The organism is uncultured Shewanella sp., from assembly GCF_947491715.1.
GTDB lineage: Bacteria > Pseudomonadota > Gammaproteobacteria > Enterobacterales > Shewanellaceae > Shewanella.
Map to the genome: position 1 here is coordinate 57672 of NZ_CANLKR010000019.1, position 51665 is coordinate 109336.

A 51665-nucleotide genomic window follows, 5' to 3' on the forward strand; every position below is an offset into this window, starting at 1 on the left:
CTTATCGGCACCTTTCAGTACGATTTCAGTTTGTGAAGGACATTCTGCTGTGACGCCTGCGGGTAGTTCATGTACTAAAGGATGTGAAAAACCTAAAGTCAAATCAATGCCTTTACCGGCGATTTTCGCACGGTAACCAACACCAATTAACTGTAATTTCTTCTCGAAACCTTGAGACACACCTATAACCATGTTGTTTACCAGTGCACGAGCAGTACCTGCTTGTGCCCAAGCGCCTGCGACGCCTTCTACTGGTGCGAAAGTGACTTTATCACCTTCAACAACGAGGTTTACCGCACTGTTTATCACTCGAGTCAAAGTAGATTTTCCGCCTTTAACGGTAATCTCTTGATCTTTCAAGCTCACCTCTACGCCAGCTGGAATAGATACGGGTGCTTTTGCAACACGTGACATACCTAGCTCCTTACGCTACGTAGCAGATAACCTCACCACCCATGCCTGCTTGGCGGGCGGCACGATCGGTCATCAAGCCTTTAGAAGTGGAAACAATTGCGACACCTAGACCGCCCATCACCTTAGGAAGTTCGTCTTTACCTTTGTAAATACGAAGACCTGGGCGACTAACGCGCTGGATAGTCTCAACGACTGGTTGCCCTTGGAAATACTTTAACGTAACTTCCAATTCAGGCTTAGCTTCATCTGCTACGGCGTAGTCTGAGATGTAACCTTCTTCTTTAAGTGTTTTCGCGATAGCGATTTTTAACTTAGCTGAAGGCATCTTCACAGATACTTTGTTAGCAGCTTGGCCGTTACGAATACGTGTTAACATATCCGCAATAGGATCTTGCATGCTCATATTAGCTTACTCCGTGACAAGTGCTTACCAACTAGCCTTGCGAAGGCCAGGAACCTCACCGCGCATCGTTGCTTCACGTAATTTAATACGGCTTAAGCCGAATTTACGTAAGAAACCATGTGGGCGACCCGTTTGACTACAACGATTGCGTTGACGCGCAGCGCTAGAGTCACGTGGTAGACCTTGCAGCTTAAGAACGGCATCCCAACGATCTTCATCAGACGTTGTTGGGTTGCTAATGATAGCCTTAAGTGCCGCACGCTTTTCAGCGAACTTTGCCACGAGCTTGGCACGTTTTACTTCACGTGCTTTCATTGAACTTTTTGCCATTACGCTACCCTTATTTCTTGAATGGGAAGTTGAAAGCGCTTAATAAAGCACGTCCTTCTTCATCATTCTTCGCAGAAGTAGTGATTACAATATCCATACCGCGGATCTTATCGATTTTATCGTATTCGATCTCAGGGAAGATGATTTGCTCACGTACACCCATCGCATAGTTACCACGGCCATCGAATGACTTAACACTCAAACCACGGAAATCACGAATACGCGGGATTGCGATATCTACTAAACGCTCAAAGAACTCCCACATGCGTTCGCCACGCAGGGTTACTTTACAGCCGATAGGGTAGCCTTCACGGATTTTAAAACCAGCCACTGACTTACGAGCGACAGTCACAACTGGCTTTTGACCAGCGATAGCAGTCATGTCACGAAGCGCATGCTCCATAACTTTCTTATCTGCTACAGCTTCGCCAACACCCATATTTAGGGTGATCTTTTCAATCCGAGGGACTTGCATGACACTGGTAAAACCGAACTTTTTCATAAGTTCAGGACTAACAGTCTCTTGATATTTATCATGCAGTTTCGCCATCGTTTACTCCAATTACTTAACGAGTTCACTGTTCGATTTAAAGAAACGGACTTTTTTCCCGTCTTCAAATCGGAAACCAATACGATCCGCTTTGCCAGTGGCAGAGTTGAAGATCGCTACGTTTGATGCTTGTATAGCGGCTTCTTGTTCAATAATACCACCAGTCACACCCAGTTGTGGGTTAGGCTTTTGGTGTTTCTTAACAAGATTGATGCCTTCTACCATCAATTTACCAGTAGGAAGAACTTGAGAAACCTTACCGCGTTTACCCTTGTCTTTACCTGCTAGTACAATTACTTCGTCTTCGCGACGTATTTTAGCTGCCATTTTGAAGCTCCTTACAGTACTTCTGGTGCCAATGAGACAATTTTCATGAACTGCTCTGTACGCAATTCACGTGTCACTGGTCCAAAGATACGAGTACCAATCGGTGCAAGGTTTGCGTTAAGCAATACCGCTGCATTCCGATCGAAGCGAATGACAGAACCATCTGGACGACGTACGCCTTTCTTAGTACGGACTACCACCGCGTTATACACATCACCTTTCTTCGCTTTACCGCGAGGAATTGCTTCTTTTACAGAAACTTTGATGATGTCGCCGATTCCGGCATAACGACGATGAGAGCCACCCAAGACCTTAATACACTGAACTCTACGAGCGCCACTGTTACAGGCGACTTCAAGAGCCGATTGCATTTGGATCATTTTAAGTGCTCCGCTATCGTTACTTCATAATCCCAACAATTGGGGCTAATTATTACTCGCTTTTTCAGATATTTTTCTGAAAAAGGCGCGCAAGTATAACACCCGAAATTAGGAATAGATAGTACTAAAAAATAAACGACCCCGGAAATGGAGCCGTTTAACTATTTTACCTAATCGAAATTAGGCCTTTGATACTACTTCAACCAGGGTCCAAGACTTAGTCTTAGACAGCGGACGGCATTCGCGAATAGTCACGACATCGCCAGCATTACACTGATTTTGTTCGTCATGTGCATGGATCTTTGTAGTACGCTTAAGGAACTTCCCGTATAGAGGATGTTTCACTTTACGCTCAATAGCTACAGTAATGGACTTGTCCATTTTGTTGCTAAGTACACGACCTTGCAAAGTACGGATTTTATCAGACATTATGCACCCGCCTTAGAAGTAATAATGGTCTTAACGCGCGCAATGTTGCGACGCACGATTTTAAGCTGATGAGTCTGAGTTAACTGACCAGTGGCGTGTTGCATACGCAGATTAAACTGCTCACGCAGCAGACCAAGCAGTTCAGCGTTCAGTTCTTCAACGCTCTTTTCTGTTAGTTCGCTCGCTTTCATTACATCACCGTCTTAGTTACGAAGGTCGTCTTAAGAGGTAATTTAGCTGCAGCTAAAGCGAAAGCTTCACGAGCTAACTCTTCAGATACACCATTCATCTCATAAAGAACCTTACCAGGCTGGATCTGACAAACCCAATATTCAACGTTACCCTTACCTTTACCCATACGCACTTCAAGAGGCTTAGAGGTAATTGGCTTATCAGGGAAAACGCGGATCCAAATCTGACCTTGACGTTTAATGTGACGTGTCATCGCACGACGCGCAGATTCAATCTGACGCGCAGTAAGTCGACCACGACCTACGGCTTTCAGACCGAATTCACCGAAGCTGACTTCAGTGCCGTTCGCAAGACCGCGGTTACGGCCTTTGAACATTTTACGAAACTTCATTCGTTTTGGTTGCAGCATTGCCGGCTCTCCTATTTACCGCGAGACTTACGCTTAGGCTGCTGTTTCGGCTCTTCGTGCTGAGGAACGATTCCGTCTAGAACTTCACCTTTGAAGACCCAAACTTTAACGCCGATCACACCGTATTGAGTGTGACTCTCAGCTGTCGAATAGTCGATATCAGCACGCAGAGTATGTAGAGGTACACGACCTTCACGATACCACTCAGAACGTGCAATCTCAGCTCCACCTAGACGGCCACTCACTTCAACTTTGATACCTTTAGCACCAAGACGCATAGCATTTTGCACGGCGCGCTTCATAGCACGACGGAACATAACACGACGCTCTAGTTGAGAAGCGATGCCTTCGGCAACTAACTTCGCATCTAGCTCTGGCTTGCGGATTTCAGCGATGTTGATTTGAGCTGGAATACCAGTCAACTTAGCAACTTGGTTGCGTAGCTTCTCAACGTCTTCGCCTTTCTTACCAATCACAACACCTGGACGGGCTGTGTGGATAGTCACACGAACACTTTTAGCTGGACGCTCGATAACTATTTTAGAAACTGAAGCTTGCTTAAGTTTCTTTTCTAGAAACTTACGCACTTCCCAGTCACTGCTCAAGTTCTTGGCATAGTCTGACTTATCAGCGTACCAGGTCGAGATCCAAGGCTTAGTGATACCCAGACGGATACCATTAGGATGTACTTTCTGTCCCATTGCTAACTCCTAGCGATCTGATACAACCACAGTAATGTGGCTGGTACGCTTGATTATGCGATCAGCACGGCCTTTAGCACGTGGCATGATACGCTTCATGGTTGGACCTTCATCAACTAAGATGGCGCCAACTCTTAGCTCGTCAATGTCAGCACCTTCATTGTGCTCAGCATTAGCGATAGCAGAGTCGAGTACTTTTTTAACAAGTACTGCGGCTTTCTTAGGGCTGAAAGTCAAAATTTCGAGAGCCTTAGCAACAGGCAGGCCTCGGATTTGATCTGCAACCAAACGGCACTTTTGAGGCGACGTACGGGCAAAACGATGTTTAGCTAAAACTTCCATCTTATTCCTCCCGTATTAACGCTTCTTCGCTTTCTTATCAGCAGCATGGCCGCGATAAGTGCGAGTTGGTGAAAATTCACCAAGCTTGTGGCCGATCATTTCGTCAGTTACGAACACAGGTACATGCTGACGACCATTATGGACAGCGATGGTCAACCCAATCATATTAGGGATGATCATAGAGCGACGAGACCAAGTCTTAATAGGCTTTTTGTCTCCCGCTTCCATCGCTTTCTCTACCTTCTTCAGCAAGTGCAGGTCAATGAATGGACCTTTCTTGAGAGAACGTGGCATGGCGAATCCTCTTACTTTTTATTGCGACGACGTACAATGTACTTGTCGGTGCGTTTGTTACTACGAGTCTTATAACCCTTAGTAGGCTGACCCCATGGAGACACAGGATGACGACCACCAGATGTACGGCCTTCACCACCACCATGTGGGTGATCTACTGGGTTCATTGCAACACCACGAACTGTCGGGCGTACGCCTCTCCAGCGTTTAGCACCTGCTTTACCTAACTGGCGTAGCATATGCTCGGCATTACCAACTTCACCCAATGTCGCGCGGCAATCAACAGGCACTTTACGCATTTCGCCAGAGCGAAGACGTAGAGTGGCGTATGCGCCATCACGAGCAATAACTTGTACGTAAGCACCTGCGCTGCGAGCGATTTGAGCACCTTTAGCAGGCTTCATTTCAACTGCGTGCACTACGCTACCCACAGGGATATTACGTAGAGGCAGAGCGTTACCAGTCTTGATTTCAGCATCAATACCTGATTGGACTGCATCGCCTGCTTTCATGCCTTTAGCGGCAAGAATGTAACGACGCTCACCATCAGCGTATAGTACCAATGCGATGTTTGCTGTGCGGTTTGGATCATATTCCAAACGCTCAACTTTCCCAGGGATACCATCTTTATTACGCTTGAAATCAATAATACGGTAATGCTGCTTATGACCACCACCTACGTGACGGACAGTGATACGACCGGTATTATTACGGCCACCACTTTTAGATTTTTTCGCCAACAGGCCTGCAAAAGGTTTCCCTTTATGCAAATCGCTGTTCACCACTTTAACTACGTGGCGACGACCTGGAGAGGTTGGCTTACACTTAATAACTGCCATGATAATTCTCCTTTGCTTACTCAGCGCCGCCGACGAAATCGATGTCAGCACCTTCAGCTAAAGTCACATAGGCTTTTTTCCAATCGCTACGACGACCCATACGGGCACCGTGACGCTTAGTTTTACCTTTGTTAACCAAAGTGCGAACTGAATCAACTTCAACTTCAAATAACGTGGCTACTGCAGCTTTAACTTCAGCTTTAGTCGCATCGATAGCGACACGGAAAACAACCGTGTTGTTCTTCTCAGCATTAACAGTGCTCTTTTCAGAGATGTGTGGCGCTAGAATAACTTTTAGCAAACGTTCTTCGCTTATCATCCTAGCATCTCCTCAATTTGCTTAATCGCTTCTGCAGTAACAAGGACTTTGTCGAAAGCGATAAGGCTAACTGGATCAATACCAGCAACATCGCGAACGTCAACTTTGTACAAGTTACGAGCGGCTAAGAATAAGTTTTCGTCAATTTCTGGAGTCACAATCAACACGTCTTGTAATTCCATTGTGTCTAATTTCGCTTTCAGCTCTTTCGTTTTAGGAGCTTCAACGCCAAATGACTCAACAACAATCAGACGGTCTTGACGTACCAATTCAGAGAAAATGCTTTTCAGCGCTCCGCGGTACATCTTTTTGTTAACTTTTTGGCTGTGATCCTGTGTTTTAGCAGCGAAAGTTACGCCACCGCCACGCCAGATTGGGCCTTTAACGGTACCGGCACGTGCACGGCCAGTTCCTTTTTGACGCCAAGGCTTTTTGCCAGAACCAACAACTTCTGCGCGAGTTTTTTGAGCACGAGTGCCCTGACGCGCGTTTGCAGCATATGCTACAACTACCTGATGAACCAGTGCTTCATTAAAGTCACGGCCGAAGGTAGTTTCGGAAACTTCAAGAGCACTCTGTGCGTCTTTCAATACCAATTCCATTACTATCTCCTCAGACCTAAGCTTTAACGGCAGGTTTGATGATCAGGTCGCCATTAGTGGCACCCGGAACCGCACCCTTAACCAATAGCAAGTTACGCTCAGCATCGACACGAACAATGTCAAGATTCTGAGTAGTCACACGCTCTGCACCCATGTGGCCTGACATTTTCTTACCTTTGAAAACGCGACCAGGTGTTTGGTTTTGACCAATAGAACCGTTGGATCTATGTGCCAGTGAGTTACCATGAGTCATGTCTTGGGCATGGAAGTTCCAACGCTTAATGCCGCCTTGGAAACCTTTACCTTTTGATTGACCAGTAACGTCAACTTTCGCTACATCAGCGAAGATATCTACATTTAGCTCAGCACCAACTTCAATGCTTTCGCCTTCACCATCTGCCAAACGCACTTCCCACAAACCACGACCGGCTTCAACGCCCGCCTTAGCAAAGTGACCTGCTTCTGGTTTAGTGATGCGATTAGCTTTTTTGGTACCAGTAGTAACTTGAAGTGCACGGTAACCGTCAGTTTCCAAAGTTTTCACTTGGGTAACGCGGTTAGCAGCTATTTCAATTACTGTAACAGGTATAGACGCCCCATCTTCATTGAAGATACGAGTCATACCTACTTTACGACCGATAAGACCGATAGCCATCTCTCAAACCTCTTCTAAGGATCTCAATTAACCTAAGCTAATTTGAACGTCAACACCCGCCGCAAGATCAAGACGCATCAATGCATCTACAGTCTTCTCAGTCGGCTCTACGATGTCAACAAGACGTTTGTGAGTACGAAGTTCGTACTGATCACGCGCATCTTTATTAACGTGTGGAGAAGTCAAAATGGTATAACGTTCTTTACGCGTTGGTAGTGGAATTGGACCACGTACCTGTGCGCCTGTACGCTTAGCAGTTTCAACGATTTCCGCAGTAGACTGATCGATCAAACGATGATCAAATCCTTTTAAGCGGATACGGATTCTTTGGTTCTGCATTGACCAGAGCTCCTAAAATGGACACATAAAAAATCACCCTCTAGCTTCTTCCTTTCTGGAAAAGCAGAGCGAGATGATTTAACCGTTCGACTCACAATTGGAGCCGCTGTATTTTACGTCAAGCTTTTCTTGACTGATTTATTCGCCTAATGGTTAAGGCGAGCGGCCATTATACGCAGTTTTGTGTTAAGAGCAAGCAAATTGTCAATAATTAAGCACATGGTCGAGTTCGGTGAATTGTAAAGACTTTTAGAAGGGCTTGAACCGATATATTCGACCTTATATAGTGCGCAGCTTAATTTTACATTAAAGAAAACAAAAACCAACTTTATGGAAACATTAAAACTTACTGCTTGTGCTTTTTTTGCAGCCTTCGTAACCGCCTGTGGCGGCAGTGATCCAGAGCCAGCCAATACTAATGAAAATACTGGCACCCCCTCCCCTGTTTATTTAACCTTAGATGCGATGCGTTCCAACCAGTGTGGTGTATTAAGCCCCGATGTTGATGCACGCTTTCTTGTTCATGACAGTGACGGTAATATATTAAGTGAACATCAAACTGATACAGACGGGCACCTTGAAATTGAATGGACTGCTGCAAGTCAGCACATCACTCAACTCACCTACACAAATCCTAATGATCTTGATGTCGGTGTTACAGTGAATAGCTACCTCGATGTTACAGCAGGTGATTTAGGTAAAAAAATTTATTATATCAATAATGATATCGGTTGTGAGTGCGATGAAGTCGACATTGATATTAGCGAACTGTATGACAACAGTGAATTTCAATCAGTTAATTTCACTGCTAATAGAAGCACAATGAGCGTGTTCCTCGCACCATATTTACAAGACAATATGACTAAAGTCAGTTGGTGTGCAAACACTATGACTGATATTACCCTTCTGGATAATGATGGCATTCAAACAAAAGCTGCCATTAGGCTGTTTTCGCAAACTGATGATCAAGAGTTGACCTTAAGTGATTTCAGTGAGGGTATTGAAGTTAATATTGCGCCACCAACCGAGACCAGCTTTCTGGTGGCTTACACTGGCTTTTATCAATTTAGAAATGATTCATGGAACACCAATCAGAATAGCTCCAACCATGACAAGCCTATCTACATATATCCGGATCTAGATCTTACTTCGATGCTTTATACTCATGATTTCTTCTCATCAAATATCTTAGACTCCCACGCCAATATCAATATCTCTTCGCGTCAGCCAATCGATGATGAAGGTTATACCCAGCCAATTGAGTTATTGACGGCCGATGAGTCCTTGCTGCCAGAGGTTGAACATATCGCCACGCAGATGCGCTTAGACGCGGATACGATCGATTTTGACTTTAGCAATTATGACAACCATATTTCATCCACTGTTTTGAAGCTAGATAATGCTAGCCAGTCTTATTTTGAGAGTGATAACACTTGGTTCATTTTTACTGGGCGAGAAGGGACAATTCCCACATTGAGTTTACCTGAACATATTCAGGCGAAATTTAATGCCATAGAACACAAAAGAGTCAGTATTAGCTTAAGGAAAGTGGATCGCTATTTATCATTATCCGAGTGGCGAGCACAGCTCGCGAAAGAGAGTCGTTCAGAAGATCGCGCCAATGAGCTGCTTTATTTGAATCGCCAATTGATTACTGTGAATTTCGACCTAACAACGCCCAATGAATAAATACAGGCATAAATCATAAAAACAAAAAAGGCAGCCTAAGCTGCCTTTTTCTATTACATAAAATTAATGCCGATTAAGCAATAATCTTAGCAACAACACCCGCACCTACTGTACGGCCACCTTCACGAATAGCGAAGCGTAAACCTTCGTCCATCGCGATTGGGCAGATTAGTGTAACGGTCATTTGAACGTTATCACCTGGCATTACCATTTCTACGCCTTCAGGTAACTCAATTGTACCTGTTACGTCAGTTGTACGGAAGTAGAACTGTGGACGGTAGCCTTTGAAGAATGGAGTATGACGTCCACCTTCTTCTTTTGAAAGTACATAGATTTCTGATTCAAAAGTTGTATGAGGAGTGATTGAACCTGGCGCTGCCAATACTTGACCACGCTCAACTTCGTCACGCTTAGTACCACGTAGTAGTACACCACAGTTCTCACCTGCACGACCTTCGTCAAGCAGTTTACGGAACATTTCAACACCAGTACAAGTTGTCTTAGTGGTATCTTTGATACCCACGATTTCAACTTCTTCACCCACTTTGATGATACCGCGCTCTACACGACCGGTAACAACAGTACCACGACCTGAGATTGAGAAAACATCTTCGATTGGAAGAATGAATGCACCGTCAATCGCACGCTCTGGCTCTGGAATGTAAGTATCTAGCGCTTCTGCAAGCTCAATGATCTTCGCTTCCCACTCAGCTTCGCCTTCAAGGGCTTTAAGCGCTGAACCTTGGATAACTGGCAAGTCATCACCTGGGAATTCATATTCAGAAAGCAGTTCACGAACTTCCATTTCGACAAGCTCAAGTAGCTCTTCGTCATCTACCATGTCACATTTGTTCATGAATACGATGATGAAAGGAACACCAACCTGACGAGAAAGTAGGATGTGCTCACGCGTTTGTGGCATTGGGCCATCAGTAGAAGCAACAACTAAGATTGCACCGTCCATTTGAGCAGCACCAGTGATCATGTTTTTAACATAATCCGCGTGACCTGGGCAATCTACGTGCGCATAGTGACGAGTTGGTGTGTCATATTCGATGTGAGAAGTATTAATTGTAATACCACGCTCACGCTCTTCTGGAGCGTTATCGATTTGTGCGAAATCTTTAACTTCACCACCGTAAGTTTTAGTCAATACAGCAGAGATAGCAGCAGTTAGAGTAGTTTTACCATGGTCAACGTGACCAATTGTGCCTACGTTTACATGGGGTTTACTACGTTCAAATTTTTCTTTAGCCACGATATATTCCTTTCTTTTCAGAAAACTCGACTCTAAGTCGAGATAATAGCAATTAATTTATAACAATCACATTTTTCGCAGTTTTACATGCGAGATTCTGTGATTGCCTTAGCGATGTTTTGCGGCGCCTCAGAATACTTCAAGAACTCCATAGAGTATGAAGCACGACCCTGAGTCGCAGAGCGTAAATCGGTTGCATAACCAAACATTTCAGATAAAGGTACTACGGCTCGAACAAGTTTGACGCCGGCAATGCCGTCATCCATACCTTCGATCAAACCACGACGTCTATTCAAGTCGCCAACCACATCACCCATGTGATTTTCAGGTGTTGTGACTTCAACTTTCATGCAAGGTTCGAGCAGAACAGGGCTTGCATCTTCGCAGCCTTTTCTAAACCCGATAGAACCTGCCACTTTAAACGCCATTTCATTTGAGTCCACATCATGATATGAACCATCAAATAAAGTCACTTTTACATCCAACACAGGGAAACCGGCAACAACACCATTTTTCATCTGTTCTTGAATGCCTTTATCCACCGCTGGAATGTATTCCTTAGGAACCACACCCCCAACGATTTCGTTCACAAATTCGTAGCCTGCACCTTCTTCTTGAGGTTCAAGCTTCAACCAAACATGACCGAATTGACCTCGACCACCTGATTGACGAACGAATTTACCTTCAACTTCCACACTGCTGCGGATAGTCTCACGGTATGCAACTTGAGGCTTACCTACATTACACTCAACATTAAACTCGCGACGCATACGGTCAACGATGATGTCTAAGTGTAGTTCACCCATACCAGAGATCAGTATTTGCCCTGACTCTTCGTCAGTTTCAACACGGAATGATGGATCTTCCGCTGCCAATTTTTGCAGCGCAATGCCCATTTTCTCTTGGTCGGCTTTTGTTCTAGGCTCAACAGCGATAGTAATCACAGGCTCAGGAAATTCCATACGCTCTAAAATTACTTTGTGATCGATATCGCACAAAGTGTCGCCAGTTGTCACGTCTTTAAGACCAATAGCCGCCGCGATGTCTCCAGCGCGAACTTCTTTAATCTCTTGACGATCATTGGCGTGCATTTGCACCATACGACCCACTCGCTCGCGTTTTTGCTTAACCGAGTTATAAACGCCAGCACCACTTTCTAACACGCCTGAATAGACGCGAATAAAGCTTAATGTGCCAACGAATGGATCGGTTGCAATCTTAAACGCTAATGCTGAAAAAGGCGCGTCATCATCCGCAGGACGATGGACTTCCTCTTCTTTCTCATTGATCCCCGCAATAGCAGGCACCTCAGTAGGAGAAGGAAGGTATTCAACAACAGCATCGAGAACGGCTTGCACCCCTTTGTTCTTAAAAGCAGAACCACAAGTGGCCAATACGATCTCATTGTTTAAGGTACGCTGACGTAATGCCTCTTTAATTTCAGCTTCAGACAAATCACCTTCTTCAAGGTATTTATCCATCAACTCTTCTGATGCTTCAGCAGCCGCTTCAACCAAGTATTCACGCATTTCTGCCGCTTGCTCGGTCAAATCAGCTGGAATAGCCTCATAAGTGAAAGACGTGCCCTGATCTGCTTCAGACCAGTTAATCGCTTTCATTTTAATTAAATCAACAACGCCCTTGAAATTCTCCTCTGCACCAATATTCAATTGAATCGGTACACAGGTCGCGCCTAAACGGTTACGGATTTGCTCAACGACAGCAGTAAAATCTGCTCCAGCACGATCCATCTTATTGACGAATACGATACGAGGAACATGATACTTATCTGCTTGACGCCATACTGTCTCTGATTGAGGCTCAACACCAGAAGAGCCACAAAATACAACGACAGCGCCATCAAGGACCCTTAAAGATCGCTCTACTTCAATAGTGAAGTCAACGTGACCAGGAGTATCAATGATGTTAATACGGTGCTCAGTAAACTGGGCATCCATTCCGCGCCAGAAAGTAGTCGTTGCAGCTGAGGTGATGGTAATCCCACGCTCCTGCTCCTGCTCCATCCAATCCATAGTGGCTGCGCCATCATGAACTTCACCGATCTTATGAGACATTCCGGTGTAGAATAGAACACGTTCAGTGGTGGTAGTTTTACCAGCGTCAACATGAGCGCAAATTCCGATATTACGGTAACGCTCAATTGGAGTTGTACGAGCCACGATTTATACCCTCTTAGCTAAAACCTGAGTGATAGCAGTGTAAGTATGGCGTGGAAAAATCCACGCCATGATATTACCAGCGGTAATGAGCAAACGCTTTGTTTGCTTCTGCCATACGATGCACGTCTTCGCGCTTCTTAACAGCAGTGCCTTTGTTTTCTGAAGCGTCTAGCATTTCACCGGCTAGACGTAAAGCCATAGATTTTTCACCACGCTTACGAGCAGCTTCAACTAACCAACGCATTCCCAGTGCATTACGACGAACTGGGCGTACTTCACATGGTACCTGGTAAGTAGAACCACCCACACGACGAGATTTAACCTCGACAGATGGACGGACATTTTCCAGGGCTGCTTCAAGGATTACTAGATGATCTTCGCTTTTCTTTTCAGCGACAACATCAAGTGCCTTGTAAATGATTTTTTCAGCAGTCGACTTTTTGCCGTCCTGCATAATGACGTTGATGAACTTAGCCAACAACTCACTATTAAATTTTGGATCTGGTAGGATTTTACGTTGTCCTACAACGCGACGTCTTGGCATAACAATTTCTCCGTATGCTTCAGGGACCCCAAAACTGGAATCTCAAATTATCTAGCTTGGCCTTACTTAACGGAAAACGTTAAGACTTAGGACGCTTAGCACCGTACTTAGAACGACCTTGGCGACGTTCACTTACGCCTGCGCAATCGAGTGCTCCACGAACTGTGTGATAACGAACACCAGGTAAATCTTTAACACGACCACCACGGATCAAGATTACACTATGTTCTTGTAAGTTGTGGCCTTCACCGCCGATGTACGAAGTCACTTCGAAACCGTTAGTTAGACGCACACGCGCTACTTTACGTAGTGCTGAGTTAGGTTTTTTTGGTGTAGTAGTGTATACGCGAGTACAAACACCACGTTTTTGTGGACACGCATTCAACGCTGGCACATTAGTCTTATCGACTTTTGGGGCGCGAGGCTTGCGGACCAACTGGTTTACAGTTGCCATGTATAGCTCCGAATCAGTTGAAAGATTCAACAGTAAGGTGTGAAAAATCTATAGCCCACAGGTGTGGGACGCGAAATTTTAGAAAGGTAATGGCCTGCTGTCAAGAAATAGACAACTTTTAAGTGAAATTAGTTTAAAAAAAAGGCGCACAAGGCGCCTTTTCGTGTTTTTTAGCCTTTTTCAGCCTTAATCCGAGCTACCTGCAAGGTTAAGAAGATCGGCAAGATTTTGCTCTGCTTCACTGGCACTGATCACCGGCGTTTCATCAAGCTGACCTGCTGGTGCTGCTTGTTGACGTTTCTGATGATATGAGTAACCGGTACCTGCAGGGATCAAGCGACCTACAATCACGTTCTCTTTCAAGCCACGAAGTTTATCACTCTTACCACCTACTGCCGCTTCGGTCAGTACGCGCGTGGTTTCTTGGAAAGAAGCTGCTGAAATGAATGATTCCGTTGCAAGTGACGCTTTAGTGATACCTAATAACTCACGTTCGAAACGCGCTGGTTGCTTTCCTTGTGCTTCTAATTCGCGGTTAGCGATTTTCACACGAGACACTTCAGCTTGTTCACCCGCTAAGAATTGGCTATCACCGGCATCAGTGATCTCACACTTACGCAACATTTGGCGAATAATCACCTCAATGTGCTTATCGTTGATTTTCACCCCTTGCAGACGGTAAACATCTTGTACTTCGTTGACGATATAGTTAGCCACGTTGTGGATACCACGTAAACGCAAGATATCGTGTGCCGCTTCAGCACCATCAGCAATCACTTCACCACGTTCGACTTTTTCACCTTCGAACACGTTCAAGTTACGCCATTTCGGGATCATCTCTTCATAAGGCTTGTTACCATCTGCAGGCGTGATCACGAGACGACGCTTACCTTTGGTTTCTTTACCGAATGAAATGGTACCCGAGATTTCCGCAAGAATAGCAGGCTCTTTTGGCTTACGCGCTTCAAATAAATCCGCAACCCGTGGAAGACCACCGGTAATATCACGGGTTTTAGATGACTCTTGTGGAATACGTGCTAGCGCATCACCAACATTAATCAGACCATTATCGTCTAAGTTAACGATCGCGTTGCCCGGTAAGAAGTATTGTGCTGGTACATCCGTACCTGGGATCATAAGATCGCTACCATCGCTCGCAAGCAATCGGATCATTGGGCGCATTTCTTTACCCGCAGTCGGACGCTGTGCAACATCAAGTACCACAATTGACGATAGACCCGTCAGTTCATCCGTTTGACGTGTCATAGTGACACCATCAATCATATCAACGAACTTAGTCGTACCCGCCACTTCTGTAATAATCGGGTGAGTATGAGGATCCCAGTTAGCGATGATGTTACCCGCTTCAAGCTGTGAATCTTCAAGCTTCTCAAGTACCGTACCGTAAGGCACTTTATAGCGCTCTTTCTCACGGCCTAGCTCATCAATGATCGCAAGCTCTGATGAACGAGACACAATCACCAACTTACCTTCGCTATTCGTCACATGCTTAGCATTGTGCAGCTTCAGTGTACCGGCGTTCTTCACTTGAACATTGTTCGCTGCAGAGGCTCTTGACGCCGCTCCACCAATGTGGAAAGTACGCATCGTAAGCTGTGTACCTGGCTCACCAATCGATTGCGCTGCAACAACACCAATAGCTTCACCTTGGTTAATCAGATGACCACGAGCCAAATCACGACCATAACACGCCGCACACACACCAAAGTCTGTGTCACAACTGATCACTGAACGGACCTGAACTTCATCGATTGAGTGCTCTTCAAGCACATCACACCAAGCTTCATCAAGTAATGTGTTACGTGGTGCAAGGACATTTTCAGTACCTGGATAACACACATCTTTCGCCACAACACGACCCAATACGCGTTCACGTAATGGTTCAACAACATCACCACCTTCAATAAGGGGTTTCATTGTTAGCCCTTCGTGTGTGCCACAATCATCTTCAATCACCACGAGATCTTGCGCAACATCAACAAGACGACGAGTCAAGTAACCCGAGTTCGCCGTTTTCAATGCCGTATCGGCCAAACCTTTACGCGCACCGTGAGTTGAGATGAAGTACTGAGATACGTTTAGGCCTTCACGGAAGTTCGCCACAATCGGCGTTTCAATAATAGAACCATCCGGTTTTGCCATCAGACCACGCATACCCGCTAGCTGACGGATCTGAGCAGCACTACCACGAGCGCCCGAATCGGCCATCATGTAAATGCTGTTGAATGACTCTTGTTCTTCTTCCACACCGTCGCGATTGATCACAGTCTCAGTCGATAAATTCTTCATCATCGCTTTAGAGACTTTCTCGTTCGCACTAGCCCAGATATCAATAACCTTGTTATATCGCTCACCCGCGGTTACCAGACCAGACTGGAACTGCTCTTGAATCTCGATAACTTCAGCTTCAGCATCCGATACAAGCGTGTACTTCTCATCAGGGATGACCATGTCATCAATACCAACAGAAGCACCAGAGATCGTCGCAAAATGGAAACCGGTATACATCAATTGGTCAGCAAAGATAACGGTATCTTTTAGACCCAACTGACGGTAACAGGTATTCAATAACTTAGAGATTTGCTTTTTACCCATGTTCTGGTTAACCAGATCATAAGACAAACCTTTAGGTAAGATCAGAGACAATAAAGCACGGCCCACAGTCGTATCCACAATGCGGCGTGTTTTGACTTTTTCACCTAATTCATTGATCGTCGTTTCAGTAATACGTACTTTAACGCGAGCATGCAATTCGGCAGAACCAGTACGATAAGCTTTCTCGGCTTCCGCAACAGATTCAAACGCCATGCCTTCACCTTTACCGTTAATGCGCTCACGGCTGGTATAGTAAAGACCCAATACAACATCTTGAGACGGTGTGATCACCGGCTCACCATTTGCAGGTGAAAGGATGTTGTTGGTTGACATCATTAATGAACGTGCTTCTAGCTGAGCTTCCAGCGTTAGAGGCACGTGAACCGCCATTTGGTCACCATCGAAATCGGCGTTGTATGCCGCACAAACCAAAGGATGCAGCTGAATCGCTTTACCTTCAATCAATACTGGCTCAAACGCTTGAATACCCAATCTGTGCAATGTTGGCGCACGGTTGAGCATCACTGGATGTTCGCGGATCACATCATCAAGGACATCCCAAACTTCAGGGACTTCACGTTCAACCATTTTCTTAGCGGCTTTAATGGTAGTGGCTAAACCACGACCTTCAAGCTTGCCATAGATGAAAGGTTTGAACAGTTCCAATGCCATCTTCTTAGGAAGACCACATTGATGTAGACGTAACGTTGGACCCACGGTAATAACAGAACGACCAGAGTAATCAACACGTTTACCCAATAGGTTCTGACGGAAACGACCTTGCTTACCTTTGATCATATCAGCCAAAGATTTAAGCGGACGCTTGTTAGAACCGGTAATCGCACGACCACGACGTCCGTTATCAAGCAATGCATCGACAGACTCTTGCAACATACGCTTTTCGTTACGTACGATGATATCTGGCGCTGCAAGGTCAAGTAGACGCTTCAAACGGTTGTTACGGTTAATCACACGACGATAAAGGTCGTTCAGATCAGACGTCGCAAAACGACCACCATCAAGTGGCACTAATGGACGAAGATCAGGTGGCAGAACCGGTAATACTTTTAGGATCATCCACTCAGGCTTGTTACCTGATTGGAAAAACGCTTCAATAAGTTTTAAGCGTTTGGTCATCTTCTTACGACGTGTTTCAGAGTTAATTGACGGTAACTCTTCACGCATCATCTCGATTTCTTTTTCAAGATCGATAGCACGCAGTAATTCTAAAACGGCTTCTGCACCCATTTTAGCTTCAAATTCATCACCGTACTCTTCCAATGCATCCAGATAATTTTCTTCTGTTAGCATTTGGCCACGCTCAAGACTGGTCATGCCAGGCTCGATAACGACGAATGATTCAAAATACAATACGCGCTCAATATCACGTAATGTCATATCTAGCATCAAACCGATACGAGACGGTAATGATTTCAAGAACCAGATATGGGCAACTGGGCTTGCAAGATCAATGTGACCCATACGCTCACGACGTACTTTAGTCTGTGTAACTTCAACACCACACTTTTCACAGATCACACCACGGTGCTTAAGACGCTTATATTTACCACATAAGCATTCGTAATCTTTAACAGGACCAAAGATCCTTGCACAGAACAAACCTTCACGCTCAGGCTTGAATGTACGGTAGTTAATGGTTTCTGGCTTCTTAACTTCACCAAATGACCAAGAGCGGATCAGATCTGGCGACGCTAGGCCAATTTTGATCCCTTCGAATTCTTCAGTCTTGCTTTGCTGTTTCAGAAACTTTAATAAGTCTTTCACGTTTCTCTCCTGAAGGAGTTAAACCGGGTGCCCCACTTTAAAAGTAGGACACCGTTTTTGTTGCCAAACTAGAGGATTAATCTAGTTTTATTCTTGATCCAACTCGATATTAATACCGAGTGAGCGGATCTCCTTCAACAATACATTGAAGGACTCTGGCATACCTGGATTCATTTGATGGTTACCGTCAACGATGTTCTTATACATCTGTGTACGACCATTCACATCATCTGATTTGACCGTTAGCATTTCTTGAAGCGTGTAAGCGGCACCATATGCTTCTAATGCCCATACTTCCATCTCACCGAAACGCTGACCACCAAACTGCGCTTTACCGCCGAGTGGTTGCTGAGTCACAAGACTGTATGAACCCGTTGAACGAGCATGCATCTTGTCATCAACCAAGTGATTAAGTTTCAGCATGTACATGTAACCTACGGTTACTTGACGCTCAAATTCATTACCTGTACGGCCATCAAACAACTTGCGTTGCCCTGATTCTGGTAATCCAGCAAGAGTCAGCATTTGCTTGATCTCTTTTTCTTTGGCACCATCAAACGCTGGCGTCGCAATTGGAATACCACCTTTGAGGTTTTTAGCCAAACGGATCACTTCATCATCAGTGAAAGAGTCAATGTCAACACGCTGAAGCACGTCATCACCTAACTCGTATACTTCTTTAATATACTGGCGAAGTTCAGCAAGTTCACGCTGCTCTTCAAGCATACTGGTAATACGATTACCAATACCTTTCGCAGCCGCACCTAAATGCACTTCAAGTACCTGACCGATGTTCATCCGCGAAGGTACACCCAGTGGGTTCAACACGATATCAACGGGATCGCCATTCTCATCGTAAGGCATGTCTTCAACAGGACAAATCTTAGAGATAACACCTTTGTTACCGTGACGACCCGCCATTTTATCACCTGGCTGAATCGTACGTTTAACGGCTAAATAAACCTTAACGGTTTTCAATACACCGGGTGCTAAATCATCACCTTGAGTGATCTTACGACGCTTAATTTCAAACTTCTTATCGAAATCAGCTTTCAGTTCAGCATGTTGCTCACTAAGTTGCTCAAGTTCAGTTTGTTTCGCTTCATCATCGATGTTTTGTAGCAATAACTGTGAACGTGGAATAGTGGCAATTTGAACATCGCTTAAACCTGTGCTCGCTAATAAATTACGCGCACGGCCGTAAACGCCTTCTTCCAAGATTTGGAATTCTTCGGTCAAATCTTTTCTCGCTTGCGCGATATGCATCTCTTCGATTTCAACAGCACGCTTATCTTTCTCAACGCCGTCACGGGTAAAGACCTGTACGTCGATGATCGTCCCTTTCACTGAGTTAGGTACGCGTAATGAACTGTCTTTAACGTCAGAGGCTTTTTCACCGAAAATAGCACGTAAAAGCTTCTCTTCTGGCGTCAGTTGCGTTTCACCTTTTGGTGTCACTTTACCGACCAGAATATCGCCACCTTTCACTTCTGCACCAATGTAAACGATACCTGACTCGTCTAGTTTAGACAGAGCAGACTCACCGACATTTGGAATATCAGCAGTGATTTCTTCGCTACCTAATTTGGTATCACGGGCCACACAAGATAACTCTTGAATGTGGATAGTGGTGAAACGATCTTCTTGCGCAACGCGCTCAGAAATTAAGATCGAATCCTCGAAGTTATAACCGTTCCAAGGCATGAAGGCGATACGCATGTTTTGACCCAGCGCTAAATCACCTAAATCCGTTGAAGGACCGTCAGCTAATACATCACCGCGAACCACTGGCTCACCGACGCTACAACATGGGCGTTGGTTGATACAGGTGTTTTGGTTAGAACGGGTATATTTGGTCAAGTTGTAGATATCGATACCGGCTTCACCTGGGGTCAGCTCAGCTTCGTTCACTTTAACAACGATACGACTCGCATCAACGTACTCAACAAAACCGCCACGCTTAGCAGCAACAACCACGCCTGAATCAACCGCTAATGTACGCTCAATCCCCGTACCTACAAGCGGTTTATCCGCTTTTAATGTAGGAACAGCTTGACGTTGCATGTTCGCGCCCATCAAGGCACGGTTAGCATCATCGTGTTCAAGGAAGGGGATCAGTGATGCCGCCACAGAAATAATTTGCTGTGGAGAGACATCCATATATTGCACATCAGTAGCACGCATAAAGGTGGCTTCACCTTTATGACGACACGCGATTTGCTCTTCTAGCATACGACCATTGTCATCAAGCTCAATGTTCGCCTGTGCAATAACGTAACGCCCTTCTTCAATCGCCGATAGGTAATCCACTTCATCAGTGATCACACCATCAACAACCTTACGATAAGGGGTTTCTAGGAAACCATAAGAGTTGGTACGCGCAAAACTCGCAAGCGAGTTAATCAAACCAATGTTTGGTCCCTCAGGCGTTTCGATTGGACATAGACGACCATAGTGAGTCGGATGTACATCTCGAACTTCGAAACCAGCACGCTCACGAGTCAAACCACCTGGGCCTAATGCAGAAATACGACGCTTATGCGTCACTTCTGATAGCGGGTTGTTTTGATCCATAAACTGAGACAGTTGTGAAGAACCAAAGAATTCTTTCACTGCAGCAGAAATGGGTTTAGCGTTGATCAAATCCTGAGGCATAAGCTCATTGAGATCGCCAAGACTTAAACGCTCACGTACGGCACGTTCTACACGAACAAGACCAACACGGAACTGGTTTTCAGCCATTTCGCCAACACTACGAATACGACGGTTACCTAAGTGATCGATATCATCAACTTCATCATTACCGTTACGGATCTTGATGATGTTTTTCATTACTGCAACGATATCTTCTTTACTTAGGATACCTTCGCCTTCATCGTCATCAATGCTTAGACGACGATTGAACTTCATACGACCGACTTTCGATAAGTCATAACGCTCTTCACTGAAGAAAAGGTTATTGAATAAGGCTTCTGCAGCATCTTTGGTTGGTGGCTCGCCTGGACGCATCATACGATAGATTTCAACCAAGGCTTCTAAGCGGTTAGTGGTTGAATCGATACGTAGCGTATCAGACATGTAAGCACCGTTATCAAGTTCATTGATATACAGTGTGCTCACTTCTTTAATGCCAGCCAAGGACAGTTTAGCCAGATCTTCTAGACCAATTTCAGCATTAGCAGAAACAATGACTTCGCCAGTATCAGGATCAATGTAGTCCTGACCTGAAATCTTACCAACAATATATTCAACTGGTACTTCAAGTTCTGTGGTATTTGTTTTTTCTAATTGACGAATATGGCGCGCCGTAACCCGACGTCCTTTCTCAACTAAAACAGTTCCTTCAGAATCTTTAATATCATAGCTTGCCGTTTCACCGCGCAGACGCTCGGCGACAAGATCCATCACTAGCGTGTCTTTCTTAACTTTGAAATTAACACGAGTGAAGAAGATATCGAGAATATCTTGAGTCGAATAATCCAATGCACGCAAAATGATTGACGCAGCCAATTTACGACGACGGTCAATACGAACAAATAAGGCATCTTTTGGATCAAATTCGAAATCTAACCATGAACCACGGTAAGGAATAATACGTGCGTTATACAGTACCTTACCTGATGAATGTGTTTTACCACGATCATGGTCGAAAAATACCCCTGGGCTACGATGTAGCTGAGAGACAATAACACGCTCAGTACCGTTAATTACAAAGGTACCGTTGTCAGTCATAAGAGGGATATCCCCCATATAGACTTCTTGTTCTTTAATATCTTTAACTGTACCTGGTGCCGCTTCACGGTCATACAATACCATACGTAATTTAACACGTAGTGGTGCAGAATATGTGATACCACGGATTTGACATTCTTTCACATCAAAAACAGGCTCGCCTAGCTTATAGCTGACATATTGCAGCTCTGAATTACCAGAGAAGCTTTTGATGGGAAAAACGCTACGGAAAGCCGCTTCAAAACCGCGCTCCCCAGTAGGATCTTGATCGGTGAACTTTTTAAATGAGTCCAACTGAATTGACAAAAGGTAAGGGATGTCCAGTACTTTTGGACTCTTACCGAAGTCTTTGCGAATACGCTTCTTTTCAGAATAGGAGTAAACCATGGGTTTCCTCTGATTGCGGAATGTGACCAAGACTACATTAACATTGTCTATACAATGGTAACGTAGCAACGTTTGCCCATCACCGTTGAAAGCAAGAACCTAACCAGTAATCTCTGCTAGGAACTGCAACATCTGGCGATAAACGGTGAATAAAAAATCGCCTGCGCCTACAGCGCAAAAAAGGCCGACAGTCTAAAAAACCGTCAGCCTTCACCCGATGACTCGGGCTTAGCAAGTTATATTATAACTTACTTAATCTCTACTGCAGCACCAGCTGCTTCTAGATCAGTCTTAAGTGCTTCAGCTTCTTCTTTAGTGATAGCTTCTTTAACAGCTACTGGAGCTGATTCAGCCATACCTTTAGCTTCTTTCAGGCCAAGACCTGTAGCGCCACGAAGTGCTTTAATACAAGCAACTTTGTTGTCACCGAAAGAGGTAAGAATTACGTCGAATTCTGTTTGCTCTTCAGCAGCAGCGGCTTCGCCACCACCAGAAACAACAGCAGCAGCGGCAGATACGCCGAATTTCTCTTCCATTGCTTCAACTAGTTCAACAACTTCCATTACAGACATTTCTGCAAAAGCTTCTAAGATTTGGTCTTTAGTGATAGACATAACAAAAAATTCCTAAATGTTCTGAATTCAATTCAATTAAGCGGCTAATAAAATTAAGCTGCTTCTTCTTTTTGATCGCGAAGGGCGGCCAAAGTACGTACAAACTTGCCAGCAGATGCTTCTTTTAGAGTCATCATTAACTGAGCTAGTGCTTCTTCGTAAGTTGGTAGTTTCGCTAAACGATCAATATTCGTTGCAGGGATTAATTCCCCTTCAAAGGCTGCTGCTTTTACTTCAAATAGCTCTTGCTCTTTAGCAAAGTCTTTTAAAAGACGTGCTGCGGCACCTGGGTGCTCGTTAGAGAAAGCAATAAGAGTAGGACCTGAGAACGTTTCGTTTAGGCACTCAAAATCAGTACCTTCTAGCGCACGACGAGCCAAAGTATTACGTACAACTTTAACGAATACTCCGTTCTCACGAGCGGCTTTACGTAAACCGGTCATAGCACCCACAGTTACACCACGTGAATCGGCAACAACTGCAGATAAAGCACCTTTGGCAACTTCGTTGACTTCAGCAACAATCGCCTGTTTGTCTTCGAGTCTTAATGCCATTGGCTTTACTCCTGGATTCTATCTAGGGAAATCCCTAGTAATTACCATATTCGCTATCAAATGACAGCGAATGACTTACGGCGCGAATATCCAGAAGAACAAAATCTATCTGGGGTCCGACACCGTCTACGTAGGAAATTAAGTTACACTTTAGAGCTAACACCTACGGTCTTGGACGGAGATCAAAACAAGTGCTTAACGCAACTTATCGACCTCAACCCTACAAAGTGCGCGCATTATAGACTAATCCGCGCAGCTTGTAAATTTACTTAGCGTCAGCTAACGTACCTTGGTCAACGGTCACACCGGCGCCCATAGTAGTAGAGATGCTAACTTTCTTAAGGTAAACACCTTTAGCAACCGCTGGCTTGGCTTTTTTCAATGCACCAAGAAGGGCTTCTAAGTTTTCCTTAAGTTGAGCCGGTTCAAAATCCACTTTACCGATAGTAGTGTGGATGATACCGTTCTTATCATTACGGTAACGGATTTGACCCGCTTTTGCGTTCTTAACAGCGTCTGCAACATTTGGTGTTACAGTGCCTGTTTTAGGGTTAGGCATCAAGCCACGTGGGCCTAAGATTTGGCCTAATTGACCAACAACGCGCATTGCATCTGGAGAAGCAATCACTACGTCGAAGTTCATTTCACCCGCTTTAACTTGTGCAGCAAGCTCGTCCATACCCACTAGCTCTGCGCCAGCAGCAGTCGCCGCTTCAGCGTTAGCACCTTGAGTGAATACAGCAACACGTACATCACGACCCGTACCGTGTGGCAATACAGTTGCGCCACGAACGTTTTGATCAGATTTACGTGGGTCAACACCTAGGTTAACCGCAACATCTACACTTTCAACGAATTTTGCAGTCGCTAATTCTTTTAGCAATGCAACAGCTTCATTGATGTCGTAACTTTTCGTTACTTCTACTTTTTCGCGAATAAGACGTGCGCGTTTAGTTAGCTTTGCCATTATATTAATCCTCTACTACCAAACCCATTGAACGCGCAGTACCTTCAATTGAGCGAGTCATCGCTTCAATATCAGCACCAGTCATATCAGTCGCTTTAGTTTCAGCAATTTCCTGAACAGCGCTGCGCTTGATAGTACCCACTTTTTCAGTGTTAGGACGACCAGAACCTGATTTCAGGCCTGCTGCTTTTAGCAACAAGAAAGAAGCTGGAGGCGTCTTAGTTTCGAAAGTGAAAGAGCGATCAGTATAAACAGTGATCACAACAGGAATTGGCATACCTTTATCGAACTTTTCAGTACGCGCATTGAATGCTTTACAGAATTCCATGATGTTGACACCTTTTTGACCCAAAGCTGGACCTACTGGTGGCGACGGATTCGCAGCGCCTGCTGCAACTTGCAATTTGATGTAACCATCAACTTTCTTTGCCATGAGACATTTCCTCAAGTTTGGGTTCAAACGCCATCAGCCCAACGCCGATAAGCTCCCCGAAAATAATGGAGGCGAATTATATATAAATTCGCCACCGTTTCCAAATACTTTTGCGCTTAATTTAATCAGTTTATTAAATTAGCTTTTTTCGATTTGTGCGAAATCAAGTTCAACCGGTGTTGAGCGACCAAAGATCATGACCGACACTTTCACACGGTTCTTCTCGTAATCGACTTCTTCAACCGTACCGTTAAAGTCAGCGAAAGGTCCGTCAATCACACGGACAATCTCACCCGCTTCAAACATAATACGGTGTGTTGGCGACTCAGTGGTTTCTTGAAGACGCTGTAGAATGGCATCCGCTTCTCTATCTGAAATAGGAGCAGGCCTGTCTGAAGTGCCACCAATAAAGCCCATTACACGCGGAATACTTTTCACTAAATGCCAGCTTTCATCGTTCATCACCATTTGCACTAATACATAGCCTGGGAAAAACTTACGCTCACTCTTGCGACGCTGACCCGCACGCATTTCAACCACTTCTTCAGTAGGGACCAATACCTCACCAAAATAGTGCTCCATTGAATGCATCTTAATGTATTCATTCAACGATTTACACACTCTGCCTTCATAGCCAGAAAATGCTTGAACCACATACCATCTTTTTTTAGCTTCAGTCATTCGAGATGCCTATACGCCTGTAATAAAATTAACAATTTTAAGTAATACTGCGTCCATACCCCAGAGGATTAACGCCAAAATACCTGTTGCAGCTAACACAATAAACGTCGTGTTGAGTGCTTCTTGACGCGTAGGCCAAATAACTTTACGGACTTCAATTTGCGACTCACGTGCAAAAGAAAGCGCCTGTTTACCTTTCACTGTTTGTAGCGCAATAAAACCTGCAACGGCAAATGCAACAATAACGCCTAGTGCGCGTACTACGACACTCGCTTCATCAAACATTTGATTGCCTACAATAGCGGCGGCCAATAGCACAATGACTATGCCCCACTTAAGAATATCCAGAGAGTTACTCTGGCTTTCAGTATTTGTTGTCATCGGTTAATTCCGTTACTCACTACGAACTATAAATAAAGTCCTGCTGACAAAAAATTTAAGACTTTACTCAGTGAAATTTTTCAGTCAGCCCATAAAATCCGAACTGACATTCCACTATACACAGAGATAGCATAAATTCAGAGGGTCTAAAATCGGCCATAGATTGTATTCTTATTCCACTACTTTGGCAAGAATACAAATCAAATTGACGCAATTCTGACTCATAATCCCTTTATTAACAAAAAAGGCAGCCTAGGCTGCCTTTTTCTATTACATAAAATTAATGCCGATTAAGCAATAATCTTAGCAACAACACCCGCACCTACTGTACGGCCACCTTCACGAATAGCGAAGCGTAAACCTTCGTCCATCGCGATTGGGCAGATTAGTGTAACGGTCATTTGAACGTTATCACCTGGCATTACCATTTCTACGCCTTCAGGTAACTCAATTGTACCTGTTACGTCAGTTGTACGGAAGTAGAACTGTGGACGGTAGCCTTTGAAGAATGGAGTGTGACGTCCACCTTCTTCTTTTGAAAGTACATAGATTTCTGATTCAAAAGTTGTATGAGGAGTGATTGAACCTGGCGCTGCCAATACTTGACCACGCTCAACTTCGTCACGCTTAGTACCACGTAGTAGTACACCACAGTTCTCACCTGCACGACCTTCGTCAAGCAGCTTACGGAACATTTCAACACCAGTACAAGTTGTCTTAGTGGTATCTTTGATACCCACGATTTCAACTTCTTCACCCACTTTGATGATACCGCGCTCTACACGACCGGTAACAACAGTACCACGACCTGAGATTGAGAAAACATCTTCGATTGGAAGAATGAATGCACCGTCAATCGCACGCTCTGGCTCTGGAATGTAAGTATCTAGCGCTTCTGCAAGCTCAATGATCTTCGCTTCCCACTCAGCTTCGCCTTCAAGGGCTTTAAGCGCTGAACCTTGGATAACTGGCAAGTCATCACCTGGGAATTCATATTCAGAAAGCAGTTCACGAACTTCCATTTCGACAAGCTCAAGTAGCTCTTCGTCATCTACCATGTCACATTTGTTCATGAATACGATGATGAAAGGGACACCAACCTGACGAGAAAGTAGGATGTGCTCACGCGTTTGTGGCATTGGGCCATCAGTAGAAGCAACAACTAAGATTGCACCGTCCATTTGAGCAGCACCAGTGATCATGTTTTTAACATAATCCGCGTGACCTGGGCAATCTACGTGCGCATAGTGACGAGTTGGTGTGTCATATTCGATGTGAGAAGTATTAATTGTAATACCACGCTCACGCTCTTCTGGAGCGTTATCGATTTGTGCGAAATCTTTAACTTCACCACCGTAAGTTTTGGTTAATACTGCAGAAATTGCAGCAGTTAATGTAGTTTTACCATGGTCAACGTGACCAATTGTACCTACGTTTACGTGAGGTTTACTACGTTCGAATTTTTCTTTAGCCATGGTATTGCCCCAATCCAAAATACTTGGTGATGAAACTGCAAATATGATAAAAAATCCGATGCATTAAATGTCATCGAATCGTTGATTTTGAATAATTAGGAAAGAATAAAGAAGAGTTGTAGCTGATAGGCATTGAACTGAGGACCTCGCCCTTAACGTAGGGCGTGCTCGACAGATTGAGCACAAATCAGAATTGGAGCGGATGGCGGGAATCGAACCCGCGTTATCAGCTTGGAAGGCTGGAGTAATACCATTATACGACATCCGCGCAACCTACTTTAGGTTACCTAACTACCCATTAAAAAATGGTGGAGGGAGAAGGATTCGAACCTTCGAAGGCTGAGCCGTCAGATTTACAGTCTGATCCCTTTGGCCACTCGGGAACCCCTCCGATGAAATGTGGTGCCGGCACCAAGAGTCGAACTCGGGACCTACTGATTACAAGTCAGTTGCTCTACCAACTGAGCTATGCCGGCGTGTCATTTCGGTAGCGGATATTATGGAAGTCTGAGCATAAGTGCAATAGCTAAATTGTATTTTTATTAAAAAAAAGTGTTAATCGATGTTTTTTTGTCCTCAAAGCGTATATTCCGTTTAAAAAGACACCATATCCGCTCCAAGAAATCACTGACTCTTTTATCCCTTAGCTTTATTCTTGTTCCTCACAAAATCATAGTGTACTGTGCAGCCCTAAGGAGAACAAAGCTATGACATCGGCAAATCAATTTCACAATGCGCTTTACCTTGCTTTTCAAAGGGCCCAATGGGCGGATCTACGTAATTCAGTCCCGTTGACATTGAATGAGACCGATCTGGCCAATTTGCGTGGGATCAATGAAAAACTGTCTCTTACCGAAGTCACTGACATCTATTTGCCTGTCAGCCGATTACTCAATTTAATTGTGGGGGCCAAACAACAACGCGGCCTCACGTTAAATCAGTTTTTAGGGCATACCCCGCCTAAAAGGCCTTACATCATTAGTATTGCTGGCAGTGTCGCCGTTGGAAAAAGTACTACAGCAAGAATATTACAAGCCCTATTAGAACAATGGCCAGAACATCCACAAGTGGACTTAATCACTACCGATGGCTTTTTATATCCATTAGCGGAACTTAAAAGGCGGGGATTACTGCAACGTAAAGGCTTCCCTGAAAGTTATGATATGAAATTGTTAATTGAGTTTATTACTAAGGTAAAATCAGGAGACGCTTCTGTTAAAGCGCCATTATATTCTCATATTAAGTACGATAGGATCCCCAAAAAGAATCAAATCATAAATCAACCCGATATTTTAATCATCGAAGGCCTCAATGTCTTGCAAACAGGTCAAGACTCACCATTTGATACCAAGCGCCCTTTTTTATCTGACTTTGTTGATTTTTCAATCTATGTGGATGCGAATCGCTCGCTGCTAAAACAATGGTATGTTGAACGCTTCTTACAATTCCGCCAAGGCGCTTTTGCCAACCCTAAATCCTATTTCCATCATTATTCGCATTTAAATGATGAAGAGTCAGTGCAAATTGCCACCAACATTTGGGACAGCATCAATGGGCCCAACTTACAACTTAATATTGAACCCACACGAGAAAGAGCTCACTTAATTCTTCAAAAAGGGGCTGATCATTTAATGGATAAAGTCTTGCTTAGAAAATAACGCTACCACGTATTTACCCACAGGCCTTAAATCTCAGAATTAGCTTGCGCTGCGTAAGCTAATCTCTCCTCCGACATAAGCTTCTATACCTTGATTAGTCTCTAATAGAATCGATCCTTTTTCATCAATTCCTTTACAGATCCCCACCACATTATTATTGGCCATGGATAATGTTACCGCTTGATTGAGGAATAAATCTGCTGCTTGCCAACGTGTCATAAAGGCCGCTAACCCTTGTGCTTCAAATAAACGTAAATCTTTTTGGAGCTGTTTTTGCAGCGCAATCACTAAATCGGTTTTATTAGGTCGGCTCTTTAATTCGGATAAGTCACTCCAAGGCTGATCAATCACATCACCTTGGGCACTGGGCATGGCCATATTGATCCCAATGCCAATCACCACATGACATTCGCTATCGGTTTGCCCACTCATTTCAACAAGCACGCCCGCCAGCTTCTTGTGATTCAGATAGATATCATTGGGCCATTTTACACCCAACCCGTTCACTCCGCATGCTTCCAATACTTCCACTAATGAGCACGCCACCACAAGGCTCAGCCCCATGGCTTGAGACATCCCCTGAGGAAAAGACCAAAACATCGAAGTATACAAATGACAACCATAAGGTGACAGCCAGGTTCTACCTCGTCTTCCTCGACCCGCTGATTGGTATTCAGAGACACAAATATCACCCGATTTTAACTCATCAATGTGTTTTAATAAAAAACCATTGGTACTGGCGAGTTCATTAAAATAAAAACAGCGATTATTAATGGTTTCAGTCAAGGTATCTTCATTAACTAAAGAGACTGGATTCACTAATTTATAACCCTTTCCTTTTACGCTATAAATGTCAACACCGTAGTCTTCAAGTGCACTAATATGATTCGCAATGGCCGTGCGAGACACACCAACTAACTGTGCAAGGAATTCGCCCGACACGAAGCCTTCCTCGGTTAATGCCTGTAATATTTGTCGCTTTCTAGTCCAATTCTCCGTCATATCCCTCATCCTTTATTCATTTCGCCCATTGCCCCAATAAGTCGTGGCTCGGCCTCCAGTTGGACTCCAAATAACTGCATGATCCGCTCTATAATCAATTCCGCTAATTGACACACATCACGACCTGTTGCCCCGCCGTTGTTAACAAGAACGAGCGCTTGTTTTTCATGTACACTGGCATCGCTACAACGCATGCCTTTCAATCCCGCTTTATCGATTAACCATGCAGCGGCTAATTTCATGTGTTGATGACCCATTTTAAACGCCACAATATCGGGATAACGCTCTTGTAAACGTTCAAATGTCGAAACAGGTATGACAGGGTTTTTAAAAAAGCTCCCCACATTGCCTAATACCACAGGATCTGGCAATTTCTCCCGCCGTAACTGACAAACATAATCAAACACATGCTTTGGTGTTAGATTCGCTTGCGCTATCGTACTTAAAGGCCCATAAGATAAAATCGGCTGCCACTGCTTAGCGAGCTTTATGCCGATAGCTGTGATCACCGCTTTTCCTTTTAATTCTTGTTTGAAAATAGACTCACGATAAGCAAATTCACACTCAGCCACCGATAAACGCTTTAATTCGCCCGACGCTAACTCCAAATACTCAACCCAGTCACAAATATCACACAGCTCAACACCATAGGCCCCAATATTTTGAATGGGAGCAGCCCCAACAGTTCCTGGTATTAAGGCTAAATTCTCCAGGCCTCCCATGCCTTCTTTGACACAAAAAGTGACCAACTCATGCCAATTCTCACCCGCTTCTACGTGCAAATAAAAAAAGGCATCATCTTCTTCACACTCAATGCCTTTGGTCAACACCTTAACGACATGGCCTTGATAATCATCCACCAGCACAATGTTACTGCCACCACCTAAAATCAGTACAGGTAAATCTTGCGCGTACAAATCAAGACAAGTCGAGACTAATGTCGCTTTATCTTGCACTTCATGTAAAAAAAGACACGAATGGTCAATACCAAAAGTGTTGTACGCTTTTAAAGAGGCTGATGGTTTCATTATTTGTGTGGTCATTGATTTATTTAAGAGTTTCTTTTTAATTTTATGAATGCGTTAAACGGCATCAATATAGCCGACAAAGACGCATTGTAGCTTAAATGAGCACTAATGAGTATGTGCAATCTTAATCCTCCTATAAACAAGCAAAATAACAAACATAAAACGCATTGTCATATGTCAGCTATTTCACAGTTTCTTACATTTCCTCTATAACACTATTCAAGCTTTAAGCTAAAAAGACGTCTCTTGTATTGCTAAAAAGTCCAATTCACACGTCCTACCTGAAGAATTAGCTCTCACTTTTTTACCAGACATATAAGCTGCAATCGCCAAGCTCGTCATCTGGTTTAACGCAGCTTCAGAATGTTGGCTATGGGTAATTCTTCCCACCCCGTTACAAGCCTCGATAAATTGTGAGCTGGCATCATCAGCAAAGTGTAACTCCGTGGCTTTCTTAGCACTTTGATCATAGACTTTAATCCCTTTTAGTGTTCCAAAAGCAATATCCCCCGCCACCGCAGGAAAAACAAATAACATTGATAAAAATAGCGGCTTAAATTTCATAATCTTATATCCAGATTTTAAAGAACCAACAATTAAACATAATACTATTGTTTCAGCAACATTTTATATCGCCTTAATAATCCATTTACCGCCACCAATATTATTCGCTTGCAACTCTTGCAATAATGTTTGGTACCAAGTGAATGCATATTGATACCAAGCGTCACCAAACAGTTGCACTATGGCCGATTGCTTACTTTTAAGCTTGTCGATGAAGGGCACATAAGCATTGATGTATTTATGGGTCCAATCCTCAAAGGTTTCCACTTGCCAATGTGCTTCATCAAGCCATTGCTTCACATTACTCATCAAAATAGGTTGACCAATTTCATCGCCTAAACAACTTAAGTCTGTATGTTCTTGACTAAGGGTATAATCGCAAATTAATAAATGCGCTCCCGCCTTACACTGCTGCCTTAACACTTTTAAGACAGCCGCTTGATTATCTAAGGCATAAAACACATTAAACAAATAGATGAGATCAAAATGCGCTACCCCCAATGCTGAAAGTGATGACACATCTTGTGAAAAAAATGCCACTTCAGGGTATTGCCGCTTTGCATAATTAATCGAGGTATCATCAATATCAACCCCAATAACCTTGCCCCAACCATGAGATTGAAACCAGTGAGCAGTGCCGCCACGACCACAACCTAAATCCAAAATTTGATTAATTTCATTTTTGGGTAGCCCAGCGACAGCATCCACTATGGCTGGCTCTTCGCCAGGGTGAGCAAAATCGCCTTCACGCACCATAGCTAAAATACATTTCCCTTGAGGGGAGTTCATTTTAAAGGTCATGATACACCTGATTTGCATTGAATTTACATTGAACCAATACTGACAAGTGTAATCCTAATCAAGAATATCAGTATGAAAAGTCATCATACTGCCCCCTCTCCTTTGAACACTATCATTGGAAAACGTGATTATTTCGCACAAAAGTACACTCATAATAAGCTCACCTTGTGTGCCAGCTCTTCTATCAATACTGAGCGATTGGCGGCATAATCCACTGGCACCTCAACAAGGTTGACTCCTCCTTGCTTAAAAGCCGTATCCAAGGTAGTCATCAATGTCTCAGCGCTGCTCACTAGATGGCCTTTGGCACCGTAGGCTTGAGCGTATTGCACAAAATCAGGATCGGTAAATTCAAGTCCCCAATCCGCAAAACCGGCGATTTGCTGCTTCCATCTGATCATGCCATAGGCATTATCCTTTAATATCATCACCACCAGATTGAGCTTCATTCTCAGTGCCGTTTCAATTTCTTGGGAATTCATCATAAACCCACCGTCACCACAGATGGCCAACACTCGCTTATTTGGATTTAATGTAGCCGCCATCATGGCAGACGATAACCCCGCTCCCATGGTGGCTAAGGCATTATCTAATAATACTGTATGGGGATAGTACGCTTTGTAATTTCGCGCAAACCAAATTTTATAAATCCCATTATCTAAAGCAATAACGCCTTCTTCTCCCATGACTTTTCGCGTATCAGCGACAATTCGTTGAGGCACAATAGGAAAAGAATCGTCGTCACTCCCCTGGGCAATATGCCGTTCAACCTCTTGTTTAACCCGCTTGAAATACGCGACAGGGGCACATTTCCATCCAACTAATTTTTCACTTAACTGCTCAACCGTGAGACTGATATCCCCCACCAGCTCAAGTTGAGGAAAATACACTTCATCCACTTGGGCTGACTTGTAATTTAAATGGATCACCTGCTTGCCATCATTCGACATAAAAAAAGGCGGTTTTTCCACCACGTCATGGCCAATATTGATCACCAAGTCGGCTTTCGCGACCGCATAATGCAAATAGTCATTATCAGACAAAGCCGCAGTACCAATAAAGTACTCATTGCGCTCATCCGCCACCCCTTTACCCATTTGGGTGTTAAAGAAGTAAATCCCCGTGTTATTGGCAAAATGCTCTAAGGCTTTCCATGATGTTTTTCGATTGGCTCCGGCCCCCAGTAAAATTAATGGCATGGTTGCCGCTTTAATTTTCTTTACCGCTTCATTTAACACAAAATCATCGGCCACCGCATATTGGCGGACACTGGGCTCAATAACATGAGTGTCCGTTTCTTCTGCGGCAATATCTTCGGGTAATTCCAGTAAAATAGCGCCGGGGCGCTCTTCTTCTGCTCGCCGAAACGCTTCCCTTACGAGTGATGGAATGGTATTACCATTGACGATTTGCTTGCTTAATTTGCAGATAGGCTCGTACAGTTTCACAATATCAATGATTTGAAACTGACCTTGTTTCGATGTTTTAATGGGCTTTTGGCCTGTTATCATGATCAAAGGAAAAGCCCCTAAATGCGCATAAGCCGCTGGCGTCGCTAAATTGGTGGCCCCGGGGCCCAATGTCGCCATACAGACACCTGCTTTACCTGTTAAGCGTCCATAGGTTGCCGCCATAAAGCCAGCGCCTTGTTCATGCCGAGTCAAAATGAGTTCAATGGATGAATTTTTTAACGATTCAAGCACATCAAGATTTTCTTCACCGGGCAGTGCAAAAATATACTCCACCCCTTCATTTTCTAATGCTTTGATTAACAGATCAGACGCTTTCATTATCGATCCCTATTTCGTCAGCTTCACCACATAAAACTTAGCAGTGATCTTCACTAATAGTGATCGATATTTTTGTCATTTAAGGCAGGTTAACAAAATTTATAATGTAAACAGTTCCCCCCTCATTCTAAACAGTAACCCTTTCGCTCACCACTTCACGAATAAACTCATCCAACAATGCTTTATCGGCATGGGGCATCACCACCACATGAGACATCCCCTGTGCGATGGGCAACATCCACTTTTGACAAATAGCCTCACTGGGTGCGGGCATATATACGATATTAGAAGCGTTATTAAGCTGGGCATCGACTCCCTTGCGTTTTAATTGTGTTTGCAAATATAACGCTAAATCCACACAGCGCATGCCCTGCTCTTTAAGGCCACTTTCTTGCAAAGTATCAATGCGATAGGCGGCTAACAACGCAGCTAATCCTGAACGAGAACAAGTTAACGTAGTATTGCCACTGGCAATATATTCAATATAATCTTGTTTGATCACTGCGTTATTATCTTGCTTCTTCGTCAGTACTAACCCTGCTGGCGTAATATTGCCTAAAAACTTATGCAAACTTATCGATAGTGCATCCACATCTTCACCAATGAGTAACTTTTTGGCACCATACACTTCAGGTAAAAAAGGGAGAAAGCTGCCATGCAATGCAGCATCGGCATGAATGAAGTGAGGCTTGTCTGCTAATAGGGCTTTTATCTGCGCAATATCATCTATAGCGCCTTTCATCGTGCTGCCAATGTTCACTAAAATAACCACTGGCCCCTCTATATTGATAAGACTTTCTTTTAACGCCCCATAATCCATTTCACCATTGTCTAAACAAGGCAGTAACTCATATTGCTTATGGTATTTTTCAACAATACTGACCGCACTGTAATGGCTTTCTCGAGATAATAATACCGGCGCATCAGGGAATTGCTTAAAACCTTTAAGCAAGCCATACTCCATAGCCTCGGTGCCACCACTCGTCACATAACCATAGGTATTATCTTCTGTTAAACCATATTGCTTAGCAAAAAAATGGATCACTTTTCGCTCAAAACCTTTGGTACTTAATCGATGCGATGAGGCACAAAAAGGATCGCCACTATTATTCATCAACACCTCAAGGGCATCACTTAACGATGAAAAATCAAAAGCCATATTACCCGGCTTACCTAACATTTTCCGCTTACGGTTTTTGATGCCCCCTAATAATGCTAGATACTCTTTTTCAATACTCTCTAGGGGCTTTTCACGCATAGGTACACTAAAATCTTGCACAAAAATGCCATATACAGGATCAGTTTGCCACTTTAATGCCGCTGGCATTTTTTCATTAATATTGTCAAAAATTGTATGCCCTTCGTACCTAAAGTCGCCGTAGCGTTTCTCAATCAATTGATGATGCCCATCCGCATTCAGCTGCTTAGCAATATGGTGGGTCACAGGTGATGTCATCACACCAATAAAACGCTCGTAACCCTGCACCATTGCTTGTCTGCGTGATAAATCAATTAAATTAGCCGCAACGCCTTTACCTGCATACGCTAAATCAACACCTATCATGAGCTGATCTAAGGTTTGCTTAAGATCAGCCAACTTAAGCTCACTCATCGCTTCATCAATTAATGTCATCATAGGTTGTAACGCTTCACAGACATAAATACTCGATAAGTCATCTTGTAGATCATGGGCAATGAACGCCCCTACAACACGATCATTATCCTGTATATCAATGGCCACAATACTCAAATGTTGGTCATAGATCCGTAAACAGAGGTGATTAACAAAATCAATCATCTCTGATTTTTCAATATGCATCGCAATCGCGCCGGGCTCAAAGCTAATAAACGCACTCGTTAAAATATCAGCTACCTCATTGATATGAGTAAACTGCATAGGCATATAATGAATATCATCAATCACTTTAGGGAAAAGAGTCATAAATAACCTACTTGATTAAACAACAAAAAACAGGAAGACAGGCCAAACATATTGCAATTGATACTGTGGCCTAACTGGTATATACCCAAAAGACTTAAAAGTGCATGTTTTCGAGTCCCGTAAAAAGTGCTTAATTGAGGCACAATTTACAAAAGAGGGTAGAAAAGCTTATAGCCTTTCAAGCAAATGTAATGTAGAAGCAAGCTTTTTTATTGGCTTACAATAATCTGATTTAAAAGGCTTTTAGACAGTGTTATTGAACATTCAACTTAGAATCATGAAACTATCAATTCAATGCCTTGACTAAAAGTGGTTTCATTCCAGCTGGCTCCTACATCTTCATCTTGTTTGGGTATAAATAGCATCCACATGGCGTAACACATTTTCATTTCTAGCCATACCAACCGATCCCAATACCTGCATCAGTTGCTCACGGTTAAAAATATTATGCTTTTCAAGATAAATTTTGGTGTGCTCACTATCATCACTCACAAACACCAAATCTTGTGGCATGATGTGACGTATACCTATCATTGGTAGCTTGGAATCAAAGGGGTAAAAAGCATCATTGTGCAAACCCGTGATCGGGCACTGAGAATAAAATTGCCCAATCATAGTGTCATAGGACATAAACGCTGATTTTAATGTGCGTTGCACTCGCTCAACAATCCCTGCCCCAAGCGCCTCACCTTCCCCTTTATGCACCATCACAATCACTATGGTATTAAGATGACTTTCAGGCAATGACCTAAAATAATCTCCGTAGCCAAGCAAAGCCCTTTCGACGTCTGAATCTTGTGTTTTAGCGTCGTATAATATGTAAGAAGCCAGTGCTTTACGCTTATTCAGTGCCGCTGGCACAAAAGGACAAACAGGCCCTTTTCGCCCTAAATTCACATGAGGTCTAGCTAGGTACTGCTTTAGCCATTCCTCAACTTGAATGAGATGATCGGTTATTTTTTCAAGGTAGAGGTTATCATTTTCATTAATGACAGCTGACACCTGCTGACGGGTTAAACGGCTTTTTGCATCAATAGTAAAAAACTGCATAAACGACCTACTATTTATCACATGTTCATCTGGTCATGCTGCAATAAAACACACCACCAAATGTTACAAAAAAACATAAAAAGAAAGCCTAGCTAATCGATATTATTAGACAAAGCTAATCAAAACACTAACAAACAATGAGTTAATATAAAGCTGTATAAAAACTTTTTAGTTACAAATGTATCATTACTATGACCTAGTTCTAACTTGAATGTCAAACAAATTGATGTTCACATAAATGAAATTCAGCGAGTCAAAATTAAACCATTAATCGAATCGAGGCCCTTAATGGCCTCATGGATTCAGCCATCATTTTTTATAAAAGGGGATTTTTTGAATTGTCATACAAAGCGAGTAAACGGTTTATAGAATAACGAGTCGTCATTTCTATTGAGGTAATGTTGACTGTGATGAATAACCTTAAATGATTGGTCTAAATTTACTTTAAAGCTGCGACACTGAAAATATCAGTGTCGCTTATTCGACGTTTATCTCACCTTTCTTTTGTACCAACGTACATGACCCATATTGATCAAACAAACCAATAGAAGCAAGCCCACAAATAACAATACCGATCGCACAACAGAGTGTGCACTTCCATCATACTGATAACTGCCAAAATCAATGGCCAATGCCACAATACACAAGCGAATAGCCGTCACTAAAGAGGCCGCAATTCCCGTGAGCTCAGCACAAGCCTGCATAGATTGGGTAAAAAAGATCCCAACAGAACACCCCGCACCAACAGAAAATAGGCACATCACCGCGGTCAAATAAAACGGTGAATTCAATTGAGCCTCCGTTAATAAATGAAACAGCAGCGCTGATGCAAGCACCACCAGCAGACCCGTATATTTCAACCTTTCCATACCCCACTTATCGATCATACGGCCATTATTGATACTGACGAGCACAAATGTCCCTAGTATTGCCATTTGAAAATAGGGAAAACGTGACTGACTCACACTGAGTTCATTAACAAACAACAAAGACATGTTAGACACAAACACCAAATAAGCGGCCAAGATCAAACTGGTCGCTAACGTGTTGTACCAAAAAGCCGCTGTCGACAATACCTTTTTATAATCGCTGAGTACTCGTAAAGGTTGTAATTTTTTTCTATTAGGCACAGTTAATGATTCAGGCAAAAATAACCAACACTTCAACGCCGACACCAACACTAATACAGCAATAAACACAAAGCTTGCCTGGTAGCCCCAATTGACATTTATCCACCCTCCTATTAATGGCGCTAATGCAATAAGACTCACCACCAAGGTATTGAGATCGCTCACCACTTTGGCAGCTTGCTCGGCTTCAAACAAATCAAAAATCATCGCCGTGCCGACAATCATGCACGCGGCGCTTCCTAAACCTTGGAGTAACCGAAACCACAATAACTGTTCAATACTTAGCGCAAAAATGCAGCCAATACTCGCAACAGCAAACAAAGCAAAACCCCACATCAAAATAGGTTTACGTCCGAAGTGATCCGATAATGGGCCATAGAGTAACGAACCAATACACACGCCAATAAAATTAAAACTTAAGATCCGCTGTACCATCACCTCATTGGTATTCAGTGCATGTAAAATATCTGGAAAAGCAGGCAAATAAATATCGGTTTCCATTGCTGCAGCAAGAAAAATAAAAATCATAATGACGCGAAAACCTTTTCCTTCATGAGAAAAAGAACACTTGAAACGACTCAACATAAATATTCCAACAAAAAAGAGACCTCACCTCATCGAAAGTGCCAAGGTTCAAATGGTAACTTTCAAAGGGTTTAGTCATGAACAACTAAAAATGACAATAAGACAATGCACAGCAATAGGCTGGGTCAAAATCACAACAGACGCAGTGAATATCCAATTTCATTCAAAAAAGAAGTGAGGCTAGCTCAAAGAATGCCGCAGAAGGAGAGGAACAACTGACAATTTTTCAACATTCCCACTATTCAAACTGAACAGTAAACCAACAAGTTAACATAAATACCTTTGACACTTCAAGGTGGAAAATCCAGCTGTGATAAAAAACCTCTACATCGATCTGGCATGACACAAAAGGCCATCAGTATTTCTGCCATAAATTGCCGATATTTAGCTGGTATAAAAAATGAGTAATGCTAATCTTGCTCCCTATAAAAATGATCGTTCAATAAAGGGAGCATTACACCAATGAAGCAATTTGCTGTAGATGGTCACCAGATGGCTTATCAAGATGTTGGGCAAGGACCTGTTATTTTATTGGGTCACAGCTTTTTATGGGACAGCAATATGTGGGCGCCACAAATCGCGGTACTCAGTCAGAATTATCGTTGTATCGTGCCCGATTTTTGGGGGCACGGACAATCACAATCTGCACCAGACAACACCCAAACGCTCAAAGATTATGCCCAGCAGCTACTGGCATTAATGGATCATCTTGATATCGAGCAATTTGTCATTGTCGGGCTATCAGTCGGTGGCATGTGGGGCACAGAACTCACCACCTTAGCGCCAAGCCGAGTACAAGCGTTAGTGTTAATGGACACCTTTGTGGGATTAGAGCCTGAAATCACTCATCAAAAATACATGCACATGCTCGATACCATAGCTCAACTCAAAGCAGTACCTCAGCCGATTGTTGACGCCGTGAGCCCCTTATTTTTTGCCAACAATGCCCATAAAGATTCGCCGAAACTGGTGGAAAACTTTAAACAGCATCTATCGAGTCTTGAAGGTGAACGCGCTGTGCAAGTGGCGCGAATGGGTAAAATCGTCTTTAATCGACGCGATCAAATGGATGACCTTGCCAACTTTGCTCTTCCAGTACTCATCGCCGTCGGCCAAGAAGATAATCCGCGTCCCGTGCTTGAGTCTTATCTGATGCAAGACAGCATCACTGGCGCCCAGCTTATTCAAATTCCCAATGCGGGGCATATCTCTAATCTAGAACAACCTCAATTTGTGACAGAGATGCTATGCACCTTTTTGGCTAAGGTGTATGCCTAGATGATTGCCATCATCAATTCAGCATAAAAATAATCCAAAACAGGAAGGGTTTCTAGCATTCAAAAATAAAGCTTAGAAACCTTTGTCTATTATCTATTGATTTAATTAACTTTATAGCTTGTATTTGATCGATTAGCATTATTGATATCTATCACTTGCAGTGTGCTTTTGTGCAAATGCCTCTGTAGCACGCTGTAAACCCATCCATGGGCGCTCTACGACTTCAAATAACATCCGTATTAAAAAGCCAATTCGGCATCCCAGCCTCTCGCACATAAAGATTATCGTTATAATCTTCGCCTTGAAGCCGAAGGCATACAGATGCATTTACACCGTAATTTAAAAGCAAACGCAAAAAAAACAGTGTGTCTCTTCGATTTATATTTAAGTTACGATATTAACCCTGCCTCTTAGTCATAGAAGTTACCTTGTAACCTTCGCCCTCCAACAACCACCTGATTGCTACCATTAAAAATACTTATTGTTTGAATTAATTTGGAATTATGGACATAATGTGCGCGATTTATGGCAATAAGGAAATTGTATATAATGAAATACAGTGTTTTAATTTTTAGCTTAACATTGGGGGGCTGTGTCAGTTACCACAGTCCTATTCCTAAAGGTTATGCAGGCCCAATTACAACAATAGATGATAGCTTTACCATCCAAAGTTCAAGAACGGCAGATATGTTTTATATTGAAAAAATCAATAATAAAAATGTTTATAATGCTGCTAGAGCGAGTAGTGGGGCATCAACGGGGAAAAATGGATTACTTATAACCCGAGGTTATACTCATCGATTACCTGCAGCGGAAACCACTTTATTCTTGTCGGGTGCAACAATGCATGGCGCACCAATTGGTTATATTTTAAATGCAGGATCAAACTATACTGTCCAGGGAGAAGTGATATTTAAACCTGAAGCTGATAAACACTACTTAGTCTCTGGTGAATTAACCCAAGAACGTTCAAGTGTCTGGATAGAAGATATGCATGGTAACATTGTTTCGGATGTCGTGTTACTTGAAGAAGATCAGAAAGAATCAAGCATTGTTGCTGCCAAGGATGTTGAAAGAAAAATAAATAAGCCTCACACTCCCTTAGACATCGCTCAGCAAACAAAATTTACACTATTCTCGCAAATTAGTGGAGGAGAGAGCCTTGCTTTAGTACTCTCAAAAATTGGAGAACCTGATTCAACTTTGTATGATAGTGGAAATTTCTTCAGCCAGCGTCCAAGTCACATCGACTATATTTATGATGGATTAGGTAAAATCAGGTTTACGACTTTTAAAAAGCAAGCACAAAATGTATTAAAAGTTCTGCCTGAGCTTAGTCGAGATCCAGAATTGATAACGACTCAATTAAACGTTACGGGAATGCGTTTACAATATATTGCTAAAGAATATTATAAAAGTAACCAATTATCTGAAATAGAATTAGATAAAATAGCCGATACCATTTGGAAAAATCGGCATACTGAAGATAGTAAAACTGAAGACGCCGTAGCTTGGTTAATGAAAGTTATAGGTAAACAGCAGGGCCATCGTTATTATAATTTAATCAGTACCCTAACTAATAAAAAAACTTTTAGTAGTAAGATCAACCGCTACGCAGTTCAAGTAGTAGGTCAGCTCATGCCATCAGGCATTAGTCAGTATCAATTTGCAAACAAGCCATTGCCAGATAATAAGTATTGACTCTGCTTATAAGCTGTTAATATATCTAACACAAAAGTAAGGTAGTGTATGGCTTAAAGCTAAAAATAAACCACTACCTTATAACATGTAATGCAATAGATAACTTATTGAATATAAACCCATTAAAAAATAAACTCAATTTAACGCCAAAAGTCCCCTAGGGTGATCTCGAGTTTGAATAGAGCATAGGCTTCTTCTAACTCTTGGTATTGTAATAGCCCTTTTTCTGTAAAAGAGAGTCGACCGGGGACATCATCAACATTGTTTTTCAAAGTTCCATTTTTCGCCGATTGGATTAAATCAGAAAGTGATCTTAATAATGCCGTTGCCGCATCATCTGTTGCTGAATATTGGATCAACAAACCTTCCAAGTTCTCTGCTAATGACTTTAAATTCGCTCGAGTGATTTCAAGAATGGCCATGTACTTAACTCAAAAAATAGAAAGGTGGCTGTTTGGAAAATGCAGCTCCCCTCCTTTAACCCACTCTTTATTTACAAAAAGGAGTCGAAATGGGAGCTGACGATTTTAACTCGCTGCAAGCAATAGATTAAATCAAAACAAATTAGCCCGATACCGTTACAGATAAACATGAAATCCGCAGCTAATAATAAAAATGTAATCAGCTTCCATTTGAACACTTTTTTGTCAAACACAAAACGACACTACACCACCTCTCCTGCGGCGTAGCCGCTGGACCAAGCCCACTGAAAGTTATACCCGCCCAGCCAACCGCTGACATCGACGACTTCACCGATAAAATAGAGGCCTTTTTGGGCTTTCACTTCCATGGTTTTAGACGACAGCGCATCGGTATTAACGCCGCCTAAAGTGACTTCTGCCGTACGGTAACCTTCGGTGCCATTGGGGTAGATAGTCCACTGGGTAAAATAGTTCAGTAAAAAGGCCTGTTCGACTTTACTGAGCTGATTAATACTCTTTCTGCCCATGACACTCTCATTAGTCACATTATCAGTATCTAACTCTCCCAGCTCTAGCAGTCGCTCAATGAAACGTTTAGGCAGTATGCGACACAGCGCATTTTTTAACGACAACTTGGGTGATGCTTTAATGGTATCTGTTAACCATGCCATGAAATCCAATTCGGGTAGCAAATTAAAACGCACCGTTTGACCCGGTTGCCAATAAGAAGAAATTTGTAAAACCGATGGGCCGCTTAAACCTCTATGGGTAAACAGTAAGGCTTCTTTAAAGCTTTTGCCACACTCACTACTGGCAATCACAGGAAGGGATATTCCCGATAAGCATTCAAATTTGTTTTTATCGGCCACTTGTAACGTAAAAGGTACCAGCGCCGCAGAAGTCGGCAATACCGGCACAGAAAATTGCTCGGCCACTTGATAGCCAAAAGGCGTGGCCCCCAATTTAGGCATGGACAAACCGCCCGTTGCGATCACTAAAGAGCCACAGCTATATTGCCCTTGTGATGTCTGCAACTGATAACCTGAGGCAGTTACCTCAATTGAGGTGATGTCGGTGCGAAGCGATGTCGTTACCCCTGCCCACTCGCACTCTGTTTTGAGCATTTCAACGATTTGTTTGGCGCTATCATCGCAAAATAACTGACCTAAGGTTTTTTCGTGATAATCGATACCGTGGCGTTCCACCATGGCAATGAAGTCCCATTGGGTATAGCGAGCTAATGCGGATTTACAAAAATGCGGGTTTTGACATAAATAAGCCGATGGCTCGATGCCAAGATTCGTGAAATTACAGCGTCCACCTCCGCTGATTAAGATTTTACGTCCAAGTTGTTTAGCATTGTCGAGCAGCAACACATTCCGGCCTCTGTAGCCCGCCGTTAATGCACACATCAGCCCTGCTGCGCCCGCACCTATTACTATTACATCTTGATGTTTCACTTAAACCTTGCCCGACTTTGATATAAAAAAGGATGCTATTGTAGCATCCTTTATTCTTTCTTTACGCCTTTGACGCTAAAACTACTCACTGGTTTTTTTTGTCTCAGATTTTTGCTCCCGACTTAACAAAGCCTTAGCGGCTTCAACGGCAGGCTTATCTTGGTAAAGCACTTGATAAACTTGCTCTACAATGGGCATTTCCACACCAAGACGCTGGGCTAATACGTAAACTTCTTTGGTATTACGGTACCCTTCGACCACTTGACCAATTTCGGCTTGCGCCGTATCCACATCCAACCCTTTACCTAGGGCTAAGCCAAAACGACGATTGCGAGATTGATTGTCGGTACAGGTCAGTACCAAATCACCTAAACCCGCCATGCCCATAAAGGTATCGGCTTGGGCACCAACGGCTTTGCCTAAACGCGATAACTCCACCATTCCTCGAGTGATCATTGCTGTGCGCGCATTAGCGCCAAAGCCTATCCCGTCAGACAAGCCAGCCCCAATGGCCATCACATTTTTCACCGCGCCGCCCAATTGTAGGCCAATAAAATCATCATTGGCATACACACGTAAACGCTTTGAACAATGCAGCAACTGGATCAAATCTTGAGTAAAGGTTTTATCGGTTCCCGCAATCGAAATGGCGGTAGGTAAACCCGCTGCCAGCTCTTTGGCGAACGTAGGTCCCGATAATACCGCAAGCGGGTAATCTTCACCTATCACGTCACGAGCGACATCTTGCAATAATCGTCCCGTTTCAGGCTCTAATCCTTTTGTTGCCCAAACAATACGACTATCAGCACGTAATAAATCTTTCGCTTGACTTAACACACTACCGAACACATGACTGGGCACCACGACCAGTATATTTTTAGACGCGGCTAATGCTGTTTTTAAGTCAGATTCAAGTTGTAAGCAATCAGGAAAAGGAATATCAGGTAAGGCATTTTGATGGCAACGTTGAGCTTGTAACTGCTCAACATGTTGAGGATTATGGCCCCAAAGCAGGGTGTTATTGCCATTATTGGCTAAAGAAATAGCAAGGGCGGTGCCATAAGACCCCGCCCCTAATACCGTTATATCGGCAGTCTTTTTCATATAGCCAATTACGCGTTAGCTTCTGCTGCTTGCTGTGATTGTGCTTCTTGCTGTTGTTGCATGTGCTGTGCAAATAATGCGTCAAAGTTCACAGGCGCTAGGTTCAGCTGTGGGAAAGTACCACGACCCACTAAGCTACCCACTGTTTCTCTTGCATAAGGGAACAGTACGTTAGGGCAATAAGCACCTAAAGAGTGAGCAAGTTGTGGCTCAGTAAGACCCGTAATGGAGAAGATACCTGCTTGCTGAACTTCACATAAGAAAGCCGTTTCATCAACGTTTTTAGCCGTCACAGTCAAAGACAGTACCACTTCGTACACGTCATCAGCTAACTTTTCAGTGCGAGTATCAAGATCTAGTTTAACTTCTGGAGACCATTCTTTTTGAAAAACAGCTGGGCTGTTTGGCGTTTCAAAAGAAATATCTTTCGTGTAAATACGTTGAATATTAAATTGTGGTCCAGTTTGTTCGTTGCTTGCTACTTCTTCAGCCATAGTATCCTACCAATCAGTTAATTAAGAGCCTTAAACTTAAGCCAAATCAATTAAGCCTAACTTGAGTTCTATTGAGGTCTCATTTCAGGGTTTTCACACTGACTCTTATTTGAGCGGGTGTTTCATCCCATATTGTTAATTTTAAGTCCAACACCTTGATATTCAATGTTTAAACAAATAAGTGTTAGCCATTTTATTTTTACTCATCATAAAAGCCATATCACTTTAATCAATAAATTAATCAAAAAGCAATACGTGCAGATAACTTCTTACTTACTTTTTACTTTTCGACACAGGTAAATTACTTGATTGCCACTCACCCATACCACCCGTTAAGTTATAAACCTGCTCAAAACCGTTTTTAACTAACAACTGAGCCGCTTGGGAAGAGGTCATTCCTGCGCTACATACTAATATAATGGGACTGGCTTTAAACTTTTCAAGAGCTGTTGTTTTATTATTTTTGATATCGGCTAGCGGAACGTTAATTGCGTCAACAATGTGACCTTTTTTAAAGTCAGCTTTTGCTCTAACATCAACAACTTGAGCACTTTCTTTGTTCATTAGCAATACTGCTTGTTGATGTTTAATATTCTTTACTTTAGAAACGCTGCTCTTAAATGTCACGACGACCAATCCAACGAACAAACCAATCCAAGCCAAGCTGAGCATAGGATTAGCTTTTAAAAATTCAATATATTCTTGCATTATTCACTGCCTACTAATTTTGGCCTTTAGATTAATTGAGCCGCAGTATAACCTCAAACCACCTGATAATGCGAGTTTCAGCATGAGAAGGAAAAAACACTTTTACTGTGTTTATTCACTAAGCCTATAAGCTCAATCGAGGTAAAGCGCTTTATACGCGCCCACGCTCGTAGTAAACTGAGTGCAATTTCAAACTTATCATTCTTAACCTAATAAGCCTCAACTAGACTTGGTAAGCAGTGGCAAGGGTAAGCCAATAACGGTCCGAAAAATAATCAAACACCTTCTTTGTGTTTCTTTTTTATTTGGGATCAATGGTTGCACCCAATACCATGTGATTTTACCCACAAAAAGACTCGTTGCCTTCATTAGGAACAACATTAGAGGTACCACCATGACAACGCGCAAACGCCCTCTGGCATTGCTTATTTTAGACGGTTGGGGTTATCGAGAAAACACCGATAACAATGCCGTATATCATGCCAACACGCCTGTATTAGATAAGCTCAACGCACAATACCCTAATAGTTTAATTTCAGGCTCAGGCATCGATGTGGGGTTACCCGATGGACAAATGGGTAATTCTGAAGTGGGCCATATCAATATTGGCTCAGGGCGCATTGTCTATCAAGAATTAACGCGAATAAGCAAAGCCATTGAAGAGGGTCAATTTGATACCAACCCAGCGCTAGTAGCAGCTATAGATGATGCCATTGCCAAAAAGGGCGCGGTACACCTCATGGGGTTATTATCGCCAGGTGGCGTACACAGCCATGAAGACCATATTGAAGCCATGTGCCGTTTAGCGGTAAAACGTGGAGCGAAAGAAGTCTATTTACACGCCTTTTTAGATGGCCGTGATACACCTCCTCGCAGTGCCAAAAAGAGCTTAGTACATTTCGAAGCACTCTTTGATGAATTGGGTACTGGCCAAGTCGCCTCTATCATCGGCCGCTATTACGCCATGGATAGAGACAATCGCTGGGATCGCGTCTCGCAAGCTTATGAATTGATTACTCAAGGTAAAGGCTTATTTCATTATGATAACGCCGCAGAAGCATTAGATGCAGCCTATGATCGCGATGAAAATGATGAATTTGTTAAAGCGTCAACCATTGCTAGCCCTACGGGTAATCAAATTGAACTGACAAATAATGATTCACTGATCTTTATGAATTTCAGAGCTGATAGAGCACGCCAAATTACTCGTAGTTTTGTTGAATCAACTTTTGATGGTTTTGAGCGAGTAGTTACCCCTAAAGCCCATTTTGTAATGCTAACAGAATACGCCGCAGACATTTCCGCTCCTATTGCCTATCCCGCTACCAAATTAGTTAACACATTAGGCGAAGCGCTTCAAAATGAGCATAAAACACAACTCAGGATCTCTGAAACTGAAAAATATGCCCATGTCACCTTCTTCTTTAATGGTGGAATAGAACAACCCTTTGAAGGAGAAGAGCGCATTTTAATCCCTTCACCTAAGGTTGCGACATATGACTTACAACCAGAAATGAATTCAACCTTGCTCACCGATAAGTTGGTTGAAGCCATTGAAGCCGATAAATTTGATGTCATCATTTGTAATTACCCAAATGGAGACATGGTCGGTCATACGGGCAACTTTGATGCTGCGGTAAAAGCGTGTGAAGCTGTCGATACCTGTATTGGTCGCGTTGTCGATGCCCTTGAAAAAGTCGGTGGTGAATGTTTGATCACCGCCGATCATGGTAATGCAGAACAAATGACTGACAGCCAAACAGGCCAAGCACACACGGCTCATACCAGTGAGCTTGTCCCGCTTATTTATTTTGGTCGACCAGCCAAAATAGAAAAAGGTGGAAAATTGAGTGATTTAGCTCCAACTATGTTAACATTGATGGGACAAGCCGTTCCTCAAGAAATGACGGGGCGTTCTATCATCAAACTCGATGAGTAAATGAATCACAGTGAATAAAAGCCTTACCATACAAGCCAGCCTATTAGCTGGCTTGCTAATACTAACCTCTCCGCTGCAAGCCAATGATCTGCAGCAGCGTCAATCTGAGTTGAAATCGATCACGTCTGAGATTAATAAGCAGGCTTCCACTGTTAAAGCGACCTACAAACAGCGAGAACAATTACTGGGATTATTGAAAAAAGACGAAAAGGCCATCGCCTCTGTCGCCAAAAAGGTCAATCAAACGCAGCATGCTTTAAAGGAGCTCGAGACCGAAATTGATAAGCTCAATGTGCGAAAGCAAGCCCTCAATGATTCAAAAAAAGCACAACAAGACGTCCTGTCTAAACAATTAACCAGTGCTTATCTCGCAGGCAATTATGATTACAGTAAAATGTTACTGAATCAACAGTCACCAGCCAGTATTGAGCGTATGCTCACCTATTACCAGTATTTAAATAATGCTCGAATAGACTCGATTAAAGCTTTGCAAAAAACGTTATCTGAACTTGACGATATTGAACGAGAACAAGAACAACGCCAAACCCAGTTAAGCGGCCTAATATTAGAACAAAATACCCTTGCTGAAACACTCAAAAAAGAACAAGCCCAGCGTAAGGGCACATTAAGCCAGTTACAAAGCACACTCAATACCCATGGTGCAAAACTTGAGCAGCTTCAAATAGAGCAAGCCAGCTTAAAACACTTAGTCGATCGCACATTAGCCATGATGAAAAATGACTCTGCTATGGCTGGGTTAAAAAGCAATCGAACATTAAAATGGCCTACATCAGGGCGTATTAAAACTGCATTCGGTAACAGTCGTTCGGGAAAAATAAAATGGAAAGGAGTCACCATCTCTGCTCCTGAGGGACGAAGTGTTGCCGCCATCGCCTCGGGTAAAGTCATTTATGCCGATTGGCTAAGGGGTTTTGGTATGGTTCTGGTCATCGATCATGGCAAAGGCTATATGAGCCTTTATGGCTATGCGCAAGCCTTATTAAAAGAAGCTGGCGATAAAGTACAACAAGGTGACACCATTGCCCTCGTCGGTCGTTCAGGTGGACAGAGCGAGCCTAGCCTATACTTTGAAGTAAGGTATAAGGGACAAGCCGTCGATCCTGCAAGGTATTGCACACGATAAAGCTTTTTTCCCTTTCTATAGCAAGGGGTTAAAATGAAGTCACTTTTCCGTTATATGAGCTGTATCGCCATAGGTTTAACACTCGGCCTGTCCATTACACTGTTAGAAAAAAGCCATTCTCAAGAATATAGTTTCCGCACACATTATCCACTTCTTCTTGAGGTTATGGACACAATACAAACCTATTATGTCGAACCCATTAATGAAGATGTGCTAATGCAAGCTGCCATAAAAGGCGTTTTTGACGAGCTTGACGCTTACTCAGGCCTATTAGATAAACAAGATTTTCAAAATATTAAAGACAGTAATAATGGTGAATACTTTGGCTTTGGCATAGAAATCGCTATTGAAGATGACAAAATCACTATTATCACGCCTTTTGCCCATTCTCCCGCGGCCCAAGCAGGGATCCAACCAGGGGATCAAATTATCCGTCTCAATAAACAAACCGTAACCTCAGATAAACTTAATGCGCTCTTAAGCGAAATGAAGCAACACAGTAAAGATAAAAAAGCCATTGATATTATGCTCACAAGAGCCAGTACTCAGAAAAATTATTCCGTCACATTAAAACCCAGCATGATTAAAATCACCTCAGTGAAAGCCCAATTGCTCGATGACCACATTGGTTATATTCGCTTATACAATTTTCAAGAAAACTCAACTCAAGAAATCACCAATCAGCTGTTCAAGTGGCAAGCTATTCCTCTACAAGGGATCATTCTGGATTTACGTAATAACCCCGGCGGCTTACTGGATCAAGCGGTCAGCATCGCAGATATCTTTTTAGACAAAGGACGTATCGTGTCTACACAAGGGCGTTATTTTGATGCAAACTCAGACTACTATGCCTCATCGAAAAGTATGCATAACACTGTACCTTTACTCGTCATCATCAATAAAGGCTCGGCATCTGCTTCAGAAGTACTCGCTGCTGCGCTACAAGACAACCAGAGGGCAAAATTAATAGGACAAACCAGTTATGGCAAAGGCACAGTGCAGAGTTTAATCCCAACCCTCATAGAAGGTCATGCGATTAAACTGACCATAGCCAATTACACAACACCAAAGGGTAAAAGTATTAATCAAATGGGAATAGAGCCCGACATTGAAATTGCATTAGAAAAAAATGAAATGAACCAAGCTGGTTCTCTACTCACCCATACCGACATCCAAAAAGATACATTGCTCGACACTGCTGTGAATTGGTTCAATCAACCAACGCCTTAAGCTGTTGCTGCCTCAAGGTCACTGATCAACCAAATAGCTTCATCTTTTGTATTTCCGCAAACATCTTTTGTTGCGGCAAACAGATGACAAACCTCAGGGCGCTCTGGCAAGCCAAACAATTTGCAGAGGTTATCTTCATTGAGCTGAATACAACGGACCCCAGCAGGCTTGCCTTCAAGCATACCAGGAATAGGCGTTGTGATGGATGGCGCAATACAACAAGCGCCGCAACCTAAACGACAATCCATAAACTGAGACCTAATAGATAAAAAACACCGATATTATTGCATAGCTTTTATGGACCCCCTAATTATACCCAAGAGTACAGGGAGTATTATCAACCAGAATTACTATTTAGCTTCACATGAAAAGAAACATGCTTCGCATGCGCTATCGATTTCCCCATGTTCGAGTGGTCATTTCCAAAAAGCACACAAAAAAGAGTGGCGCCTGTCATGGGTCATTGATATGCATCCTGCATCAATGGCATTCCCAATATCCTATAGATCACCCGCTTTGAACAAGCTCTCCGCGTTAAAGCACATGGATGTGGAGAACGTAGAAAATGTCTGGAACTATTTTCTATCAATGGGCGCAAAGCTACGCTTCGCCAACAACGCCCATTTCACCCTACGACTGCCAAGGTGAATATGACAACGTCATAGGCCTACGAACGAGAAGCATGGATGCTGAACTGGCTTTTTTATACCAATCTGCACTCAAATATGATCTAATATAGTACGATTTCATTTCGCTTTTAAATATGTCAAATTATTCAGCAGAACAACTTGTTGCCTTATCTAAGTCTGAAAAAGACGCACGAATGAGAATTCGCTTATTGGCCATTGCACGCTTTTTGGAAACGCATAATCGTGCTTTAGTTGCTCGCCAACTAAAGCTCAGTCGAACCAGTGTTAATGCTTGGGTTAAAACCTACCTTTCACAAGATATCGATGCATTAAAAAGTGATATGTCTAATCAAAATGCGAGTAAAATGACCCATGCACAAAAGCAAAAGTTATATAGCTATATCGATGCTGTCAGTCGATCAGAAGAAGGCGGGCGACTTATAGGCAAGGATATTCAACGTTATATTCAAGCTGAATTTGGTATTGAATATCACTTGGATCATGTATACAAAATATTGAAAGGCATCGGATTGAGTTGGATCACGAGTCGTTCAAAACACCCTAAACAATCAGAAAAAATTCAGGAAGAGTTTAAAAAAACTCCTAATAAAAACGATCGATAAGATCCCTGGGCACCTTCCGTTAGATCGCGTTGATATTTGGTTTCAGGATGAAGCCCGCTTTGGTCAACAAAATACAACAACAAGGCTCTGGGCAGCAACAGGTACAAG

The 51665-nt window shown here is 43.1% G+C and carries 53 protein-coding genes and 3 tRNA genes (1 of these 56 only partly in view); 9 read left to right on the plus strand and 47 right to left on the minus strand.

What is annotated here, in order from left to right:
* From rplF to rpsJ, 17 genes are all read right to left on the minus strand, one after another.
* Positions 1–414, minus strand: partial view of a 50S ribosomal protein L6 gene (rplF, locus tag Q0779_RS13775; protein ID WP_298773393.1) — the 5' portion only. The gene continues 120 nt to the left of window position 1, outside the view; 414 of the gene's 534 nt are visible here — the first part of the coding sequence; the start codon lies at positions 412–414; its stop codon lies off the left edge, out of view.
* A 10-nt stretch (positions 415–424) separates the two neighbouring features.
* On the minus strand, positions 425–817 hold the full coding sequence (rpsH, locus tag Q0779_RS13780) for a 30S ribosomal protein S8 (protein ID WP_298773395.1): 393 nt from the start codon (positions 815–817) through the stop codon (positions 425–427).
* 24 nt (positions 818–841) lie between these two features.
* Positions 842–1147, minus strand: coding sequence for a 30S ribosomal protein S14 (gene rpsN / locus Q0779_RS13785; RefSeq protein ID WP_298773397.1), 306 nt, complete (start codon positions 1145–1147; stop codon positions 842–844).
* 10 nt (positions 1148–1157) lie between these two features.
* The gene (gene rplE / locus Q0779_RS13790; RefSeq protein ID WP_298773399.1) at positions 1158–1697 is read right to left on the minus strand and encodes a 50S ribosomal protein L5; all 540 of its coding nucleotides are present in this window, start codon (positions 1695–1697) and stop codon (positions 1158–1160) included.
* Positions 1698–1709: 12 nt separating this feature from the next.
* On the minus strand, positions 1710–2024 hold the full coding sequence (gene rplX, locus Q0779_RS13795) for a 50S ribosomal protein L24 (RefSeq protein ID WP_298773400.1): 315 nt from the start codon (positions 2022–2024) through the stop codon (positions 1710–1712).
* Positions 2025–2035: 11 nt separating this feature from the next.
* On the minus strand, positions 2036–2404 hold the full coding sequence (gene rplN / locus Q0779_RS13800) for a 50S ribosomal protein L14 (protein WP_298773401.1): 369 nt from the start codon (positions 2402–2404) through the stop codon (positions 2036–2038).
* 180 nt (positions 2405–2584) lie between these two features.
* A complete protein-coding gene (gene rpsQ, locus Q0779_RS13805) occupies positions 2585–2833 on the minus strand; it encodes a 30S ribosomal protein S17 (RefSeq protein ID WP_298773402.1) in 249 nt (82 codons plus the stop codon).
* Positions 2833–3024 (minus strand): 50S ribosomal protein L29, encoded by a 192-nt coding sequence (gene rpmC, locus Q0779_RS13810; RefSeq protein WP_012144642.1) that lies wholly within the window; start codon positions 3022–3024, stop codon positions 2833–2835. Before rpmC ends, rpsQ begins: the two co-directional genes overlap by 1 nt.
* Positions 3024–3434 carry a 50S ribosomal protein L16 gene (gene rplP, locus Q0779_RS13815; RefSeq protein WP_020912144.1) on the minus strand — a complete coding sequence of 137 codons (411 nt, stop codon included), beginning with the start codon at positions 3432–3434 and terminating at the stop codon, positions 3024–3026. Before rplP ends, rpmC begins: the two co-directional genes overlap by 1 nt.
* An 11-nt stretch (positions 3435–3445) precedes the next feature.
* A complete protein-coding gene (rpsC, locus tag Q0779_RS13820; RefSeq protein ID WP_298773406.1) occupies positions 3446–4135 on the minus strand; it encodes a 30S ribosomal protein S3 in 690 nt (229 codons plus the stop codon).
* A gap of 9 nt (positions 4136–4144) precedes the next feature.
* Positions 4145–4477 (minus strand): 50S ribosomal protein L22, encoded by a 333-nt coding sequence (rplV, locus tag Q0779_RS13825; RefSeq protein WP_248942525.1) that lies wholly within the window; start codon positions 4475–4477, stop codon positions 4145–4147.
* 15 nt (positions 4478–4492) lie between these two features.
* The gene (gene rpsS / locus Q0779_RS13830; RefSeq protein WP_006083596.1) at positions 4493–4771 is read right to left on the minus strand and encodes a 30S ribosomal protein S19; all 279 of its coding nucleotides are present in this window, start codon (positions 4769–4771) and stop codon (positions 4493–4495) included.
* Between the two features lie 11 nt (positions 4772–4782).
* Positions 4783–5610: a 50S ribosomal protein L2 gene (gene rplB / locus Q0779_RS13835; RefSeq protein WP_298773413.1), complete on the minus strand. Its 828-nt coding sequence runs from the start codon at positions 5608–5610 to the stop codon at positions 4783–4785.
* 16 nt (positions 5611–5626) lie between these two features.
* Positions 5627–5929 carry a 50S ribosomal protein L23 gene (rplW, locus tag Q0779_RS13840; protein ID WP_298773414.1) on the minus strand — a complete coding sequence of 101 codons (303 nt, stop codon included), beginning with the start codon at positions 5927–5929 and terminating at the stop codon, positions 5627–5629.
* Positions 5926–6531 carry a 50S ribosomal protein L4 gene (gene rplD / locus Q0779_RS13845; RefSeq protein WP_248942522.1) on the minus strand — a complete coding sequence of 202 codons (606 nt, stop codon included), beginning with the start codon at positions 6529–6531 and terminating at the stop codon, positions 5926–5928. The genes rplW and rplD overlap by 4 nt, the downstream gene beginning before the upstream one ends.
* 16 nt (positions 6532–6547) lie before the next feature.
* A complete protein-coding gene (gene rplC, locus Q0779_RS13850) occupies positions 6548–7186 on the minus strand; it encodes a 50S ribosomal protein L3 (RefSeq protein ID WP_298773415.1) in 639 nt (212 codons plus the stop codon).
* Positions 7187–7213: 27 nt separating this feature from the next.
* The gene (gene rpsJ, locus Q0779_RS13855; RefSeq protein WP_005503530.1) at positions 7214–7525 is read right to left on the minus strand and encodes a 30S ribosomal protein S10; all 312 of its coding nucleotides are present in this window, start codon (positions 7523–7525) and stop codon (positions 7214–7216) included.
* A 330-nt stretch (positions 7526–7855) separates the two neighbouring features.
* Between rpsJ and Q0779_RS13860 the strand changes: the two genes are divergently transcribed.
* On the plus strand, positions 7856–9214 hold the full coding sequence (locus Q0779_RS13860) for a hypothetical protein (protein ID WP_298773416.1): 1359 nt from the start codon (positions 7856–7858) through the stop codon (positions 9212–9214).
* 73 nt (positions 9215–9287) lie between these two features.
* On the opposite strand, the gene tuf (Q0779_RS13865) is transcribed toward Q0779_RS13860, so the two are convergent.
* The 16 genes from tuf (Q0779_RS13865) to Q0779_RS13940 all read right to left on the minus strand — a co-directional run bounded on the left by tuf (Q0779_RS13865) (position 9288) and on the right by Q0779_RS13940 (position 27751).
* On the minus strand, positions 9288–10472 hold the full coding sequence (gene tuf, locus Q0779_RS13865) for an elongation factor Tu (protein WP_298773417.1): 1185 nt from the start codon (positions 10470–10472) through the stop codon (positions 9288–9290).
* Positions 10473–10555: 83 nt separating this feature from the next.
* A complete protein-coding gene (gene fusA / locus Q0779_RS13870) occupies positions 10556–12652 on the minus strand; it encodes an elongation factor G (protein ID WP_298773418.1) in 2097 nt (698 codons plus the stop codon).
* A 73-nt stretch (positions 12653–12725) separates the two neighbouring features.
* Positions 12726–13196, minus strand: coding sequence for a 30S ribosomal protein S7 (rpsG, locus tag Q0779_RS13875; protein ID WP_298773419.1), 471 nt, complete (start codon positions 13194–13196; stop codon positions 12726–12728).
* A gap of 79 nt (positions 13197–13275) precedes the next feature.
* Positions 13276–13650, minus strand: coding sequence for a 30S ribosomal protein S12 (gene rpsL, locus Q0779_RS13880; protein ID WP_012327264.1), 375 nt, complete (start codon positions 13648–13650; stop codon positions 13276–13278).
* 186 nt (positions 13651–13836) lie between these two features.
* A complete protein-coding gene (gene rpoC / locus Q0779_RS13885; protein ID WP_298773420.1) occupies positions 13837–18051 on the minus strand; it encodes a DNA-directed RNA polymerase subunit beta' in 4215 nt (1404 codons plus the stop codon).
* Between the two features lie 87 nt (positions 18052–18138).
* A complete protein-coding gene (gene rpoB / locus Q0779_RS13890; protein WP_298773421.1) occupies positions 18139–22170 on the minus strand; it encodes a DNA-directed RNA polymerase subunit beta in 4032 nt (1343 codons plus the stop codon).
* Positions 22171–22418: 248 nt separating this feature from the next.
* On the minus strand, positions 22419–22784 hold the full coding sequence (gene rplL, locus Q0779_RS13895) for a 50S ribosomal protein L7/L12 (protein WP_298773422.1): 366 nt from the start codon (positions 22782–22784) through the stop codon (positions 22419–22421).
* A gap of 53 nt (positions 22785–22837) precedes the next feature.
* Positions 22838–23338 (minus strand): 50S ribosomal protein L10, encoded by a 501-nt coding sequence (gene rplJ, locus Q0779_RS13900; RefSeq protein WP_298773423.1) that lies wholly within the window; start codon positions 23336–23338, stop codon positions 22838–22840.
* A gap of 265 nt (positions 23339–23603) precedes the next feature.
* Positions 23604–24305 (minus strand): 50S ribosomal protein L1, encoded by a 702-nt coding sequence (gene rplA / locus Q0779_RS13905; RefSeq protein ID WP_298773425.1) that lies wholly within the window; start codon positions 24303–24305, stop codon positions 23604–23606.
* A 4-nt stretch (positions 24306–24309) separates the two neighbouring features.
* The gene (gene rplK, locus Q0779_RS13910) at positions 24310–24738 is read right to left on the minus strand and encodes a 50S ribosomal protein L11 (RefSeq protein ID WP_126508279.1); all 429 of its coding nucleotides are present in this window, start codon (positions 24736–24738) and stop codon (positions 24310–24312) included.
* A 138-nt stretch (positions 24739–24876) separates the two neighbouring features.
* A complete protein-coding gene (nusG, locus tag Q0779_RS13915) occupies positions 24877–25419 on the minus strand; it encodes a transcription termination/antitermination protein NusG (RefSeq protein WP_298773426.1) in 543 nt (180 codons plus the stop codon).
* Between the two features lie 9 nt (positions 25420–25428).
* Positions 25429–25800: a preprotein translocase subunit SecE gene (secE, locus tag Q0779_RS13920; RefSeq protein ID WP_298773427.1), complete on the minus strand. Its 372-nt coding sequence runs from the start codon at positions 25798–25800 to the stop codon at positions 25429–25431.
* Positions 25801–26090: 290 nt separating this feature from the next.
* Positions 26091–27275 carry an elongation factor Tu gene (tuf, locus tag Q0779_RS13925; RefSeq protein ID WP_298773417.1) on the minus strand — a complete coding sequence of 395 codons (1185 nt, stop codon included), beginning with the start codon at positions 27273–27275 and terminating at the stop codon, positions 26091–26093.
* A 194-nt stretch (positions 27276–27469) separates the two neighbouring features.
* Positions 27470–27543: transfer RNA gene (locus Q0779_RS13930), tRNA-Gly, on the minus strand.
* Between the two features lie 38 nt (positions 27544–27581).
* A tRNA-Tyr gene (locus tag Q0779_RS13935) sits at positions 27582–27666 on the minus strand.
* Between the two features lie 9 nt (positions 27667–27675).
* Positions 27676–27751: transfer RNA gene (locus tag Q0779_RS13940), tRNA-Thr, on the minus strand.
* A gap of 231 nt (positions 27752–27982) precedes the next feature.
* Between Q0779_RS13940 and coaA the strand changes: the two genes are divergently transcribed.
* Entirely contained in the window at positions 27983–28933 is a 951-nt protein-coding gene (gene coaA / locus Q0779_RS13945; RefSeq protein WP_298773428.1) for a type I pantothenate kinase, read from the plus strand.
* Between the two features lie 39 nt (positions 28934–28972).
* On the opposite strand, the gene birA is transcribed toward coaA, so the two are convergent.
* The 8 genes from birA to Q0779_RS13985 all read right to left on the minus strand — a co-directional run bounded on the left by birA (position 28973) and on the right by Q0779_RS13985 (position 38825).
* A complete protein-coding gene (gene birA, locus Q0779_RS13950; protein WP_298773429.1) occupies positions 28973–29935 on the minus strand; it encodes a bifunctional biotin--[acetyl-CoA-carboxylase] ligase/biotin operon repressor BirA in 963 nt (320 codons plus the stop codon).
* Between the two features lie 5 nt (positions 29936–29940).
* A complete protein-coding gene (gene murB / locus Q0779_RS13955; protein ID WP_298773430.1) occupies positions 29941–30978 on the minus strand; it encodes a UDP-N-acetylmuramate dehydrogenase in 1038 nt (345 codons plus the stop codon).
* Positions 30979–31194: 216 nt separating this feature from the next.
* Positions 31195–31527 carry a hypothetical protein gene (locus Q0779_RS13960; protein WP_298773431.1) on the minus strand — a complete coding sequence of 111 codons (333 nt, stop codon included), beginning with the start codon at positions 31525–31527 and terminating at the stop codon, positions 31195–31197.
* A 63-nt stretch (positions 31528–31590) separates the two neighbouring features.
* Positions 31591–32328, minus strand: a complete 738-nt coding sequence (locus Q0779_RS13965; RefSeq protein WP_298773432.1) for a class I SAM-dependent methyltransferase — start codon at positions 32326–32328, stop codon at positions 31591–31593.
* A gap of 149 nt (positions 32329–32477) precedes the next feature.
* Positions 32478–34118, minus strand: coding sequence for an acetolactate synthase large subunit (locus Q0779_RS13970; protein WP_367180816.1), 1641 nt, complete (start codon positions 34116–34118; stop codon positions 32478–32480).
* 127 nt (positions 34119–34245) lie between these two features.
* The gene (locus Q0779_RS13975; protein WP_298773433.1) at positions 34246–36060 is read right to left on the minus strand and encodes an aminotransferase class I/II-fold pyridoxal phosphate-dependent enzyme; all 1815 of its coding nucleotides are present in this window, start codon (positions 36058–36060) and stop codon (positions 34246–34248) included.
* A gap of 339 nt (positions 36061–36399) precedes the next feature.
* Entirely contained in the window at positions 36400–37110 is a 711-nt protein-coding gene (locus tag Q0779_RS13980; protein WP_298773434.1) for a DUF6875 domain-containing protein, read from the minus strand.
* 488 nt (positions 37111–37598) lie between these two features.
* Positions 37599–38825, minus strand: coding sequence for a multidrug effflux MFS transporter (locus Q0779_RS13985; protein ID WP_298773435.1), 1227 nt, complete (start codon positions 38823–38825; stop codon positions 37599–37601).
* Between the two features lie 462 nt (positions 38826–39287).
* Here Q0779_RS13985 and Q0779_RS13990 point away from each other — a divergent pair, with 462 nt between their 5' ends.
* Positions 39288–40103 carry an alpha/beta fold hydrolase gene (locus Q0779_RS13990; protein WP_298773436.1) on the plus strand — a complete coding sequence of 272 codons (816 nt, stop codon included), beginning with the start codon at positions 39288–39290 and terminating at the stop codon, positions 40101–40103.
* A 549-nt stretch (positions 40104–40652) separates the two neighbouring features.
* Positions 40653–41804, plus strand: a complete 1152-nt coding sequence (locus Q0779_RS13995) for a hypothetical protein (RefSeq protein ID WP_298773437.1) — start codon at positions 40653–40655, stop codon at positions 41802–41804.
* A gap of 140 nt (positions 41805–41944) precedes the next feature.
* Here the strand turns inward: Q0779_RS13995 and Q0779_RS14000 are convergent, their stop codons facing one another.
* The 5 genes from Q0779_RS14000 to Q0779_RS14020 form a co-directional block, all read right to left on the minus strand.
* The gene (locus Q0779_RS14000) at positions 41945–42226 is read right to left on the minus strand and encodes a hypothetical protein (RefSeq protein ID WP_298773438.1); all 282 of its coding nucleotides are present in this window, start codon (positions 42224–42226) and stop codon (positions 41945–41947) included.
* 242 nt (positions 42227–42468) lie between these two features.
* Positions 42469–43686 (minus strand): NAD(P)/FAD-dependent oxidoreductase, encoded by a 1218-nt coding sequence (locus Q0779_RS14005; RefSeq protein WP_298773440.1) that lies wholly within the window; start codon positions 43684–43686, stop codon positions 42469–42471.
* 81 nt (positions 43687–43767) lie between these two features.
* A complete protein-coding gene (gpsA, locus tag Q0779_RS14010) occupies positions 43768–44790 on the minus strand; it encodes an NAD(P)H-dependent glycerol-3-phosphate dehydrogenase (protein WP_298773442.1) in 1023 nt (340 codons plus the stop codon).
* Between the two features lie 8 nt (positions 44791–44798).
* The gene (gene secB, locus Q0779_RS14015; protein ID WP_298773443.1) at positions 44799–45284 is read right to left on the minus strand and encodes a protein-export chaperone SecB; all 486 of its coding nucleotides are present in this window, start codon (positions 45282–45284) and stop codon (positions 44799–44801) included.
* Between the two features lie 273 nt (positions 45285–45557).
* Positions 45558–45992 carry a rhodanese-like domain-containing protein gene (locus tag Q0779_RS14020; RefSeq protein WP_298773445.1) on the minus strand — a complete coding sequence of 145 codons (435 nt, stop codon included), beginning with the start codon at positions 45990–45992 and terminating at the stop codon, positions 45558–45560.
* Between the two features lie 394 nt (positions 45993–46386).
* Here Q0779_RS14020 and gpmM point away from each other — a divergent pair, with 394 nt between their 5' ends.
* Genes gpmM through Q0779_RS14035 form a run of 3 tightly spaced genes read left to right on the plus strand, consistent with a single transcriptional unit; the run spans position 46387 to position 50305 of the window.
* Positions 46387–47931 (plus strand): 2,3-bisphosphoglycerate-independent phosphoglycerate mutase, encoded by a 1545-nt coding sequence (gene gpmM, locus Q0779_RS14025; RefSeq protein ID WP_298773447.1) that lies wholly within the window; start codon positions 46387–46389, stop codon positions 47929–47931.
* Between the two features lie 10 nt (positions 47932–47941).
* Complete coding sequence (locus tag Q0779_RS14030; protein WP_298773449.1) at positions 47942–49075, plus strand: peptidoglycan DD-metalloendopeptidase family protein; 1134 nt, start codon at positions 47942–47944, stop codon at positions 49073–49075.
* Positions 49076–49108: 33 nt separating this feature from the next.
* Positions 49109–50305 carry a S41 family peptidase gene (locus Q0779_RS14035; protein ID WP_298773451.1) on the plus strand — a complete coding sequence of 399 codons (1197 nt, stop codon included), beginning with the start codon at positions 49109–49111 and terminating at the stop codon, positions 50303–50305.
* Here Q0779_RS14035 and Q0779_RS14040 read toward each other — a convergent pair.
* Positions 50302–50553 carry a YkgJ family cysteine cluster protein gene (locus Q0779_RS14040; protein ID WP_298773452.1) on the minus strand — a complete coding sequence of 84 codons (252 nt, stop codon included), beginning with the start codon at positions 50551–50553 and terminating at the stop codon, positions 50302–50304. The genes Q0779_RS14035 and Q0779_RS14040 overlap by 4 nt on opposite strands.
* 317 nt (positions 50554–50870) lie before the next feature.
* Here Q0779_RS14040 and Q0779_RS14045 point away from each other — a divergent pair, with 317 nt between their 5' ends.
* Positions 50871–51044: a hypothetical protein gene (locus Q0779_RS14045; RefSeq protein ID WP_298773454.1), complete on the plus strand. Its 174-nt coding sequence runs from the start codon at positions 50871–50873 to the stop codon at positions 51042–51044.
* Between the two features lie 24 nt (positions 51045–51068).
* Positions 51069–51557, plus strand: coding sequence for a winged helix-turn-helix domain-containing protein (locus tag Q0779_RS14050; RefSeq protein WP_298773456.1), 489 nt, complete (start codon positions 51069–51071; stop codon positions 51555–51557).
* Positions 51558–51665 lie beyond the last annotated feature (108 nt).

Bases quoted from the DNA above. Each gene is read 5' to 3' on its own strand.
- rpsH (WP_298773395.1), bottom strand. From the start codon at position 817: ATGAGCATGCAAGATCCTATTGCGGATATGTTAACACGTATTCGTAAC.
- rpsN (WP_298773397.1), bottom strand. From the start codon at position 1,147: ATGGCAAAAAGTTCAATGAAAGCACGTGAAGTAAAACGTGCCAAGCTC.
- rplE (WP_298773399.1), bottom strand. From the start codon at position 1,697: ATGGCGAAACTGCATGATAAATATCAAGAGACTGTTAGTCCTGAACTT.
- rplX (WP_298773400.1), bottom strand. From the start codon at position 2,024: ATGGCAGCTAAAATACGTCGCGAAGACGAAGTAATTGTACTAGCAGGT.
- rplN (WP_298773401.1), bottom strand. From the start codon at position 2,404: ATGATCCAAATGCAATCGGCTCTTGAAGTCGCCTGTAACAGTGGCGCT.
- rpsQ (WP_298773402.1), bottom strand. From the start codon at position 2,833: ATGTCTGATAAAATCCGTACTTTGCAAGGTCGTGTACTTAGCAACAAA.
- rpmC (WP_012144642.1), bottom strand. From the start codon at position 3,024: ATGAAAGCGAGCGAACTAACAGAAAAGAGCGTTGAAGAACTGAACGCT.
- rplP (WP_020912144.1), bottom strand. From the start codon at position 3,434: ATGCTGCAACCAAAACGAATGAAGTTTCGTAAAATGTTCAAAGGCCGT.
- rpsC (WP_298773406.1), bottom strand. From the start codon at position 4,135: ATGGGACAGAAAGTACATCCTAATGGTATCCGTCTGGGTATCACTAAG.
- rplV (WP_248942525.1), bottom strand. From the start codon at position 4,477: ATGGAAGTTTTAGCTAAACATCGTTTTGCCCGTACGTCGCCTCAAAAG.
- rpsS (WP_006083596.1), bottom strand. From the start codon at position 4,771: ATGCCACGTTCTCTCAAGAAAGGTCCATTCATTGACCTGCACTTGCTG.
- rplB (WP_298773413.1), bottom strand. From the start codon at position 5,610: ATGGCAGTTATTAAGTGTAAGCCAACCTCTCCAGGTCGTCGCCACGTA.
- rplW (WP_298773414.1), bottom strand. From the start codon at position 5,929: ATGATAAGCGAAGAACGTTTGCTAAAAGTTATTCTAGCGCCACACATC.
- rplD (WP_248942522.1), bottom strand. From the start codon at position 6,531: ATGGAATTGGTATTGAAAGACGCACAGAGTGCTCTTGAAGTTTCCGAA.
- rplC (WP_298773415.1), bottom strand. From the start codon at position 7,186: ATGGCTATCGGTCTTATCGGTCGTAAAGTAGGTATGACTCGTATCTTC.
- rpsJ (WP_005503530.1), bottom strand. From the start codon at position 7,525: ATGCAGAACCAAAGAATCCGTATCCGCTTAAAAGGATTTGATCATCGT.
- Q0779_RS13860 (WP_298773416.1), top strand. From the start codon at position 7,856: ATGGAAACATTAAAACTTACTGCTTGTGCTTTTTTTGCAGCCTTCGTA.
- rpsG (WP_298773419.1), bottom strand. From the start codon at position 13,196: ATGCCAAGACGTCGCGTTGTAGGACAACGTAAAATCCTACCAGATCCA.
- rpsL (WP_012327264.1), bottom strand. From the start codon at position 13,650: ATGGCAACTGTAAACCAGTTGGTCCGCAAGCCTCGCGCCCCAAAAGTC.
- rpoB (WP_298773421.1), bottom strand. From the start codon at position 22,170: ATGGTTTACTCCTATTCTGAAAAGAAGCGTATTCGCAAAGACTTCGGT.
- rplL (WP_298773422.1), bottom strand. From the start codon at position 22,784: ATGTCTATCACTAAAGACCAAATCTTAGAAGCTTTTGCAGAAATGTCT.
- rplJ (WP_298773423.1), bottom strand. From the start codon at position 23,338: ATGGCATTAAGACTCGAAGACAAACAGGCGATTGTTGCTGAAGTCAAC.
- rplA (WP_298773425.1), bottom strand. From the start codon at position 24,305: ATGGCAAAGCTAACTAAACGCGCACGTCTTATTCGCGAAAAAGTAGAA.
- rplK (WP_126508279.1), bottom strand. From the start codon at position 24,738: ATGGCAAAGAAAGTTGATGGTTACATCAAATTGCAAGTTGCAGCAGGC.
- nusG (WP_298773426.1), bottom strand. From the start codon at position 25,419: ATGACTGAAGCTAAAAAAAGATGGTATGTGGTTCAAGCATTTTCTGGC.
- secE (WP_298773427.1), bottom strand. From the start codon at position 25,800: ATGACAACAAATACTGAAAGCCAGAGTAACTCTCTGGATATTCTTAAG.
- tuf (WP_298773417.1), bottom strand. From the start codon at position 27,275: ATGGCTAAAGAAAAATTCGAACGTAGTAAACCTCACGTAAACGTAGGT.
- coaA (WP_298773428.1), top strand. From the start codon at position 27,983: ATGACATCGGCAAATCAATTTCACAATGCGCTTTACCTTGCTTTTCAA.
- birA (WP_298773429.1), bottom strand. From the start codon at position 29,935: ATGACGGAGAATTGGACTAGAAAGCGACAAATATTACAGGCATTAACC.
- murB (WP_298773430.1), bottom strand. From the start codon at position 30,978: ATGACCACACAAATAATGAAACCATCAGCCTCTTTAAAAGCGTACAAC.
- Q0779_RS13960 (WP_298773431.1), bottom strand. From the start codon at position 31,527: ATGAAATTTAAGCCGCTATTTTTATCAATGTTATTTGTTTTTCCTGCG.
- Q0779_RS13965 (WP_298773432.1), bottom strand. From the start codon at position 32,328: ATGACCTTTAAAATGAACTCCCCTCAAGGGAAATGTATTTTAGCTATG.
- Q0779_RS13970 (WP_367180816.1), bottom strand. From the start codon at position 34,118: ATGAAAGCGTCTGATCTGTTAATCAAAGCATTAGAAAATGAAGGGGTG.
- Q0779_RS13975 (WP_298773433.1), bottom strand. From the start codon at position 36,060: ATGACTCTTTTCCCTAAAGTGATTGATGATATTCATTATATGCCTATG.
- Q0779_RS13980 (WP_298773434.1), bottom strand. From the start codon at position 37,110: ATGCAGTTTTTTACTATTGATGCAAAAAGCCGTTTAACCCGTCAGCAG.
- Q0779_RS13985 (WP_298773435.1), bottom strand. From the start codon at position 38,825: ATGTTGAGTCGTTTCAAGTGTTCTTTTTCTCATGAAGGAAAAGGTTTT.
- Q0779_RS13990 (WP_298773436.1), top strand. From the start codon at position 39,288: ATGAAGCAATTTGCTGTAGATGGTCACCAGATGGCTTATCAAGATGTT.
- Q0779_RS13995 (WP_298773437.1), top strand. From the start codon at position 40,653: ATGAAATACAGTGTTTTAATTTTTAGCTTAACATTGGGGGGCTGTGTC.
- Q0779_RS14000 (WP_298773438.1), bottom strand. From the start codon at position 42,226: ATGGCCATTCTTGAAATCACTCGAGCGAATTTAAAGTCATTAGCAGAG.
- gpsA (WP_298773442.1), bottom strand. From the start codon at position 44,790: ATGAAAAAGACTGCCGATATAACGGTATTAGGGGCGGGGTCTTATGGC.
- secB (WP_298773443.1), bottom strand. From the start codon at position 45,284: ATGGCTGAAGAAGTAGCAAGCAACGAACAAACTGGACCACAATTTAAT.
- Q0779_RS14020 (WP_298773445.1), bottom strand. From the start codon at position 45,992: ATGCAAGAATATATTGAATTTTTAAAAGCTAATCCTATGCTCAGCTTG.
- gpmM (WP_298773447.1), top strand. From the start codon at position 46,387: ATGACAACGCGCAAACGCCCTCTGGCATTGCTTATTTTAGACGGTTGG.
- Q0779_RS14035 (WP_298773451.1), top strand. From the start codon at position 49,109: ATGAAGTCACTTTTCCGTTATATGAGCTGTATCGCCATAGGTTTAACA.
- Q0779_RS14040 (WP_298773452.1), bottom strand. From the start codon at position 50,553: ATGGATTGTCGTTTAGGTTGCGGCGCTTGTTGTATTGCGCCATCCATC.
- Q0779_RS14045 (WP_298773454.1), top strand. From the start codon at position 50,871: ATGTCTGGAACTATTTTCTATCAATGGGCGCAAAGCTACGCTTCGCCA.
- Q0779_RS14050 (WP_298773456.1), top strand. From the start codon at position 51,069: ATGTCAAATTATTCAGCAGAACAACTTGTTGCCTTATCTAAGTCTGAA.